The organism is Actinomyces bowdenii (genome assembly GCF_017592395.1).
Lineage (GTDB): Bacteria > Actinomycetota > Actinomycetes > Actinomycetales > Actinomycetaceae > Actinomyces > Actinomyces bowdenii.
The window spans coordinates 1-52,064 of record NZ_JAGFOU010000024.1 but is presented as its reverse complement, the minus strand read 5'-3'; the positions used below and the strand labels follow the sequence as shown (position 1 = coordinate 52,064).

At 73.5% G+C, this 52,064-nt stretch carries 33 protein-coding genes; 14 read left to right on the top strand and 19 right to left on the bottom strand.

The annotated features are described in order from the left end of the window. Window positions 1-37: 37 nt before the first annotated feature. From J5X07_RS10510 to J5X07_RS10495, 4 genes are all read right to left on the bottom strand, one after another. Window positions 38-3,109: a LamG domain-containing protein gene (locus tag J5X07_RS10510; RefSeq protein WP_208479768.1), complete on the bottom strand. Its 3,072-nt coding sequence runs from the start codon at window positions 3,107-3,109 to the stop codon at window positions 38-40. A gap of 200 nt (window positions 3,110-3,309) precedes the next feature. Then, a complete protein-coding gene (locus tag J5X07_RS10505; protein ID WP_244925039.1) occupies window positions 3,310-3,984 on the bottom strand; it encodes a hypothetical protein in 675 nt (224 codons plus the stop codon). 86 nt (window positions 3,985-4,070) lie between these two features. Beyond that, window positions 4,071-5,498: a hypothetical protein gene (locus tag J5X07_RS10500; RefSeq protein WP_243896742.1), complete on the bottom strand. Its 1,428-nt coding sequence runs from the start codon at window positions 5,496-5,498 to the stop codon at window positions 4,071-4,073. 236 nt (window positions 5,499-5,734) lie between these two features. Then, entirely contained in the window at window positions 5,735-7,525 is a 1,791-nt protein-coding gene (locus J5X07_RS10495) for a hypothetical protein (RefSeq protein WP_208479767.1), read from the bottom strand. A gap of 501 nt (window positions 7,526-8,026) precedes the next feature. Between J5X07_RS10495 and J5X07_RS10490 the strand changes: the two genes are divergently transcribed. After that, window positions 8,027-9,160 (top strand): glycosyltransferase, encoded by a 1,134-nt coding sequence (locus tag J5X07_RS10490; RefSeq protein ID WP_124933755.1) that lies wholly within the window; start codon window positions 8,027-8,029, stop codon window positions 9,158-9,160. Continuing rightward, window positions 9,157-10,302, top strand: a complete 1,146-nt coding sequence (locus tag J5X07_RS10485; protein WP_208479766.1) for a glycosyltransferase family 4 protein — start codon at window positions 9,157-9,159, stop codon at window positions 10,300-10,302. Before J5X07_RS10490 ends, J5X07_RS10485 begins: the two co-directional genes overlap by 4 nt. Before the next feature lie 66 nt (window positions 10,303-10,368). Here J5X07_RS10485 and J5X07_RS10480 read toward each other — a convergent pair whose 3' ends face one another. Genes J5X07_RS10480 through J5X07_RS10470 form a run of 3 tightly spaced genes read right to left on the bottom strand, consistent with a single transcriptional unit; the run spans window position 10,369 to window position 13,701 of the window. Further along, window positions 10,369-11,259, bottom strand: coding sequence for an O-fucosyltransferase family protein (locus J5X07_RS10480; RefSeq protein WP_124933722.1), 891 nt, complete (start codon window positions 11,257-11,259; stop codon window positions 10,369-10,371). A 46-nt stretch (window positions 11,260-11,305) separates the two neighbouring features. Then, window positions 11,306-12,073, bottom strand: coding sequence for a CDP-alcohol phosphatidyltransferase family protein (locus tag J5X07_RS10475; RefSeq protein WP_124933723.1), 768 nt, complete (start codon window positions 12,071-12,073; stop codon window positions 11,306-11,308). Continuing rightward, window positions 12,070-13,701, bottom strand: coding sequence for a lipopolysaccharide biosynthesis protein (locus J5X07_RS10470; protein WP_341769454.1), 1,632 nt, complete (start codon window positions 13,699-13,701; stop codon window positions 12,070-12,072). Before J5X07_RS10470 ends, J5X07_RS10475 begins: the two co-directional genes overlap by 4 nt. A gap of 527 nt (window positions 13,702-14,228) precedes the next feature. Between J5X07_RS10470 and J5X07_RS10465 the strand changes: the two genes are divergently transcribed. The 7 genes from J5X07_RS10465 (at window position 14,229) to J5X07_RS10435 (ending at window position 29,667) form a co-directional block, all read left to right on the top strand. Beyond that, window positions 14,229-15,698 (top strand): sugar transferase, encoded by a 1,470-nt coding sequence (locus J5X07_RS10465; RefSeq protein ID WP_208479765.1) that lies wholly within the window; start codon window positions 14,229-14,231, stop codon window positions 15,696-15,698. Continuing rightward, entirely contained in the window at window positions 15,698-16,138 is a 441-nt protein-coding gene (locus J5X07_RS10460) for an FAD synthase family protein (protein ID WP_124933725.1), read from the top strand. Before J5X07_RS10465 ends, J5X07_RS10460 begins: the two co-directional genes overlap by 1 nt. A gap of 158 nt (window positions 16,139-16,296) precedes the next feature. Then, complete coding sequence (locus tag J5X07_RS10455; RefSeq protein ID WP_208479770.1) at window positions 16,297-22,377, top strand: Ig-like domain-containing protein; 6,081 nt, start codon at window positions 16,297-16,299, stop codon at window positions 22,375-22,377. 139 nt (window positions 22,378-22,516) lie between these two features. Beyond that, the gene (locus tag J5X07_RS10450; protein ID WP_124933726.1) at window positions 22,517-23,482 is read left to right on the top strand and encodes an AAA family ATPase; all 966 of its coding nucleotides are present in this window, start codon (window positions 22,517-22,519) and stop codon (window positions 23,480-23,482) included. A gap of 4 nt (window positions 23,483-23,486) precedes the next feature. Further along, on the top strand, window positions 23,487-24,755 hold the full coding sequence (locus J5X07_RS10445; protein ID WP_208479764.1) for a DUF58 domain-containing protein: 1,269 nt from the start codon (window positions 23,487-23,489) through the stop codon (window positions 24,753-24,755). Further along, complete coding sequence (locus tag J5X07_RS10440; protein ID WP_124933728.1) at window positions 24,752-27,241, top strand: transglutaminase-like domain-containing protein; 2,490 nt, start codon at window positions 24,752-24,754, stop codon at window positions 27,239-27,241. Before J5X07_RS10445 ends, J5X07_RS10440 begins: the two co-directional genes overlap by 4 nt. Beyond that, entirely contained in the window at window positions 27,238-29,667 is a 2,430-nt protein-coding gene (locus J5X07_RS10435; RefSeq protein WP_208479763.1) for an RDD family protein, read from the top strand. The genes J5X07_RS10440 and J5X07_RS10435 overlap by 4 nt, the downstream gene beginning before the upstream one ends. 227 nt (window positions 29,668-29,894) lie before the next feature. Here J5X07_RS10435 and J5X07_RS10430 read toward each other — a convergent pair whose 3' ends face one another. From J5X07_RS10430 to J5X07_RS10420, 3 genes are read right to left on the bottom strand one after another with little or no spacing between them, the layout of a single operon-like run. Beyond that, entirely contained in the window at window positions 29,895-31,364 is a 1,470-nt protein-coding gene (locus J5X07_RS10430) for a serine/threonine-protein kinase (protein ID WP_208479762.1), read from the bottom strand. Further along, a complete protein-coding gene (locus tag J5X07_RS10425; protein WP_208479761.1) occupies window positions 31,364-33,685 on the bottom strand; it encodes an FHA domain-containing protein in 2,322 nt (773 codons plus the stop codon). Before J5X07_RS10425 ends, J5X07_RS10430 begins: the two co-directional genes overlap by 1 nt. A gap of 10 nt (window positions 33,686-33,695) precedes the next feature. Then, window positions 33,696-34,274 (bottom strand): FHA domain-containing protein, encoded by a 579-nt coding sequence (locus tag J5X07_RS10420; protein ID WP_243896741.1) that lies wholly within the window; start codon window positions 34,272-34,274, stop codon window positions 33,696-33,698. 229 nt (window positions 34,275-34,503) lie between these two features. On the opposite strand from J5X07_RS10420, the gene J5X07_RS10415 reads away from it, so the two are divergent. Further along, window positions 34,504-35,046, top strand: a complete 543-nt coding sequence (locus tag J5X07_RS10415; protein ID WP_124933732.1) for a hypothetical protein — start codon at window positions 34,504-34,506, stop codon at window positions 35,044-35,046. A gap of 57 nt (window positions 35,047-35,103) precedes the next feature. Here the strand turns inward: J5X07_RS10415 and J5X07_RS10410 are convergent, their stop codons facing one another. The 7 genes from J5X07_RS10410 to metG all read right to left on the bottom strand — a co-directional run bounded on the left by J5X07_RS10410 (window position 35,104) and on the right by metG (window position 44,353). Beyond that, entirely contained in the window at window positions 35,104-37,047 is a 1,944-nt protein-coding gene (locus J5X07_RS10410; RefSeq protein WP_208479760.1) for an ABC-F family ATP-binding cassette domain-containing protein, read from the bottom strand. Beyond that, the gene (locus J5X07_RS10405) at window positions 37,047-38,021 is read right to left on the bottom strand and encodes a 4-(cytidine 5'-diphospho)-2-C-methyl-D-erythritol kinase (protein WP_208479759.1); all 975 of its coding nucleotides are present in this window, start codon (window positions 38,019-38,021) and stop codon (window positions 37,047-37,049) included. The genes J5X07_RS10410 and J5X07_RS10405 overlap by 1 nt, the downstream gene beginning before the upstream one ends. Beyond that, a complete protein-coding gene (rsmA, locus tag J5X07_RS10400) occupies window positions 38,018-39,019 on the bottom strand; it encodes a 16S rRNA (adenine(1518)-N(6)/adenine(1519)-N(6))-dimethyltransferase RsmA (protein ID WP_208479758.1) in 1,002 nt (333 codons plus the stop codon). Before rsmA ends, J5X07_RS10405 begins: the two co-directional genes overlap by 4 nt. A 203-nt stretch (window positions 39,020-39,222) precedes the next feature. Continuing rightward, window positions 39,223-40,143, bottom strand: coding sequence for a resuscitation-promoting factor (locus J5X07_RS13305; protein ID WP_279596176.1), 921 nt, complete (start codon window positions 40,141-40,143; stop codon window positions 39,223-39,225). 180 nt (window positions 40,144-40,323) lie between these two features. Further along, window positions 40,324-41,319, bottom strand: coding sequence for an aggregation-promoting factor C-terminal-like domain-containing protein (locus J5X07_RS10390; protein WP_124933737.1), 996 nt, complete (start codon window positions 41,317-41,319; stop codon window positions 40,324-40,326). 140 nt (window positions 41,320-41,459) lie between these two features. Beyond that, window positions 41,460-42,458 (bottom strand): TatD family hydrolase, encoded by a 999-nt coding sequence (locus J5X07_RS10385; protein WP_208479756.1) that lies wholly within the window; start codon window positions 42,456-42,458, stop codon window positions 41,460-41,462. Between the two features lie 44 nt (window positions 42,459-42,502). Beyond that, the gene (gene metG / locus J5X07_RS10380) at window positions 42,503-44,353 is read right to left on the bottom strand and encodes a methionine--tRNA ligase (protein WP_124933739.1); all 1,851 of its coding nucleotides are present in this window, start codon (window positions 44,351-44,353) and stop codon (window positions 42,503-42,505) included. A 158-nt stretch (window positions 44,354-44,511) separates the two neighbouring features. Between metG and J5X07_RS10375 the strand changes: the two genes are divergently transcribed. From J5X07_RS10375 to J5X07_RS10365, 3 genes are all read left to right on the top strand, one after another. Further along, window positions 44,512-45,738, top strand: a complete 1,227-nt coding sequence (locus J5X07_RS10375) for a hypothetical protein (protein ID WP_208479755.1) — start codon at window positions 44,512-44,514, stop codon at window positions 45,736-45,738. Window positions 45,739-45,805: 67 nt separating this feature from the next. After that, on the top strand, window positions 45,806-46,654 hold the full coding sequence (locus J5X07_RS10370; RefSeq protein WP_208479754.1) for a hypothetical protein: 849 nt from the start codon (window positions 45,806-45,808) through the stop codon (window positions 46,652-46,654). 267 nt (window positions 46,655-46,921) lie between these two features. After that, a complete protein-coding gene (locus J5X07_RS10365; RefSeq protein WP_208479753.1) occupies window positions 46,922-47,644 on the top strand; it encodes a hypothetical protein in 723 nt (240 codons plus the stop codon). An 83-nt stretch (window positions 47,645-47,727) separates the two neighbouring features. On the opposite strand, the gene J5X07_RS10360 is transcribed toward J5X07_RS10365, so the two are convergent. Together J5X07_RS10360 and rsmI are read right to left on the bottom strand one after the other, a co-directional pair. Then, window positions 47,728-48,309, bottom strand: coding sequence for an isochorismatase family protein (locus J5X07_RS10360; protein WP_208479752.1), 582 nt, complete (start codon window positions 48,307-48,309; stop codon window positions 47,728-47,730). A gap of 95 nt (window positions 48,310-48,404) precedes the next feature. Beyond that, window positions 48,405-49,412, bottom strand: a complete 1,008-nt coding sequence (gene rsmI / locus J5X07_RS10355) for a 16S rRNA (cytidine(1402)-2'-O)-methyltransferase (protein WP_208479751.1) — start codon at window positions 49,410-49,412, stop codon at window positions 48,405-48,407. 34 nt (window positions 49,413-49,446) lie between these two features. Here rsmI and J5X07_RS10350 point away from each other — a divergent pair, with 34 nt between their 5' ends. Then, the gene (locus J5X07_RS10350) at window positions 49,447-51,711 is read left to right on the top strand and encodes a dolichyl-phosphate-mannose--protein mannosyltransferase (RefSeq protein WP_424924127.1); all 2,265 of its coding nucleotides are present in this window, start codon (window positions 49,447-49,449) and stop codon (window positions 51,709-51,711) included. Window positions 51,712-52,064: the final 353 nt, after the last annotated feature.

The following is a 52,064-nucleotide window of genomic DNA, read 5'->3' as shown; positions in this document are numbered from 1 at the left end:
GGGGGGGGGGCCGGCCGCTGGTGGGCTCAGGACTGGCTCAGAGCTGGCTGACCCTGATCCCCTCGATCGAGAGGTTCACGGTCTCGGGACCGGCGGATCCGGAGATGTAGGTGTTGATCCTCACCCACCCCTGGTCCTTGAGGGCCCGCTCGCTGTCGACGACGTCGACGCCCCACTCCTCGGGCTCGGCGTCCCCGACCCACAGCTTGGCCTGGAGGACCGTGGAGGCCTCACCGGAGACGATCATGCGCAGGTGGAGGGTCTGGCCCGGGGAGTAGCCCTCCTTGAGCAGGATGGAGCCCAGGACCGTCTCGCGCTCCTCGATCACCTTGGAGATCGTGACCACCGGGGCTCCGGCCGCCCCGACCTGCACTTTCGCCTGGTACTGGCCCGCATCCGTGCCCCGCGCCACGTAGGAGATGAATGCGCCGTTGCCGCCGGGGATGGCGTCCAGGGAGAAGTCCAGGGTCGCGTCGGTGGATGTGGATTTCAGGACCTCGGAGCGGATCGCGGAGGAGGAGCGCGCACCGGTCATGGCGATGCGCCCGGCCGAGTCGGCCACGGAGAAGGAGCGTCCATTCCAGGTCGTCTCCCAGGCGCCCCCGGTCTCGGCCCTGCCCCATCCGCGCTCGAGCGTGCGGTCGAAGCCGTCGGCCAGCAGCGGGGTCTGGGCGGGCGGGTCCTGCGGATCGCGGTCCGGCTCCACCTCCTTGCCGCTGCCCAGGGTGTAGTGCTGGGCGATCTGGGCGGGGCCCAGCGTGCTGCTGTAGACGGCGACCTCGTCGATCTCGCCATTGATGAAGTGGGAGGAGGGGGCGCCGTTGACGCCCTGGAGCAGGTCGCCGCCCACGCGCCAGTACCCGGTGTAGTCCTCACCGGCGGTGAAGGTGGAGTCGAAGGCGGCCACCTTGCCGTCGACGTAGAGCGTGGCGCCCGCAGCCGGGCTCAGGGTGGCCACGACATGGTGCCACTGGCCGTCGTTGTAGCTCTTCTCGGAGGTCACCGTGGACAGGGTCCCCGGGTAGAGCATGAAGCTGAGAGTGCCGTCATTGCGCATGTAGACGATGCGGTCGCGCTTGGCCGAGCTCCCGGTGGCCGAGGAGCCGAAGCCCACCACGGCGCCACCGCTGGTGGACTCGGTGCGCACCCAGGCCTCCACGGAGAAGGTGGAGGGGGCCCGGGAGGCCGAGACGGTGGCGGCGTTGCTCGTCTCCCAGCGGTCCGAGCTCAGGCCCAGGGCCGATCCGGTGCCCAGGACGGACTCGGCGCCGCGGGTGTAGCGCGAGCCGTGGAGCCTGAGGTCGCGCCCGGCCACGAAGTCCGATGCGGTGTCCCCCTCGGTCTCATCCAGGGGCCAGTAGTGGGCGGCGCCGTCGGCCAGGACGCGGCCGCCGTAGGGGCTCAGGGCCTCGCCCTCGCCCGCGGTGATGGTCACCCAGTCCGAGTAGGTGAAGGCCCCCCAGGGGTCGGTGACCACCACCCGGTAGCGGTGGGTGGAGCCCGGCTCCACCACGTCGGTGGCCGACAGGTTGGACGGCTCCCAGTAGCCGGCGGTCACGGTCTGGGTGCTGATCGGCTCGGAGCGCTGGGTGTCGCGGTAGACCGTGTAGGTCAGGGACTTGTCATCGCGGTCCCAGTTGGTGGGGAAGGACAGGGTGACCACGCCGGCGCGCGGCGAGGCGGCCGTGACCTTGTAGGCCCCGCCCTTGATCATGGGGCCCTGCTCGTTGGGAGAGGTGTCGCGGCGGGCGAAGCGCACCAGGCCCTGCTGGGCCCTGCCGTTGACGGCCAGGAACTCCCCGCCGTAGACGACGTACTGGTCGTTGCCCTCCACCGTCCAGGCCGCCTGGTTGGTCTTGGTGATCCTCCCGGCCTTGAGGTCGGGGTAGAAGTTGAGGTTGGTGGTGCCGTTCTGGCCGCCGTAGCTCTCATACCCGCGCCGGGCATTGGGCTTGACCGTACCGGTGGCGGCGTTGGTGTAGGCCACGGCGGAGTGGTAGCGGGCGGGGGCGCCCTCGGGGAAGCCCCCGATATTGGCGCAGTCGTGGGCGTGGCTGGCGACGTAGACGACCTCGTCGGCGGGGTGCAGGGCGTAGGAGTCGCCGTGGCAGTCGGCCATGTAGTCCATGTCGCCAGTGGCCCAGTCGGCGCGGAACAGCCCCTCGAAGGCCCCGGTCATGGCGTAGGACACCCCGTACAGGCCCTTGTCGTCGGCCTTGAGCTCCATGACGCCCGCCCGTGGGCCGGCGGTGCGGATGACGGAGGTGAGGCTGTTGCGGCGCAGGGCTCCGGAGGGCTCCAGGACGGCCATGCCGAAGCCGGGCCGGCTCGACCCCTCCACGGAGGTGAAGGATCCGCCGATGGCGACGGCACTGCCGTCGGGGGCGGCGGCGATGGTCCGGACGAAGAGGTCGTCGACCTCGGCGGAGAAGTCGGTGAGCCTCTGCCCGGCCAGGTCGAAGGCCGCCACGCGCTTGCGCTCGGCGCGGTTGATCTGGGTGAAGACGCCCCCGAGGTAGAGGGTGGAGCCATCGGCCGAGACCTCCAGGGCCTTGACGCTGGCATTGGCGGCCAGGGGCAGGCTCCGGCGCTGGCCGTCGGCGGCGCCCACGGCGCCCACGCGCCAGGCGTTCTCGCCGTTGAGCGTGGTGAAGTCGCCGCCCAGGTAGATGACCGAGCCGTCGGCCGAGGCCTTGACGGCGTTGATCTGGCCGTTGGTGGTGGGCGCCCAGTCCTTGAGCTCGCCAGTGGTGATGTCGTAGGCCAGGGCGTTGGACCGGGGGCTCTCGCTCTGCCCGGCGGCAGCGCCTGCGGGGCGCGCGGCGGAGAACTGCCCCACGGCGTAGACCGTGGTGCCGACAACCGCCTGGTCCCACACCACGCCGTTGATCTGCACCGTGGGGAGGCCATCGGCCGCGACCGTGGTCGGCTCCCCGCCGGCCCCGGGGGCAGCGGCCTGCTCGGCGGCAGGGGCGGCGTCGGGCTCGGCGGCGGCCGGCGCGAGGGGGAGGGTCAGGGCAGCGAGGCCCAGTGGCAGCGCCGTGATAGCAGCGAGGATGCCACGCAAAGGACGAGCGGGACGCACGCGCACTCCATTCAGGATTCTCATGGGTAGGAGAGGGATCGCCGGATGAGGGGGCCGGCGGGGACGAGCGACCCTACCACCGTTGAGATGCAGGATCGTGATCAGTCCGACGATGAGTATCACTCAACACACCCCCCCCCCGGCCTTGTTGATCCTCACGAAAGAAAAGTGCGCACCGGACCCTCCTGGGTCCGGTGCGCACTGCGCGGGGGATGACTCGGGGCTCAGCTGGGCGCCGGGCCCTCGAAGACGGCGGCCGGGTAGTCGGCCCCCAGGTCGACGACGACGCGCACCTGCCCGCGGCCCTCGGCCGGAATGGTGAAGGCCCGCTCGATCGACTGGGACTCGCCCGCGGCCAGGCTCGCCGGGATGACATCCGAGACGCTGGCGACCTCCTCGGCGGGGGCGCCGTCGGCGCCGTAGGTGACGGTGACGACCAGTCCACTCAGGGACAGCGGCTCGGAGGAGGTGTTGGACACGGTGACGGGCACCACCACGCCCGCACCTCCGACCTCACCGGGCCCCGCCTCCAGCTCCTGGGAGCGCATCTGGCCGATCTGCACCGAGGCGGCCTCGTTGACGGTGACCGCCTGGTCGGTGCCCACGGCGTCGAGCTGATCGGCGGACAGATCGCCGCGCTCCACCGCGCCCGGGTCGACGCCGGAGGCCGAGGGCACCACCGGGCTCTCAGGGGCGGCGGTCGGGTCCGGGGTCTCCACCAGTGGGGTGGGGTCCCCGGCCGGCGCGCTCGCCCCTCCGGAGGCTGGGGCGGTAGCGCTGGAGCTGCCGGAGGAGGGTGCGGCGCTGGTGGCATCCGCACGGCCATCGCCGTTGGAGCCGCAGCCGGTCAGGGCCAGCGCCACAAGCGCGGGCAGGATGAGCATGCGTGAACGTGACACGACGGGCAGCCTACGACGCCGCTGGCGCGTTGGCACATCCCGGGCGGGGCGCCGGCCCTCCGGGCGGCTCTGGGAGGAGGTGTCCATCACCAGCCCCAACCCCAGCCCCAGCCCCAGCCGTCCCAGCCGTTGTCGTCGTCCTCGCCGCCATCCTGACCGCCGTCGTCCCCGGGGTCCTCCCCCTGGGGATCGTTCTTGTTGCCGGAGGTGGAGAAGCGGACCAGGCCCTGCTGGGGGGTGCCGTTGACGGCCGTGAACTCCCCGCCGTAGACGATGTACTCGTCATTGCCCTCGACGGTCCAGGTGGCCTGGGAAAGACCGGTGACATTGCCCAGCTGGAAGTTGGGCAGGAAGTTCTCCATGACCGTGGGGGCGGGCTGGCCCTGGTGGTTGCGGTAGCCCCAGGCGGTGTTGCGGCGCACGGTGCCGGTGGCCTTATTGGTGAAGGCCACACCGTGGTAGTACCGGTTGGGGACGTCCCCGAAGCCCCCGATGTTGGAGCAGTCGTGGGTGTGGCTGGAGACGTAGATGAAGTTGGCGGTGGGGTGGACGTCGTAGGAGTCCCCGTGGCAGTCGGCCAGGAGGTCCAGCTCGCCGGTGCTCCAGTTGGCCCGGAACATGCCCTCGATGGTGCCCTCGGAGCGGCTCTGGGAGTAGGCCACGCCGTACAGCCCGTTGGCGTCCGACTTGAGGCTCATGATGCCGGCGTTCCTGTCGGCATTGCGCACCACGGTGTTGACACTGTTGCGGCGCAGGGATCCGTTGGGCTCCAGGATGGCCAGGCCGTAGCCGGGGTCGGAGGAGCCCTCCACCTCGGTGAAGGAGCCGCCGATGGCCACCGCGCTGTTATCGGCCGCCACCGTGATGGAGCGCACCATGAAGTCGGCGACATCCGGGGCGAAGTCGGTGACGCTCTGCGTGGCCAGGTTGATGGCGGCGGCGCGCTGCCGGGCGGACTTGTTGACCTGGGTGAAGGCGCCGGCCAGGTAGAGGGTCGACCCGTCCGGGGAGATCTCCAGGTCCATGACCGAGCTGTTGGTCGCCACGCTGAAGGGCTGCTTCTTGCCGTCGGCGGCGCTCACCGCCCCCACGCGCCAGGCGTTCTCGCCGTTGAGGGTGTTGAAGCGCCCGCCCAGGTAGAGGACGGAGCCATCGGCGGAGGCCTCGATGGCGTTGATCGCGCCGTTGGTGGTGGGCGCCCAGTCCTTGAGCTCCCCGGTGGTGATGTCGTAGGCCAGGGCGTTGGACCGGGGGGACTCGCTCTGCCCGGCGGCGGCGCCCGCGGGGCGGGCGCTCTTGAACTCGCCGACGGCGTAGACCGTGGTGCCGACGACCTCCTGGTCCCAGACGATCCCGTCGACCTGCACGGTGGGCAGGGGCTCCGGATTGGCCGGGGCGGCCTCCTCGGCCGCCCGCGCGGAGGGGGTGATCGCGGGGGCCAGTAGTGCTGCCGCAGTGAGGGGGAGTGCCGCCGCGACGGCGAGCACAGGACGGAGACGACGGACAGGACTCAACAGATACTCCTCATGGAGGCGGGAAGGTGAGGTGGAGGACAACCGGCTCGGGAACGTCTGCGAACGGGCGTGACGACCGGCTGATGCCAGGAGACTAGTACATCGGTAACACTTGGATAACGGGTGCTGCACGCTATATTTCCCGATCGGTGGTGAGTATCCTCACACGCCCTGGAGGCCCGCCCGTACCGGGGATATGAACCGGATTCTCCCGCCCAGTGGCCGCGCTCGACCGCCTACTGGTCCTGGTCCCGGCGCCGGTCCTCCCCGCTCTGCGGCTCCGGGCCGTCCTGCCCGCCCGGCGGCGGACCGGAGGCCTCCACCTCGATCCTCTCCGAGCGCGTCCAGGCGCCCCAGGAGTCCCAGACCACGACGACGTAGCTGTGCGCGCTGCCGGCCTCCACCTCGTCGCGCACCTCGTGGGTCGTGGTCTCCCAGAAGGGCAGGTCCTGCTCCGAGGTCCAGATGGGCTGCTGCGCCCGGAGGGCATCCAGGTCCCCCAGCGGCCCGGGGTCGCGGTAGACGGCATAGGTCAGGCGCCTGTCATCGCGGTCGCGGTTGGAGGGGATGCTCAGCTGGACGACTCCCGGCTCCGTCGAGGCGGCGCTCACCCGGTAGGCCGCGCCCTTGTCCACCGGCCCCTCCCGGTTGGGCGCCACGTCGCGGCGGGCGAATCGCACCAGCCCCTGCTGGGGGGTGCCGTTGACCGCCGTGAACTCCCCGCCGTAGACGACGTACTTGTCGGTGCCCTCCACCGTCCATGTGGCCTGGGACATCCCGGTGAAGGAGCCCGGGGTGAACACCGGGTGGAAGTGCAGGCTGGCGGCGGCCGGCTGCCCGGTGTGGCTGGTGTAGCCGGGAACGGGGCTGGGGCCCACCTCGCCGACCGGCTCGCTGGAGAAGGCGGGGGCGTGCCAGAACTGCTGCTGCTCGGGGAAGCCCCCGATCATGGAGCAGTCGTGGGCGTGGCTGGCGACGTAGACGACCTCACCGGAGGGATGGACGTCGTAGGAGTCGCCGTGGCAGTCCGCCATGAGCCCGACCTCGCCCCCGCTCCACTCGGCCCGCACCATGCCCTCGAAGGAGCCTGACATGGAGTAGGACACGGCGTAGAAGCCCCGGTCGTCGGAGGCCATGCCCATGACCGCGCTCTCGGTCCCGCCAGCGGTGATGACGTCGTTGACCTTGGCCCGGCGCACGGCGCCCGAGGGATCCAGGACCGCCAGGCCGGGCCGGGCCTGGCCGCCCACCGAGGTGAAGGAGCCCCCGATCGCCACCGCGCCGCCGTCCCTGGCCACGGTCAGGGCGCGCACCGCCATGTCCTCGACCTGGGGCGCGAAGTCCGTGATCCGCTGGGCCCCCAGGTCCACCGCCGCCACGCGCCGGCGGTCCAGGCCGCTGACCTCGGTGAAGGCGCCCCCGAGGTAGAGGGTGGAGCCGTCGGCGGAGACCTCCACGGCGTGGACGATGCCGTTGGCCCAGGCCCCCAGCGGCCGGCGTCCGGCGTCCGCGGCGCCCACCGCCCCCACCCGCCAGGCGGGCTCACTGTTGATCGAGGTGAAGTCCCCGCCCAGGTAGACGGTGGAGCCGTCGGCGGAGGCATCCACCGCGCGGACCGTGCCGTCCACCCGCGGGGCCCAGTCCTTGAGCTCACCGGTGGCGATGTCGTAGGCCAGGGCGTTGCTGCGGGGCACCTCGTCCTGCCCGGGCGGGGAGCCCGCGGGGCGCGCCGTGGTGAACTGCCCCACCGCGTAGACCGTGCCGCCCACGATGGTCTGATCCCACACGACGCCGTCGATCTGGACCGTCGGCAGGGCATCGGCCGCAACCGTCTGCGGCCCCGGGGGGCGCTGCTCGCCGGAGTTCTCATCGAGCTGCTCGCCCTCCCGCTCGGGGGCCTCGTCGGCGAGGGCCGGGGGCGCCAGGACCGCCGAGCCCGCAGGGAGAATCGCCAGGAGGAGCGCCAGGACCGCGAACAGTATTGATACGGCTGGCGATGCCGGCCATGACGTGAGGCGTGGGTTCACAGGTCTCTCCCTTCGGGGTCGCACAGGTGCAAGCGCCGGATCACCGGGCCGCCTCTTGGCGCGCACCACCGGCCATCGCCTCAGCATGACCTGCGGGCCCCGTCAGGAGAATGGGGAGCGCTACCGATGCGCACGCACTTCCATGACAGCGTAAAAAACCTCTCGGCGCACGCATGGGCGCCTCCTCCCCGCGGCCGCTTCCGCCTCTGAGCAGCACGAACACGCCACTCGGCCCGGGCGTGTCGCGCCGGGGGCCGGGCGGCCCCGGAACGGCGCGAGCAGCCGTGGGCAGCAGATGCCCGGCGCGAGCCGATACCCTTCTCCCGGCGGGCAGACCCGCCGTCGGCCACCGCCAGTGAAAGGCCCGTTGTGTCCTCAGTGCCCCCAGCCTCCCCCGCCGCTCCGCCCTCCGCGGGCCCCCTGCCCCGCCTGCGCGCGGTGCTGCCCGGAATCGCCGGCCGCCCGATGCGCAGGCCCGACCCCTCGCGCCTGCGCATCGCCATGCTCGGCACCCGCGGCGTGCCCGCCCGCTACGGGGGCTTCGAGACCGCCGTGGAGGAGGTGGGCCGGCGCCTGGCGGCGCGCGGGCACCAGGTGCTGGTCTACTGCCGCAACCCCGAGCCCGCCTCCCCCCTGCCCGCCACCCACCTGGGCATGCGCCTGGTGGAGCTCCCCGCGGTGCGCCACCGCAGCCTGGAGACCCTCAGCCACACGGGCCTGTCGGTGGCCCACCTCCTGCGCCGCCACCACCCGGATGCGGCCTTCGTCTTCAACGCCGCCAACGCCCCCTTCCTGCCCGCGCTCAGGGCCGCGCGCATCCCCGTGGCCACGCATGTCGATGGGCTGGAGTGGAAGCGCGGCAAGTGGGGCCCCACCGGCCAGCGCTACTACCGGGCCGCCGAGGCGCTGTCGGTGCGCCTGTCCGACGCCCTCATCGCCGACGCCCAGGGCATCGCCGACTACTACGCCCAGGAGTTCGCCGCCCCCACCGAGCTCATCTCCTACGGCGCGCCCACCATCAGCGCCGACACCTCCCGCCTGAGCGGGCTGGGCCTGGAGGCCAAGGCCTTCCACCTGGTGGTGGCCCGCTTCGAGGTGGAGAACCACGTCGATGTCATCGTCGAGGGCTACGTGCGCTCCGCCGCCCGCATGCCGCTGGTGGTCGTGGGCTCGGCGCCCTACGCCGATGAGTACACCGCCCGCGTGGAGTCCCTGGCCGACTCCCGGGTGCGCCTCCTGGGCGGCGTGTGGGACCAGGAGCTCCTCGACGCCCTGTACGCCGGGGCCCTGGTCTACTACCACGGCCACTCGGTGGGCGGCACCAACCCGTCCCTGCTGCGGGCCATCGGCGCCGGGGCGGCGGTGGACGCCTTCGACGTCTCCTTCAACCGGGAGGTCCTGGGGCGGGCGGGCCGCTACTGGTCCGACCCCCGGGAGGTGGCCGCCCTGGTGGAGGGCGCCGAGGCCGATCCCGCCGGCCAGGCCGCCCGGGGCCGGCTGAGCGCCGAGCGGGCCGCCCTCTACGACTGGGACGAGGTCGCCTCCCGCTACGAGGAGCTGGCGCGCCGCCTGGCCCTGGAGGGGCCCGTGCGCCACCGGCCCTCGGGGCGCCGCACCGGGAGGGCCGAGCAGTGAGCCGGATCCTGGTGGCCCATCCCTCCCCCGACCTCTACGGCTCCGACCTCCAGCTGGTGGAGACCATCCACGGCCTCATCGGCGCCGGGCACCGGGTGGATGCGGCCCTGCCCCTGGATGGGCCCCTGGCGCCGGTGCTGCGCCAGGCGGGGGCCCGCGTGGCCATCGTCCCCTTCACCGTGCTGCGCAAGTCCCTGCTCAGCCCCCGCGGCCTGGGCTCCCTGGCCCTCAGCGCGGGCGGCCAGGTCGCCCGCCTGCGCTCGATCATCCGCGCCTGCCGGGCCGATGCGGTGGTCAGCAACACGGTGACCATCCCCTGGTGGCCGCTGGCGGCCCGCGCCGCCGGCGTGCCGGTCCTGTCCCACGTGCACGAGGCCGAGGACACCCAGCACCGCCTCATCCGCTCCGGCCTCAACGCCCCCCTGCTGGCGGCCACGCGGATCGTGGCCAACTCCCAGGCGGCCCGGCACGCCCTCCTGGACGTCCTGCCCGTCCTGGAGGGGCGCACCACCGTGGTCCACAACGGGGTGCCCGGCCCCCCGGCGCCCCCGGCCCCCCTGGCCCCGCGGGCCCCCGGGGACCCCTTCCACGTGGTCATGGTGGGGCGCCTGTCCCCGCGCAAGGGCGTGGACGTGGCCCTGGAGGCCGTCGGCCTGCTGCGCCGCGACGGCGTCGAGGCCTCCCTGACGGTGTGCGGCTCGGTCTTCCCCGGCTATGAGTGGTACGAGGAGGAGCTGCGCGAGCGCGCCGCCGCCCCGGACCTGGCCGGTCATGTCCGCCTGCTGGGCTACGTCCACCCCACCTGGCAGGTCCTGGAGGGGGCCGACGCCGTCGTCGTGCCCTCACGGGCCGAGCCCTTCGGCAACACGGCGGTGGAGGCCATGCACGCCGCCCGCCCGCTGGTGGCCTCCCGGGTCCAGGGCCTGGCCGAGGTCGTGGCCGATGAGCGCACCGGCCTCCTGGTCGAGCCCGACGACGCCGCCGCACTGGCCCGGGCCCTGGCCCGCCTGGCGGCCCGGCCCTCCCTCGCCGCCGACCTGGCCGGCCGAGGGGCCCATGAGGCCGCCGAGCGCTTCTCCGTGGACGTCTACCGCCGGCGCATGACCGGCCTCGTGGAGGAGGTCATCGGGCAGGGCCCCTGAGCGGAGGCGGGCGGGCGCCGCCGCGGATCGGCCCGGAGGGCGCCGGCGGCCCTGAGGGCCGCCGGCTCAGCGCAGGGCGGGGCGCAGGGGGTCCTCGACCAGCGCCGTGCTCAGGTCCACCTGCCCGTCCAGGGGCTGCTCGGGCCTCTCGAAGGGGACCGCGCCGTCGCACAGGAAGACGGCCATCTCCACGAAGCTGGAGTACGAGGCGCCCAGCAGGTGCTGGGAGCTGGCCAGCAGGTAGAGGTCGGCCACGGCCGAGCGCACTCCCCGGGTGGTGTTGTACCCGCCCTTGTCCTCCAGGGCCACGCAGCCGTCGAACTCCTCCATGAGCCGCTCCTGGGCCGCGGCGGTGTCGCAGGACAGGAAGAAGGGGATCTGCGGGCACTGGGCGCGGATCTGGCGCATCCGGGTGGCGAACCACTCCACGGGCGAGCTGGTGATGGTGCGCGCGTGGGACATGGCGTGGGTGCGCACCTGCACCCCCGCATAGGGCCGGCCGCGAAGATGGGTGTCGAAGACGCCGGTGATCCGCTCAGCGATGCTCTCCACGGGGATCAGCTCGCGCAGCAGCGCGGTCCAGTCCCGGGGCCGGGCGCCGCCCGGGGCCCGCCAGGCGGGATCGTCCCAGGTGATGGGCAGGCCGTGGGAGCGGATCTGCCACAGCCGGGCGCGCCGCATCTGCGCATCGATGACCACCTGGCGCGGCCCGCGGAAGGGGGCCAGGGGCGCCAGGCAGCAGGAGGCCAGGCGGGGCACCCGCCGCCCGGCGGTGAAGCGCCAGAGCTCGTCGATGCGCGGCCCGAAGTACTTGTCGGTGCTCCACACGTAGTACAGGTCGCGCCCCTCCGCCTGGGCCAGGGCCTGGGCGGACAGCAGCGCCCTGACCCGGTTCCCCAGACCATCATGACGGCCGGTGTAGACCAGGAGAGCCTGATGGTCGGGGATCAGAGCCACGGAGTTCCTTGCCGGTCGGGGGCGCGTGCGCGGGGACCCGACCGGCTCAGGAGGCCCTGCGCAGCTCGAGGTACCACTTGGGCAGGGCCATGGCCACGTAAGCGGCGTAGCCCACCATCATGACACCATAGACCCACAGGAAGGCGTGGGGAAGGAAGCGGAGCATGAGCACGAGGCACATGAGTCCGTAATCCGTGGGGGCCGAGAGCACCGACTTGAGCAGGCCGGGGCGCTCCCCGCTGCGGGCCATGGGGGTCCCGCCGTGGTAGCGCAGCTGGTAGGTGAGGATGTAGCTGAAGAAGTGGATGCTCTGCACCGCGCCGAAGGCCAGGGGGACCAGCAGCGCCGCCGGCTCCACATCGGTGAAGCGGAACAGGGAGATGGCGATGGCGCTGTGGATGGTGGAGAGCTTGATGACGTCCGCCACGTGGTCGAGCCACTCCCCCGCCTTCGAGCCCCCGTGGCGCAGGCGGGCCAGCTGGCCGTCGGCCGCGTCCAGGGCGTAGCCCAGCATGAGCAGCAGGGCCGTGGCCACGGCGCTGAGCGCGCTGGGCCGCCACAGGGCGATGAGCGCGATGGCCGAGTAGGTGCAGGCCGCCGAGAGCAGCGTCACCTGGTCCGGGGTCAGCCCGAGGCGGTGGGCCACCGCTGCCAGGACCCGGCCCGCCGGGCGGTTGATGATCCGGGAGTACAGGGGCGCCCCGGCATTGGACTTCTGCGCGCGCGACAGGGCGCGCACGCTCTGCGCGATGCTCGTCCCGGCCGGCGGCGCGGCGTCCGGTGCTGTGGTGCTCCCGCTGCTGAGCGGTGTCATGGCGTGTCTCCTTGCTGTGCTCCCGAGGGCTGGTCCGCCCGATCCGGCTGATCCTCCCGCCGCTGGCGGAGGGCCCGGCCCCGGACCTGCGGGCCAGTATCCCCCCGATCCCCCTGCTCCCCGGCCGCGGCGGCCCCATCGGGCCCACCGCGCCGCCCGCGGGGCTCGCGCCGCTGCTCGGCCCGGCGGCGGGCCACGTCGCGGCGCACCCACCACGAGTAGGGCAGGAGCTGGCACAGGATGACCGAGATCACCGAGCCCATGACCGGGCCCGCCGGCCCCAGGGGCGCGATGAGGATCCAGGAGATGGCGAAGTTGATCGGCACGAGCACCAGGACGGGCACCACCTGGAACCTCAGCCCCGCGGGATCGGTCATGTACATGCCCAGGGGCTGCTTGGCCGCCTCGACCACGACGTAGCCCAGGAAGGCCAGGACCAGCACCGTGGGAAGGATGATCCGCCCGTCGGAGAGCAGGCGGGCCACCCAGGGGGTGGCGCCGGCCAGGACCAGTCCGACCACCAGGCCACCGGCGCCGAACAGCAGGGAGGGCACGATCGGGCTCTCGACCTGCCCCCGGGCGCGCGCCCGGGCGAACAGGGGCCACATGGCCACCCCGGCCACGGTGATGGTCTGGGTCAGCAGGTTGAACAGGTTCGCCGCGAGGTTGTACTGGGCCAGGGACTGCGAGGCGCCCAGGTGGGACAGCAGGAGCCGGTCGGTCTGGAAGGCGATGGGGATGACCAGGGACTGGATGAGCTGGGGACCGGCGGTGCCGCGGATGGGCACGCCGGGCACGGCCCGCAGGCGGGGGGCATCGCGGAGCACCTCGCGCAGGAGGGGGCGGGTGGCGCGCCAGGCCACCACGATGCAGATGATCGAGACCAGCGTGTTGGCCGCGTAGGACAGCACCGAGATGGTGTTGCCGGCGTCGAGGCGGGCCAGGACGACCAGGAGCAGCAGGCAGGTCATGGCCGGGGAGACCACGCCCTGGCTGATGACCTGCGTGGCCGAGCGGCCCATGCCCACGATGATGCGCTGGCCGATGCCCAGGGGCAGGGCCATGGCGTAGATGATGAGGCACCAGGTGGCGGTGGCCCCCCCGCCCTCCATGAGCTTGGCGCCCAGGAGGGCGGGCCACAGCCCCAGCAGGCCGACGACCACCGCCAGGGTGCAGATGACCAGGGCCGAGACCACGAGCACCCGGGTGGCGGTGACCACTGTGCGGCGCACGGCGGAGTCGCGCGAGGGGTCCTCCGAGCCCGCCACGGTGTTGAGGATGACCGCGCCGATCCCCAGATCGGTGAAGGGCATGAGGCCGGGGAAGGAGGCCAGCAGCCCGTACTGGGCCCAGGCGTCGGGGCCGAAGTGGCTGATGATGAGGCGGGTGTTGATGAGGCCGAAGACCCCGGCGACACCCATGACCACGATCTTGGCCGCCGCGGTGCGCCCCACGGAGGACCAGGCCCTCCTGCGCTGATGGGCCTGCTGGCGGTCCTGGGGGCCGGCCCGCCCGTCCAGGCGCGGCGAGGGCCCGGCGGGGTGGTCGAGCGGGTCCCCCCGGGCTGGCTCGGGGCCATCGGCCTCCCGCCGGCCGGGCGGGTCGGGGAGGGTCCGGGGAGTCGTCATCTGCTCCTCATTTCCTTTCCCGCGCGGGCGGGGCCTCGCGCGGGTTATCTCGTAGGGGTGCGGGGAGTGATCGCATTCTCATGAAGAGTTGAACGATCCGGGCCCTGAGCGGCCACCGATGGGGAGCCCTTCCCATGTCGGGAAGGGGGGCGGGGCCCGCATGCTGGACAGGTGATCACAGATTGACAACGAAATACCACAAGGAGTTCTTTACCGTTCTGTGACTTTCATTCCACTGCCTGGATAGCCCCGCCCAGCCATGCCGCTATGGCGTTATTCCGCGGGATTCCAGCCCTGCTTAATGTTCGCTGAAAGCAACCTCCCAGCCCAGTGAGCACCCCCTCATCGTTGCGAACCTGTAACATAGGCGCATGTCATGACGGCGAAAGCAACAGGTGCTTCACCTGCGATCTTGGCCACTTCCTACAACTCCTGCCCGCATCCTTAGTAGAGTTCACAAACCGCTGGCGCCCGCACGGCGCGCCAGCACACCCTACGCCCACCCTCGATCCCAAGCGGAGTCCGCCTTGCCTTCTTCGACAGTGATGCTGCCCCAGGCCGAGCAGCAGCAGCGCTCTGCACCGGCGTCGGGAACCACCACCACGACCTCGGTCCCGGTCCCGCGCAGCGCCTGGGCGCGCATGCGCGGGGACCTGGTGACCTGGCTGGTCCTCAGCGACATCGCCGCCGTGGCCCTGCCCACCTGGATCGCCGCCCTCATCGGCGGCCCCGCCGCGGCGTGGCCCGTGGTCCTCACCGGCGCCGCCATGGTCATGGCGGCCTGGTTCCTGGGCGCCATGGGCATGGACACCGTGGAGCAGGGCACCGTGGGGGCCGGGCGCCTGGTGGCGGCCACGATCGCCGCCGTGCCCGTGGCCCTCCTCCTGGGAGGCGAGCTCAGCGCCCCCGTGGTCACCCGCACCGCCCTGGTCACCGCCCTGCTCCTCCAGGGCACCCTCATCATCATCGGCCGCTCCGTGGAGTCCGGCTGGCTCCACCGCCGGCGGGTCGAGGGCCATGGGCTGCGCCGCACCCTCATCGTCATGGGCTCGGGCGCCCAGCCCCTGCTCACCCAGCTGCGCCGCCACCCCATGGACGGCTTCCTCGTCGTGGGATACCTGTCCTCCGGCGGCGGCCGCGACGGGCGCGCGGCCTCCCCCGTGCGCAGCCCCGAGCACATCGCCACCACCGTGCGATCCGAGCGGATCGACGCCGTCATGACCATCGGATCGGTGACGCCCGAGGACCTGGTGACCATCATGCGGGGCCTGGAGGCCACCACCGTGCGGCTCATCGTCGCACCCGGCCTGCAGGACGTCGTCCCCCAGCGCATGCGCGGCCTGTCGGTCACCCACGGATGGACGGGCCTCATCGCGGTTAAGACCCGCCGCACCCGCGCCGCGGGCAAGGCGCTGTTCGACCGCGTGGCCGGCGGCCTCATCCTGGCCCTGGCCTCCCCCCTCCTCGCGGCCACCGCCGTGGCGCTGCGCCTGGACTCCCCCGGCCCGGTGTTCTACACCCAGACCCGGGTGGGCCAGGACGGCAGGCACTTCACCATGTGGAAGTTCCGCTCGATGTACGTCGACTCCGACCAGCGCCGCCAGGCCGTCGTAGCAGCCGGCGGGGACGCCGGCAACGAGGTCATGTTCAAGTCCCGCCAGGACCCGCGCATCACCCGCGTGGGCCGCATCATCCGCCGCCTGTCCATCGACGAGCTCCCCCAGCTGATCAACGTCGTGCGCGGCGACATGAGCCTGGTCGGCCCCCGTCCGGCCCTGCCCCACGAGGTCGCCCAGTACGACGCCGAGGCCCTGCGCCGCCTCCTGGTCAAGCCCGGCATGACCGGCCTGTGGCAGGTCTCGGGGCGCTCGGACCTGTCCTGGGCCTCCACCGTGGCCCTGGACCGCCATTACGTGGAGAACCGGGGCGGGGCCCTGGACGCCAAGATCTTCCTGGGAACACTGCGAGCCGTCATCGGCGGAAAGGGCGCCTACTGATGCTCGTGGGCTACGTCCCCGGTGGCTTCGACATGCTGCATGTCGGCCACCTCAACATCCTCACCGCGGCCGCCCAGCGCTGCGACCACCTCATCGCCGGAGTCGCCACCGACGAGTCCCTGGAGCGGATGAAGGGCCGCGGCCCCATCGTCCCCCTGGCCGAGCGGATGGCCATGGTCGCCGCCATGCGCATGGTCGACACCGTGGTGCCCGACTACGACCAGGACAAGCGCCTGGCCTGGCGCCGCAGCCCCTTCAACGTGCTGTTCAAGGGCACCGACTGGCGTGGCACCGACAAGGGGGCGCGCCTGGAGGCCGAGATGGCGGAGGTGGGCGCCACCGTCGTCTACCTGCCCTACACCCCCACCACCTCCTCAACCATGCTTCGCCGCACCCTGACCCAGGAGGTCGCGGCCCGTCATCCCCAAGGGGTTCAGTGAGCGCCTCACCCTCGTCCCAGCAGCCCGGCACCGGCACCGACGGGCCGGGACGGCCCGCAGGCGCCCCGGATGCCGACCAGGGCCTCCGGGGCGCCCGGCATCCCGGCATCCTGGGCCGGCTGCGCGCCAGGCCCCGCCGGTCATCGCACTCGCCCCGGATGGGCGGCCCGGCCCGCCCATCCGGGCGCGGCGCGGGCGCCGCGGTCCGCCCCACCCCCTCGCGCGCCCGGCGGGCGCGCATCCGCAAGCGGGCCTCCTCCGCGGCGGCGCTCCTGTGCGTCGCCGCCCTGGCCACCGCGGCCTGGCTGCACGACGGGATCGCCCAGGCGGACCTGCACCTCAACGACGGCGGGGTGTGGGTGACCTCCACCTCCAAGCACATGGTGGCCCGTCTCAACTACCCCTCGCGCAAGGCCGACAGCGCCATCCGCACCGCCTCGTCGACCTTCGACGTCACCCAGCACGCCGAGCACGTCCTGGTGCCCGACTCCGCCGATGCCACGGTCTCCACCGTCGACCCGGTCCAGGTCGCCTTCAGCCAGCGCACCCAGCTGACCCAGGGCCTGGACATCCAGCAGGGCGCCGACCGGGTCCTGGCGGCCGACGCCTCCGAGGGCACCATCCGCGCCACCTCGGTGGAGGCCATCGCCTCCCTGCCCACAGCCCCGCCCCTGGTCACGGGCATGCCCGACGTCGTCGCGGCCGCCGGGCAGGACGGCTCCATCCACGCGGTGTCGGCCACCACCTCCTCCCTGATCTCCGTGCCGGTGAGCGCCTCGAGCTGGGAGAGCGCCGAGCCCCGCGAGCTCCCGCTGACGGAGGGCACCGATGTGGCCATCACGGCCGTGGGCGACCAGCCCGTGGTCCTGGAGCGCGGCACCGGCATCCTCCACCTGCCCGGCGGCCTCACGGCCGACCTGGGCGAGCCGGGCCTGGCCCTCCAGCAGCCCGGCCCCGAGGCCGACACGGTGCTCGTGGCCTCGCGCACCGCCCTCATCTCGGTGTCCCTGGAGGAGGGCACCTCCACCACGATCCCCGCCGCCAAGGACGGGGCGCCGGCCGAGGGAGTGGCGGCCCGGCCCGTGCGCCTGGGGTCGTGCGTCTACGGCGCCTGGTCGGGCTCGGGCCAGTTCGTGCGCGAGTGCTCCGGCCTGGGCGGGGGCAATGAGACCCTCCACAACGAGGCCCTGGCCACCTCCGCCTCCCCCATCTTCCGGGTCAACCGCGACGCCATCGTGCTCAACGACGTGGAGACCGGCGCCGTATGGCTGCCCGACGAGGAGCTCATCCTCATCGATGACTGGACCGACGTCACCGCCCAGACCGACGACGACTCCGACGTCGAGGACGACTCGGCCAACACCTCCGAGGAGCAGACGCCCCCCGAGCGCACCGAGGAGAACCACCAGCCCGAGGCCAATGACGACACCTTCGGCGTGCGCCCGGGCCGCTCCACCCTGCTGCCGGTCCTGGCCAACGACTCCGATCCGGACGGCGATGTGCTCACCGCCTCCGCCCAGGACCCCGGCACCGGGGTCTCGGTCTCCAGCGCCCAGGGCGGCCTGGCCCTGCGCCTGGATGCCCCGGCCGAGGCCACCGGCACCTTCACCGTGCCCTACTCGGCCGACGATGGGCGCGGCATGAACGACTCGGCGGTGGCCACCGTGGAGGTCCACGGCTGGGACGTCAACGCCGCCCCCGAGCAGACCACCACCCCCACCCTGACGGTCTCGGAGGGGGGCTCGGGCTCGGTCAGCGTCCTGGGGCACTGGCTGGACCCCGACGGCGATGACCTCTACCTGGTCTCGGCCCAGGGCGAGGGGCTGGATGTCAAGACCTCCCACGAGGGCACCGTCACCGTGCGCGAGATGGGCGCGGGGGCGGGCACCCGGCAGATGACCGTCGTGGTCTCCGACGGCCAGCAGACGACCTCGGGCGCCGTCGCGGTCGATGTGCAGGCCGCCGACAGCGCCACCCCCACGGCCAATGCCGACCACGTGCGAGTGGTCACCGGCTCGCGCGCCGTCATCTCCCCCCTGGACAACGACGTGTCCCCCTCCGGCGCGCCCCTGTACCTGGCCGGTGTGCAGGAGGCGCCCTCGGGCACCTCCATCGAGCTGGACCAGCAGGCCGGGGTCTTCACCTTCTCCGCCGACGACATCGCGCCCCAGACCCTCTACCTGACCTACGACGTCATCGACGGGGTCAACACCGCCCAGGGCATCGTGCGCATCGACATCATCGAGCGCTCCGAGGCCAGCGTGCCCCCCGAGGTGGAGGACGACACCGCGCTGCTGCGCGACGGCGGCTCGACCACCATCGCGCCGCTGTCCAACGACTTCGACCTGTCCGGAGGGGTCCTGGTGCTCCAGTCGGTCTCGGCCCCGGCGGACTCGGGCGTGACCGTCACCGTGGTGGACCACTCCCTGCTCCAGATCACCTCCTCGGGCCAGGTCCCGGCCTCCACCACCGTGGAGTACACGGTGACCAACGGGACCACCTCGGCCACCGGCCAGGTCTCCATCGTCCCCATCACCTCGCCGGCCTCCCAGCCGCCGGTGGTGGAGGACGACACGGCGGTCGTGCGCGCCGGGGACGTGGTGAGCGTCCCGGTGCTGGACAACGACTCCTCCCCGGCGGGACTGACCCTGTCGGTGGCCCCCGAGCTGGAGGTGGCCGGCCCGGACCTGGGCACCGCCTGGGTCAGTGAGGACACCGTCCGCTTCCGCGCCGGGGACCAGGCGGGCCGCACGACCCTGACCTATACCACCACCGACTCCCACGACCAGGCCTCCACGGGGGCCGTGACCGTGGAGGTGCGCCCGCGCGACGACGCCAACAACGCCGCCCCCTCCCCCCAGGGCCTGGAGGCCCGCACGGTGGCCGGCTCCGAGGTGGAGATCGGCATCCCCCTGGACGGCATCGACCCCGACGGCGACTCGGTGAGCCTGGTGGGCCTGGACCAGGCCCCCGCGCTGGGCACCGTGGAGGTCTCCTCGACCTGGCTGACCTACACCCCCCTCCAGGGGGCCGCGGGCACGGACACCTTCACCTACGTCGTCGAGGACCGCTTCGGGGCCCAGTCCACCGCCACGGTGCGCGTGGGCGTGGCCTCGGCGGCCGCCATCAACGCCGCGCCCGTGGCCACCGACGACCTGGTGGTGGCCAAGCCCGGACGCACAGTGGCCGTGGACGTGCTGTCCAACGACCTGGACGCCGACGGCGATCCCCTGAGCCTGGAGGGCTCGCCGACCAGCTCCGACCCGTCCCTGGCGGTCTCGACCCGGGGCGGCCGCCTCATGCTCAACCTGCCCTCCCAGGAGGGCGTGCACTCGGTGGCCTACACCGTCGCCGACGGGCGCGGCGGCACCGACACCGGCACCCTGACCGTGGATGTCAGGGCCGACGCCCCCCTCATCAACCCGGTGGGCGTGGACGACTACGTCTCGGTGGACCAGGTCGACGCCGATGGCCGGGTGACCATCCCGGTCCTGGACAACGATGAGGACGCCGACGGGTCGCCCTGGGACCTGGCCCTGTCCTCCACCGAGCCCGATGTGGAGGTCGGGGAGGACTCCATCTCCCTGAGCGTGACCGAGCAGCCGCGCCTGGTGCTCTACACCGTCACCGATGCGGACGGCCTGACCGGCAACGCCGTCATCGTGGTCCCGGCCCGCAGCGCCCTGCGGCCCCGGGTCAACGCCTCGACCGTCCCGGTCCAGGTGCCCGCGGAGACGGCCACCACCATCCCCCTGTCCTCCCACATCGTCACCCGGGCGGGCACCCAGCCGGTCATCACCGACTCCTCCACGATCCACACGGGCACCGGCACCCAGGAGGCGGGCCTGGCCGGCGACGGGGCGTCACTGCACTTCGTCCCGGCCCCCGGCTTCACCGGCCAGACCTCAGTGACCTTCACCGTGGCCGACGGCACGGGCGAGGGGGCGCTGAGCTCGACAGTGACCCTGCCCATCCAGGTCAAGTCCACGACCAACGGGGTGCCGGTCTTCACCCCCACGGAGATCACGGTGGCGCCCGGGGAGGGCCCCACGGTGGCGAATCTGGCGGCCATGACCAGGGATCCCGACGAGGGCGATGCCCTGTCCTTCTCGGTGGGCTCGGCCCCCGCCGGCTTCGAGGTCTCCCTGAGCGGCTCATCGCTGTCGGTCAGTGCCGCCGCCGATGCCACCGAGGGCACCATCGGCTCGGTGGAGGTCACGGTCTCCGACGGCGAGACCACCCCGATCACGGCCAGCCTGCCGCTGAGGGTGGGGGCCTCGACCCGGCCCCTGATGACCACGGCGCCCACGACCCTGGACTCCGACGGCTCCCCGGTGAAGGTCGACGTCGCCTCCCTGGTGACCAACCCCTTCCCCGACAAGCCGATCACCCTCAACGGGCAGCCCGGGGTCACCGGCGGCGAGGGCACGGTCACCGCCTCGGGAACCACCCTGACCATCGCCCCGGCCGCGGGCTTCCACGGGCGGCTGAGCGTGTCCTACACAGCACTGGATGCCACCGGCTCGCAGTCGCGCGCCGTCACCGGCACAGTCACGGTCACGGTCAAGGGGGCCCCCGAGGCCCCCACGGCGGTGCGGGCGCGGGCCGTGGGCGCCACCGCCATGGTGGTCACCTGGGCCAGTGGGTCCGACAACGGCTCGCCCATCACCCAGTACACGGTCACCGAGGTCGGCGGCGCCGGGCGCTGGGTATGCACCGGCTCGCCCTGCCGGGCCGACGGCCTGACACCCGGGACCTCCTACTCCTTCCAGGTGATGGCCACCAATGCCGTCGGCGACTCCCCGCTGTCCTCGGCCTCCAGCCCGGAGGTCTTCAACGTCACGGCCGACACCCCGGCTGCGCCGTCCCTGGTGGCCGGCCAGGGCCAGCTGACCGCCAGCTGGACCCCGGTCTCCCCAATCGAGGGGGTGTCCATCACCTACGAGCTGCGCCTGAGCGACGGGAGCGTCCACACGACCACCGGAACCTCCCTGACCCTGCGCTCCCCCGAGGTGAGCACCGGGACCGCCTACACGGCGGCCGTCCGCGCCGTGCCCTCCGCGGGCCAGGCCTCGGGCTACTCCAACCGCTCGAACTCCGCCACCCCCTTCGGATCCCCGGGGACCCCGGGCCAGCCGCAGGTGACCTCCAGTGGGGACCAGGTGCGGGTCTCCTGGAGCCCGGCCTCGGCCAACGGCTCGCCCGTGAGCTACACGGTGCAGGTCTCGGGCGACGCCTCGCGCAGCGTGGAGGCCGGGAGCGCCACCTCGGTGTCCATCCCCTTGGAGGCGGGGAGCTACTCCTTCTCGGTGACTGCCACCAACGATGCGGGCTCGGCCACCTCCAGTGCCAGCTCCCACACGCACAGGACCGTTCCCCTGCCGCCCTCGGCTCCCACCGCCCAGGCCAATGGCCAGACCGGGCAGATCGAGGTCAGCGCCTCCCCGCGCGCGGGCAACGGCTGGCGCTCCGAGGAGCTGGTCGTGGAGTACTCGGTGGACGGGGTGAGCTGGACCTCCTCCAGGACCCTGACCAACCTCACCGACGGGCAGACCTACACGGTCCAGGCCCGCGCCGTGGCCACGGACGGCCGGGAGTCGACCCCCGTCAGCGGCGCCTCGGCAGTGCCCTACACCAAGGAGACCGCGCCCTCGGCCCCGAGCGTCGACTGCACGGCCAGGGGCACCGCGATCAGCTGCAGCTGGCAGCCCAGTGGCAGGGACAGCCAGGGCACCATCTACGAGTGGACCTACGCCACCGATGACGACGACATCGAGAGCGATGACTGGACGCCCTACCAGACCATCCAGCCCGGCCAGGTCCTCAGCTTCACCGCCGAGGCCGGCGGTGAGGCCCGGGCCTGTGTGCGGGCGCGCAACAATGCCGGCCGCGAGGAGGGGTGCAGCGAGGTCCTGCTCGTGCCCGAGGAGGACAGGGTCGACAGGGGCGAGGAGGTCGCCTTCCACATCACCACCGACTCCCCCGATGCGGCGTGCTCCGAGCAGGACCTGCGCGAGACCCAGTTCCCCCGCAGCAGCTGCTGGCGGATGGTCGTGGACATCTCGGGGATGAACCCCGGATCCAGCGCCAGGTGCTCCTACACCTATCTGGATCGGCGCGCCGGGCAGGTCAGGTCCCACAGCCAGGACGTGCCACTGGACTCCCACGGCGCCAGCCATGTGGTCTTCAAGCACCGCGCCTCAGACCCCAACCAGGAGGTCACCTGCACCCAGATGTAGGGCCTGGGCGCGAGCCACCGGGGCCGGGGCCGCCACCACGGGCGGCCCCGGTCCCGCGTGATCGCATTGTTGCGCCGAGCGCCGCATCTCACGCCACTAGACCTCCCCCGTCCCGCTGAAGCAAAGGATCATTGGTGCCATGCCTATGACTCAGGACAACGCGACCTGGTTCGCCGATGCCTTCTCCACCATCGTCGACAATGTCAGCAAGGCCCTCCTGGGCAAGGAGGAGGTCATCCGCCTGGCGCTGACCGCCATGCTCGCCGAGGGCCACCTGCTCCTGGAGGACGCCCCCGGCACCGGCAAGACCGCCCTGGCGCGCGCCCTGGCCGCCTCCGTGCAGGGCACCCACTCGCGCATCCAGTTCACCCCCGACCTGCTGCCCAGCGACATCACGGGGGTCACGATCTTCGACCAGGGCACCGGGGCGTGGCAGTTCCACCCCGGGCCGGTCTTCGCCTCCATCGTCCTGGCCGATGAGATCAACCGCGCCAGTCCCAAGACCCAGTCCGCGCTCCTGGAGGTCATGGAGGAGTCCACCGTCACCGTCGATGGCAAGCGCCACGAGGCCGGGCGCCCCTTCATGGTCATCGCCACCCAGAACCCGGTGGAGCAGGCCGGCACCTACCGCCTGCCCGAGGCCCAGCTGGACCGCTTCCTGATGAAGACCTCCATCGGCTACCCGGCCCGCGAGGCCCTGACCACGATCCTGGCGGGCTCGGCCAAGCCGGACCGCTCCAAGGACCTGGCCCCGGTGGTGGCCTCCACCGTGGTGGCCTCCATGGCCGACCTGGCGGCGGACAACCACGTGGAGGGCTCCATCCTGGACTACATCGGCGCCCTGGTGGAGGCCACCCGCACCGCCGATGAGACGCGCATGGGGGTCTCCACCCGCGGGGCCATCGGCATGGCCCGGGCCGCACGGGTGTGGGCCGCCGCCCAGGGGCGCACCTACGTCCTGCCCGACGACATCAAGGCCCTGGCCCAGGTGGTCTGGGCCCACCGCCTGGTGATGGATCCGGATGCCGAGTTCACCGGCGCCACCGCCACCGGTGTCATCACGGCCGCCCTGGCCTCGGTGGCGGCCCCCACGCGCCGGAACTGAGCCCATGGCTGCCAAGGCCCCGGCCCGAGACGCCGCCGCCTCATCCTCTGAGGCGGCGGGCCCCGACCTGCTCACCCGCCTGCCCCGCTCCCTGGCGCCCGCGCTGGCGCCGATCATCCAGCCCCTGCGGTGGCTGGTGGGGGTCATCAGCCCCATGGGGTGGGCCTGCTTCCTGCTGCTGGGGTGCTGCCTCCTGGCGGGACTGCGCCTGGGCTGGCAGGAGGCCTGGAGCGCCGCGGCGGTCCTGGCCCTCATCTCGGTGACCGCCTGGCTCTGGCTCATCCCGCGCGGCGGGCACGAGGTCAGCCACAACCTGCTGGAGCCGCGCGTGACCGTGGGCGATCACGCCCTCATCCGCGTGACCATCAGCAACCCCACCGCCAGGCCGCTGCTGCCGGTGCGCATGGAGATGCCCGTGGGGCAGGGCCAGGCGGTCTTCGTCGTCCCGACCATGGCCCCCCGGTCGCGCCATGAGCGCGGCTTCGTCCTGCCCACCCAGCGCCGCTCGGTGGTGACCGTGGGCCCGGTCGTCTCCGTCTCGCGCGACCCGGTGGGGCTGCTGCACTCCGAGCGCACCCGCACCCGGGCCCAGCTGGTGCACATCCACCCCCGGACCCTGCGCCTGGGCACCAACCTGCGCGGGATCCTGCGCGACGTCGAGGGCGCGGTCACCCAGGACCTGTCCAGCTCGGATGTCTCCTTCCACGCCCTGCGCGACTACGTGCCCGGGGACGACCGGCGCAATGTCCACTGGCGCACCACCGCCCGCACCGGCCGGCTCATGGTGCGCCAGTTCGAGGAGACCCGCCGCTCCAGCCTCCTGGTGCTGCTGTCCACCCGCGAGGAGGACTACGCCGGCGCCGAGGACTTCGAGACCGCCGTGTCCATCGCCTGCTCCCTGGCGCTGGAGGCCATCGGCGATGGCCGGGAGGTCCATCTGCTGACCCAGGGCGGGCCGCTGCCCACGGCCACCGCCCTGCGCCTGCTGGATGCCTCCTGCCTCATCGAGCGCGAAGAGGGGGAGACCAGCGACCTGCTCACGCGGCGCGGCTGCGTGGCCCATCCCGAGTCCTCCATCGTCATCCTCGTCACCGGCCAGGAGGTGGGCACCGCCGCCCTGGTGCGGGCCCGCGCCCACGCGCCCCTGTCGATGGTGATGCTCGCCCTGCGCAGCGGGCAGCGCCCCCTCTCGCGCCTCCATGCCGGTACGCTGCCAGTGGTCGACCTGGACCGCCTGGAACAGCTCCCCATCGCCCTGAGGCGGGCGCTATGACGCCATCACCCACCCCCACGCGCTCCCCCGCACCGGCCGCCCCCGCGGAGCAGGGCGGGAGGCCGCCCCGCGAGCGCCCCCGCAGCGCCTCCCCCAGCGGGGAGACGACGCGGCGCTCCCTGCTCCTGGGCCCCCATCAGCGCCTCGCCCTGGCCAGGGCCTCGCGCCCGCCCCTGCCCCTGGAGCGCTTCCTGGCGCGGCGCAACGCCCCCACGCCGCCCAGCCGCTGGGCGGCGGCCCTGGAGCTGTCCGTCATCGTCGTCGTGATCGCCCTGGGGATGCTGCCATTCCTGCCCGCCTTCGACAGCACCAGCGGCTACACCTCCGGGCTCATGGGGGCCGCCATCGGCCTGGCGGTGGTCCTGGGCTGCTCGGCGCTGCGGCTGAGCGCCCTGCCCACGATCGCCGCCCTGGGAGTGGCCCACGTGGCCCTGGCGCCCCTGCTGCTGCCGGATGTGGGCTCGGGCGCGCCCGCGGTGGGAGCGGTGCTGTCCGCGACGGTGACCGTGTGGCGGGACTCCCTCAACGTGCCGCTGCCGCTGAGCTCCTTCACGGCCATGACCACACTGCCCTGGCTCATCGGCCTCATCGTCTCGGCCCTGGCCGCGCGCCTGGTGCTCCTGGGACGCGATGTGCTGGCAGGCCTGGCGGTGGCCCTGGCCCCGGCGGCCGCGATCGCCTGGGCGGGCCAGACCACCGTGCTGCCTGCGGTCACGGGCCCGGCCCTGGCCGCCGGCGTGCTGGTGATGTGGTCCTGCGCCTCCCTGCGCCGCAGGCGCAGCCGGGTGGCCGAGGCTCTCAGCGCGCCGGCCCCCGGGGGGCCCAGCGCCGCCTCGGCGCGCCAGGGCCTGGATCAGGCGATGCGGCGCGGCGCGCTGTCCTCCACCGCCGTGGTGGCCATGGCGGCGGCGCTGGCCCTGGCCGTGGCGCCGGCCGCCCCCAGCGCGCGCCTGGTGCTGCGCGACCTGTTCGAGCCTCCTCTGGACCTCACCGAGTACGCCACGCCGCTGTCCCTGGTGCGCAGTATCGAGACGGATATGGCCGGCACCGAGCTGCTGCGCCTGACCGGGGCGCCGGAGGGCGCGCGCGTGCGCGTGGCGGCGCTGGACTCCTACGACGGGCTGGCGGCCAGGATCGGTGAGGACTCCGGTGGGGTCTCGCGCTTCGAGCGGGTCGGGGAGCACACCGTCCTGGCCGAGGGGGACTCCGAGGCCTCCCAGGAGGTGAGGCTGGAGGTGGAGGGCTACTCCTTCCCGTGGGTGCCGACGGTCTCCAGCACGGTGATGCTCCGGACCTCGGGCCCCCGCGCCGCGGCGCTGCGCGAGAGCATGTACTTCGACGCCTTCTCCTCCACCGGGATCACCACTGCGGGCATGGTCGAGGGCGATGCCCTGATCCAGCAGGTCGACCCCTACAGCGCTCCGTCGGAGAGCCAGTTGGACAACGCCACCCTGGCGCGCATCTCCCTGGGCACGGTGGAGCAGGTCCCCGCCTCGGCGGCGGCCCTGGCCCAGGAGATCGTGGGCTCGGAGTCCGATCCCCTGGCCCAGATCCGGGCCCTGCAGCAGCGGCTGCGGACGAGCTACTACTCCGATGGGACCCAGAGCAAGTCCGACCCCGGCCACGGCGCCTCGCGCATCGCCCGGATGGCGGAGTCCGAGTCCCTGGTGGGCGACGACGAGCAGTACCCGGTGCTCATGATGCTCATGTGCCGCTCCCTGGGGATCCCGGCCCGGGTGGTCATGGGCTTCGACCCGGCCACCGACGGGGACGCCACGACGGTCACGGGCGAGGACGTCAAGGGCTGGGTGGAGATCCCCTTCGAGGAGCTGGGATGGGTGGGCTTCGATGTCACCCCGGACCGCGACCAGGTGCCCCAGCAGCAGACCACTCAGCAGGTCTCCAACCCCGAGCCCCAGGTCCTCCAGCCGCCCCTGCCCATGCAGGACCCCGCCGAGCTGCCGCCGTCCTATGAGGACACGGAGAACGATGAGCCGCAGGACGACCCGCCGGGGGGCATCCCGCTGGGGGTCTACATCGCCGCCGGCGGCGCGGCCGCCCTGCTGGCGCTGCTGGGGGCGATCGTCGGGTGGAAGGCGCTGCGGCGCCTGCGACGTCGGCGACGGCGCGGGGTGGACCAGGCCCTGGGGGCCTGGGATGAGATCGTGGATCGGGCACGCGACCTGGGCACGGTGGCCTCCTGGGGGGCGACCCGGCGGGAGGCGGCCGCGGAGATGTCCGGCGACTTCCCCCGGGCGGATCTGTCCCGCTTCGCCCATGCGGTGGACACCCAGGTCTTCAGCGCGGGCGAGCCTGCGGCGTACGCTCTAGGTGAGCTGTGGGACTCGTCCGACGCGATCGTCCGCGCCATGGGGGCGGACCGCTCGTGGCTGCGCCGGTCCCTGGCCCGTCTGTCCCTGCGATCCCTGGCCCGCCCCGCCGGTCGGGAGCCGCGCCGACGCCCACCCAGGAGGCCCCGCTCATGACGACGACCCTTCCTCTCACGGGTGCCAACGGGTCCTCCGGATCCTCAGCATCCTCGGCGCCCGGGCGCCCGGTGGGCGGCGGGCTGCGCTTCGCCCCGGTGGGGGCTCGCATCGGGGCCGCGGTGATCGACCTCATCGCGGGCGCCCTGGGCACGGCCCTGCTGACGGCGCTCTTCCTGTACGGGGCGGGGCAGCCGCTCCCCATCAGCGCAGCCAGCGCGCTGCTGTGCGCCGTGCTCCTGCGGGGGGCGTCCCTGGCGGTCAGCGGCTGGAGCCTGGGGGGGCGCATGGCGGGAGTGCGCCTGGTGAGCGCCTCGACCCGGCGCCCCTCGCCCCTGGGAGTGTTCCTCCGCGCCGACATCACCCTCGTTGTGATGCTTCCCACATTGGGTTTGGGTGCTATCGCTCTTCTGCGCTCGGTGGCCGCCGATCCCCACAAGCGCGGCTGGCACGACCGCACCTCGGGGATGATGGTGATCGCCACCCGGGCGAAGGATCCGGGCGGGACCGCTCGGGCCGCGCACCGGGCGGCCCCGGCCCGCGGGCCCGTCGCGGATGCCGCCGCCCCGCGCGGCCAGGAGCCGGGGGCCTCGCCCCAGCCGGCCGAGGAGCCCTGGTCGGCGGGAGCGGAGCACTCCTGGCCCAGGGTCACCGCTCCGGCCGCGGATCCCGCTCGGGCGTGGCGCTCCGGGCAGCCGCCGGCCTCCCGCACCCCGGAGGAGCCGGGGCGCCGCGCCGCCGGCAGCGGCCCGGAGCAGGCCGGAGCGGCGTCATCGTGGGATTCTCCAACACGCCCGGGCAAGATCAGCGCAAACCCCGTAACATCTCAGCCGATGGACGCACGACCCGCCAAAGAACAGCCCTGGCAGCCCCGACCCGAGCAGGCCGCCTCTCCGGCGGCTCCGCCCGAGGCGGCTGAGCCTCAGGCGCCACGCGGCCCTATTCCCCAGCGCGAGAGCCTGTTCGCCCCCGACCGCGGCTTCACCGCGAGCAGCTCCCGCCATTCCGACGTGGCGCACACCTTCGACACCGCCAGTGTCCTGCCGGCGGCCGATCGCAGCACGCAGGCCCTCATCGACTCGGTGCCCTGGTCCTCGGTGCCCACCTCCCTGGACTCCACCACGATGGACTCCCTGCCCGATCAGATCCGCAGTGCCATGCAGCACGACGAGCAGGCCCGGGCGCAGCACCGCACGGCGCCCCACCCGGAGTTCGCGGACACGGAGAGCCTGACGCCGATCTCAGCCTCCAGTGCGGAGGCGCCGTCCTCCTCCCCGGCAGGCGCCCCTGGACGCCACCGCAGTGTCAACCTGCTGGATCCCCAGGAGGTCCCCAGCACCCACGATGACGGCCCTCGCGCCCATGCCGAGGAGGCCATGGCCAGCCCCGCCCCCGCGGGCGGGGACGCGGCAGGGGCCGAGGGGCCCGGGCCCCTGCCGCGCTCCATCTCACCGGTCTCGCGCCCGGCTGCCGGCCTCCCGCAGGCGGGGTCCCCCGCCCCGGCCAGCCCTGCCGCCTCGCCCGCCTCCGCCCAGGCGGTGCCGGCCGCCCCGGCCCGGTCCGGGGCGCACGCCGCCCCCGCGCCTCATACGGCCCCGGCCTCGCGCGCGCCCTCCCGGAGCGCGCATGCGGCCTCCCCGGCCCCGGCCGGCTCAGCCGCCTCGCCCGCCTCCGCCCAGGCGGCGCCCTCGCCCTACGCGGCCTCCCCAGCCTCGCACCTGGCGCCACCGGCCTCCATCTCGGCGCCCTACACGGGCTCGGGCGCGGGCCCCTCGCCCAGCGCGGCCTCGGCCCCCTCGGCCTCGCAGCCGGTGTCCCCGGCAGCCCCCCGTACCGCCTCGCATGCGGCGCCCACCTCCCACTCCGCCTCTCCGGCGCCCGCACGTTCCCACCGGGCGGCCCAGCACCGCGCCCCGGACCCCAGCACCCCCGATCCCCAGGATCCGCTGAGCCCAGGCGCGCCACGGCGCCCCGTGCCCCCGACCGTCGAGGTGCCCCGGGTCTCGCGGCGCCGGCGGGCCCCATCCCACGCCCAGCAGGCGCCGGCGGCGATGCCCCCGACCATGCCCCGTCCCAGCGCCGCCAACCCGCCCCTGTCGGTGCGCCTCATCCCCATGACGGGCGGGGATCCGCTCATCATCCACGAGCCCACCGTGGTGGGCCGGGACCCGGACAACATCTCCGACTACCCGGGCGCCGAGCGGATCTCCCTGAGCGATCCGACGCGCTCGGTGTCCAAGACCCATGCCGCCATCTTCCCGCTGCTGGACGGCGTGTGGGTCACCGATCTGCACTCGACCAATGGCACCCGGGTGGAGGGCAAGGACGGGTCCTCCCTGCCCGCCACCCCCGAGGAGCCCCTGGCCGCGATGGACGGCTCGACCGTCTTCTTCGGGCGCATCGGCTTCCGCGTCGAGGTCATCTGAGCCATCCGGGCCATCCCGGCCCGCTTGAGGGATGGATGAGCGTGGGGCGCTCCGGCACCAGGGCGCCCCACAGCCGTCCGCGCGGCGTACGGGCGGGCATGACGCGGGATGCGCCCCGCGGATGCGCGGCCCGCGGCCGCACCTGAGGCGCGGCGGAGCGCGGGGCCCGCAAGGCGGTCCAGTCCCGCGCCCAGCGGAGCGCGGCCCGGGGGCGCCGGCGGGCCCTGTCAGCCCTCCACGCAGGCAGTCACCGCGCTGGAGGACTTCCCGTCCTCGCGCAGGCTGTAGACCTCCAGGCAGGTGCGCCCCAGATCTCCCTCGACGATGACGGAGGTGTCCTTGGTGGACTCCAGGGGGGTGTCCTGCCCGGCGATGACCTGCCGGTACAGGTAGCGCCCGCTCCAGTCGTCGCTGGGCGCCTGCCAGGTGAACAGGACGGAGCCGTCCTCGTTGATCCGGCCCTCCAGGCCGGTGGGCGGGGCCACCTCGGCCTCCACGGGGCTGACCGCCGGTGGGGCGATGGTCTCGAAAGCAGGGCGCCGCTCCTCGCCGCCGTGCAGCTTGGAGACGGCCATGGCGCCGATGATGACCACCAGGGCGATGACCAGCATCCCGCCGATGATCACGCGCAGGCGGCCGGGCTCGGCCAGCTCCGCCTCCGCCTCGGCCTCACGGCCCCGGTACTCCGAGGAGGCCGGGGAGGGATCCTCGGGCGGCTCGTCCACCCGCATGGCGATCCCGTCGCTAGTGACCTCCACGCGGCTGAAGACGCCCATGTGGGTGGCCTCGTCGTCCTCCTCCGTGCGGGCGCTGCGCGCCGTTGCGGTGTCCGCCTCGTGGAACAGGTCGACAGTGGTGATGGGCAGGTCGAGCTCGGCCTGGACCTGCTGCAGGGCGCGCGCGAAGGCCAGCGCCGTGGGATAGCGGGAGTCGGGGTTCTTGTCCATGGCCACCGAGAGCACCCGGTGGAGGGAGGGGGGCGCGTCCTGGCGCCCCAGGGGAGGCAGGGGGTCCTTGACGATGCGGCGGGAGAGCTCGTAGACGTCGGGGACGCCATCGAACTCGAAGGGGCTGCGGCCCGTGAGCATGGCGAAGGTGGTGGCGCCCAGGGAGTAGACATCAGAGGCGGGGTTGGCCGAGCGCATCCCCACCAGCTGCTCGGGCGGGGCCCAGGGCACGCTCATGCCGCGCAACTCCTCGGAGCCCTCCGGACCGCTCATGGCGGAGATGCCGAAGTCGGAGAGCACCGGGCGGCGATAGGTGGTGAACAGGATATTGGCCGGCTTGATATCCCGGTGGACGATGCCCGCGCGGTGCGCGGTCTCCACGGCGCCGGCGATCTGGATGGCGGTGGACAGCGACTCGGGGACGTTGAGCGGCCCCTCCCGCAGGATCGCCCCGAGCTGGGGCGGGGGGCAGTACTCCATGACCAGGAAGGGGTGGCCATCGGTGGAGACCCCCGCCCCGTAGATGGACAGGATGGCGGGGTGCGAGGAGACCCGGGCCATGAGGTTGGCCTCGGACTCGAAGCGGCTCGCCGTCCTGTCCTCGACATCGGCGTTCATCACCTTGACAGCGACCTCGCGGCGGGGCATCTGCTGCTCGAACAGGTACACCGTCGAGTAGCCCCCCGCCCCGAGGTCGCTGAGATAGGTGAAGCCCGCGATGACCGGGGGCGTCCCGTGCGGTTCAAGCATCAAGGCAGATTCTCAAAGGTGAGGGTCTGACCATCGCCTAGATCGAGCACGTCCCCGCTGCGCAGGAGCACGGGGTTGGACGCCGCCAGCCGCACGGAGGGCTCCCCGGCACGATTGAGGATCGTGCCATTGCAGTTGCCCAGGTCCTGGGCCAGCACGCTCCACGCATCCAGCTCGATGAGGATGTGGTTGCGCGAGACCAGCTGGTTGGGGCTGGGGATCTGCAGGGTGCGCACCGGCACGTCGGCCACGGAGGCGACGTCGGAGGACACCGGCCCACGACCCACCAGGACAGGGCGGTCCAGGCTGATGGCCTCCCCCGAGGAGGTCACCATCCGGCCCAGCGGCGGGCAGGCCACCGACTTGGCCGGACGGTTGAGCTCGGCCCCGCACTCCCGGCAGGTGGTGTAGTTGGTCGGGTTGGGGTGCCCCTGGCCGCAGACCGCGGAGAGCACGATGCGCACGGCATCGGGCTCGGCGGGCGTGACCACGGGCAGGGCCTCCTCGGCCTCCTTCTCCGGGCCCCCGATGAGGCTGACCAACTGGCCCACGAGGTCCTCGGGCAGGCCCGCGACGGTGTGGCCGTCGTGGTCGCCGAAGCGGGGCGCCTCCTGGAGCAGCACCGCGGAGGCCGGCGCCCTCCCCGTGCCATCGGCGCCCTCAGGGACGTCGATCGGCGCGGCTGCGTGGTCGCGCCTGCCCCCGCGGGGGGAGTCCAGCGGCTCATCCGGGGTGACCCCCTGGTTGAGCAGCTCGGCGCGCAGCTCCTTGGACAGGTCCTCCGGGAGGCTGGCGATGGTGCGGCCATCGTGGTCCCCGGGGCGCTCGGCCGCGGCCTCGTCCATCGACGCGGCTGAGGCCTCCGCCTCAAGGCCCCCGGCCTCGCCGGCCCCCTCCTGGGCGGGAGGGGGCGGCGGGGGCACCAGGCCCGAGGCCAGCGGATCGGCCTGCGGCTCCGAGGGCTCCGCGTCCAGCGGGGCGAGGGCCGACGGATCCCCCTCCTGCGGGGAGCTGGCCGCGAAGGCCAGCTCCTCAGCGGTGGGCTCACCGGGGGCCTGCCACGGCTCGGGGCCGGCCCCCTCCTCGCGGCTGGCGGCGCGCTCGGCGCCGCCCGCCTGGGCGGCCCAGTCGGCCCGCTCCTCGCGCTGCTCGGCCTCCACGAGGAAGTCGGGCAGCTCAACGGGCAGGGGGCTCGCGGCACCCTGCGCCGGCTCCTCGACGCCGGCAGCCGCAGCGGGCATGGCCGTCCCCTCGGGCTCGGCGAAGGCGGCGGCGAAGGCCTCAGCGGCCTGAGGGCCCGCCCCGGGCCCATCGGGCACCGCGTCACCGGAGTCGCCGGTGGCCTCGGCGGAGGCACCGGCCTCCGGTGCCGAGCCGACCGCGGCCGCCTCATCGGCGATGACCGCGGCCTCGGCCGGGTCCTTGAGCCCCGGGGTGCTGTGGTCCCGGGTCTCCTCGTCCTCCACCGCGGCGGCCTCGGGGGAGGCGGCGCTGGCGCCGTCCTCGGCCTGCTCAGCGCCGTGCCGGCTCTCAGCGGCCTCGGTGGTCCCGGAGGTCTCGGCGGTCCCAGTCCCGGGGCCCTCGTCGGGCCCGGTGGCCTCGGCGTCGGGCGCCTCGGCTGTGATATCGACGGCCTGGATGCCGTCCGCGCTGCTCTCAGGACCGGTCCGGGGCAGCTCGCCGGTCAGGGCGAGGGCCGCGGCGGCCTCGGCTCCGCTCTCCGCGGGCTGGGCGGCCACTGCCGCTGCGGGGGAGTCCTCGGCGCTCTCGATCCACTCATCATTCCCGGCGCCGGTCGCGGCGCCGCCGTGGTGCTCAGGTTCCGTGGAACCGGCACGATCGGGGTCCTCGTCCTCTCCGTCGTCCGTCTGGTCCCGACCGCCCTTGATGATGAGGCGGCTGGCGCAGACGACGGCGTCGGAGGCCGGGCGCAGGATGGGCCCGGCCTTCTCCGGGGTCTTGGCCACGACCGAGGTCGGGGAGGTGAACGTGGTCTCAAACCACGTGGTGATCCCTGCCGCGTCCACGGGCCGGCCATCGACCTCGACCTCCGCCTCGCCGCGGAGGGCCATGTGCAGGACGTCGGGCGTGGTCACGGCCAGGACGAAGTCCGGGATCGCTCCCAGACGCCCACCCATGCCCATGACCAGCTCGTCCAGAGCGTGGGTCAGGGATCCTTCGTCGCTACGCAGCAGCCACCACAGGCGCTCCGTCAGGTCCTGGGGGACCGAGGGGGGCAGCAGCATCACGGCACGGTCGGTAATGACACCGTTCCATGAGCCCTCGGCCCACCACACGACGTTGTTCGAGCTGTCGGTCATCTTCTTCTCCTCAACGGACGACGCATACTCCGTCACCCAAGTATGCCTGCCGTCCGCGGCCCACGTGACCCTGCTGCCCGGCTGCAAGGCGGCGCACGCCCGTATCGCTCTCTATATGCGTGCCGTTCGTGGAGCCCAGATCTGTGATGTACACACCATCCGGGGCGGGCAGGACGAGCACGTGGGTCTTGGATACCGAGTCATCGCCTTGCAGAACGGCGACGAGCTGGGCGCCGGGGTGATCGCGGACAGGGGAAGGGCGCCGGCCTAGGACCAGAGGCCCGGAGACGGGAATCACAGCGCCGTCGAAGACCAGGGAGCAGGCCACCCCCGACGAGGCCCGGGAGGACAGGAGCACCGTCCCGGCCATCCGGTCGAACCAGTTGCGGTGCTCGCCGAGCATCATGCTGCGCCCCCACAGCACCAGCGCCGCCACTCCGGCCGTGGGCACGAAGGCCAGGAGCACGAAGGCGGCATGGGCCGCGGCCGCCCATCCCGGGGCGGCCGTGGGGTCACCCACGCGCCGCAGCCGGACACCGGTGACGAGCCCGCCCGGGGAGGCGCCGGTGAGGGCCGTCATGAGAGTCATCACAGCGATGAGCAGGCCGCAGGCCCCCATGGCCGCGGGCACTCCCCAGCCCACAACCCATGTGAATAGTGCGAGAATGAGTCCCAGATCTATGAGAGCACGACCGATGCGCCCGCCCGTCGTGGCAGGCATAATCGTCGCATGGTGCTCTCGGGCTCTCATAGGACAGACATAGTAGGGGTCTGGGCGACTAGAGTGCATCGGACAAGAGTCTCGGAAGGAGCACAACGTGCAGATCGCTGTCACGCCTGATCCCCAGCGCTGGGTGATCATCCCGCCCTTCCCGCCCCCCGGGTGGGCGCGGGAGGAGGCGCGGCACCGCAGCGCCCACCTGGGCGTGACCGGCCCTCAGTGGCGCTCCGAGCTCGAATCCCTGCTAGATGAGCTCCAGGCCATGGAGCGGCAGGGGCGCTTCGCCCGGCTCATGCACATCGACGACGTCGCCAATCCGCCCTTCGTGGTGGATCTGAGCCTGGAGATCGCCGGCGACGACGGCTCCAAGGAGGGCCGGCGGGCCACTCAACGGGCCCTCATCGACGCGATGATCCCCGGTGCCGAGCCCACGCGGCTGCGCCCGGGCCACGACATGGCCGGCTTCTCCGCCTTCGGCGAGGACTCGGGCGCCACCCAGGGGGCGGTGGTCCTGCGGCTGGCCGGACTGCCCACGGTCCCGGTGGACCTGGTCATGCGGCTGTGGGGCGCCTCAGCGACGAGCATCACCCCCCACCTGGGGGACCTGGTGGAGCTGGCCCGCCAGGTCGCCCCCGTGTAGACCCGCCCCCGCGCGACTCCCCCGGTCCCCTCCCTGCCCTTCCCGGCGAACCGCGCCTCAGCGCCCGGAGTCGAGCACCTCGATGGCCGCGGCGGCCTCCAGCCACTGCTCCTCCAGGGCGGCGTGCTCCGCTTCGGCGGCGGCCGCCTCGCGCCCCAGCCCCGCGAGCTCGCCCGCCCGGGAGGGGTCGGCGGAGACCTGCTCCAGGCGGGCGTGCAGCTCCTCCATGACGCTCTCGGCCCGCTGCATCCTGCGCTCGATGCGCGCCAGGGCCTTGCCCGCCTCGCGGCGCAGCGCCCCGGGCGCCGCACCGCTCCCGGCCCTCGTCGTCGCGGGGGCGCCGGGGCCGGCGCCCCCTGCGGTGGCCGGGGCCTCCACCCCCTGCGGGCCGCCACCGGCCCGGCTCCTGCCCACCGCGGGCGCCTGCACGCTGAAGCCTGCCTGGCGGCGCAGCTCCAGGTACTGCTCCACGCCCCCGGGCAGCGCCCGCAGGGAGCCGTCGCCCAGCAGCGCCATCTGATGATCGGTGACCCGCTCCAGCAGGTAGCGGTCGTGGGAGACCACGATGAGCGTGCCGGGGAAGGAGTCCAGGATGTCCTCCACGGCGGCCAGGGTGTCGGTGTCCAGGTCGTTGGTGGGCTCGTCCAGGAGCAGCACATTGGGCTCGGTCATGAGCAGGCGCAGCAGCTGGAGGCGGCGGCGCTCCCCTCCGCTGATGTCGCCCACGCGGGTCCAGGCGCGCTGGCGGGTGAAGCCCAGGCGCTCGACGAGCTGGGCGGCGGTGAGCTCCTGGCCGCCCACGCTCACCCGCTCCCCCACCATGGACACCGCCTCGACCACGCGCTTGTCGGCCAGGGCGTCGAGCTCGTGGGTGGACTGGGACAGGGTGGCCACCGCCACGGTCGCCCCGCGGCGCACCTGGCCCTCGGTGGGCTCCTGGGCCCCTTCCAGCAGCCGCAGCAGGGTGGTCTTGCCCGCGCCGTTGACCCCGACGATGCCCACCCGCTCCCCCGGCGCCGTGCGCCAGGTCACCCGGCGCAGCACCTCGTGCTCACCGCCGTCGGGCCGGGGGTAGCGCACGGTGACGCCCTCCAGGTCGATGACGCGCTTGCCCAGGCGGGCGGTGGCCATGGCGGTGAGCCTGACCGTGTCGCGCGGGGGCGGCACATCGGCGATGAGGGCCTCGGCCGCCGCGATGCGGAAGCGGGGCTTGGAGGTCCGGGCGGGAGCGCCGCGCCGCAGCCAGGCCAGCTCCTTGCGCAGGAGGTTGTCCCGCTTGGCGGCGGCCAGGGCCGCCTGGCGGGCCCTCTCGGCCCGCGCCAGGACGTAGGCGGCGTAGCCGCCCTCGTAGGTCTCGATCCTGCCAGGCACCTGGGGGCGCCCGCCTCCGGGATCGAGGCCGGGGACCACCTCCCACACGTTGGTGCACACGGCATCGAGGAACCAGCGGTCGTGGGTGACGGCCACCAGCGCCCCGGCCCGGCGCGGGCCGCTGAAGCGGCGGCCGAGGTGGCCGGCGAGCCAGTCCACCGCCTCGACATCGAGGTGGTTGGTGGGCTCGTCGAGGATGACGATATCGGCCGGGGCGGTGAGCACGGCGGCCAGGGCCACACGGCGGCGCTGGCCGCCGGACAGGGAGCCCACAGGGGCCTCCAGGTCCAGGTCGGCCAGCAGCCCGGCGTGGATGTCGCGCACGGCGGCCAGGGAGGCCCACTCGTGCTCCGCGGCCCGGCCGTGGACGGCGCTGCGCACCGTGGCGGCGGGATCGATGCTGTCGGCCTGGTCGAGCATGGCCACGCGCACCCCGCCGGCCCGGGTGATGCGCCCGCCGTCGGGCTCGCGGCGGGCGGCCAGGGCGGACAGGAGGGTGGACTTGCCCGCGCCGTTGGGGCCCAGCACCCCCACCCGGGCGCCGTCCTCGATGCCCAGGGTGGCGCCGTCGAGCAGGATCCGGGATCCCACGACGATGCGCAGGCCCTCCACGCCGAGCAGGTGGGCCATCAGCCCACCACCCGGGCGCCGGCGACGGGGGCGTCGACCCTCAGCGTCCGCGAGCACAGCCCGCTGGCATCCAGCGCCCGGCGCACGCGCTGGGCGCAGGCCGCATCCTGGACCAGGGCGACGACGGTGGGGCCGGAGCCCGAGACGATGGCCCGCAGGGCGCCGGCCCGCTCGGCCAGGGCGATGACCCCGGCCAGCTCGGGGCGCAGGTCGAGGGCGGCGGCCTGGAGGTCGTTGTGCAGGTGGGCGGCCAGGGCCCGGGGGTCCCCGGCGCGCAGGGCGGCGGTCATGGCCTCGGGGACCTCCTGGGTGCTGGGCGCCGGGCCCGCCCCGCTCAGGTCATCGAAGCGGCGGAAGACCTCGGGGGTCGACAGCCCCCGCTCCTGGAGGGCGATGACCCACTGGTAGGTGCCGCGGGCCATCAGGGGGGTGACCAGGTCGCCGCGGCCGTGGCCCACCGCCGTGCTGCCGATCAGGGGGAAGGGGACGTCGGCGCCCAGCTGGGCGGCCAGGGCGGCCAGCTCGCCGGGGCCCAGTCCCGTGCCCCACAGGGCGTTGCAGGCCACGAGGGCCGCGGCGGCGTCGGCCGACCCCCCGGCCATGCCCCCGGCCACGGGGACGCGCTTGCGCAGCAGCAGGTCCACTCCCTCGCTCACGCCCGCGGCCCGGGCCAGGAGATGGGCGGCGCGCACGGCGAGATTGGCCTCATCGGTGGGGACGGTGCCATCGGGCTCCTCCAGGGTCAGGGTGATGTCCTGCCGGGACTGGGAGGGCTGGCGGCGCGCGGTGATGGTCTCGATGAGGCGAACCGCCTGGAAGACGGTGGTCAGGGGGTGGTAGCCGTCGGGACCGGGGGCGCCCACGGACAGGAAGAGGTTGACCTTGCCCGGCGCCTCGACGCGCACCGAGGCCGCCGATCCGGAGCGGGGCGGGGCGGGGTCCGGCCCGCAGGGGACCGAGCGCAGGTGGCTCATCGGGGCTCCTCTCCGGCCCGGGGGCCCTCCTGGGACGCCTGGGCGGGACTGTGATCGGGCCGGTGGGCCGGCTGCTGGGCGGGCGGGCCCTGGGACTCGCCGGGGCCGAGGGCGCTGAGGGCCTCCGCCAGGGCGGCGAAGGCCTCCACACCGAGCCGCTCCCCCCGCTGGGCGGGGTCGATGCCCGCGGCGCGCAGGGCTGCCTCGGCCCGATCCGTGCCGCCGGCCAGGTCGGCCAGGGCCTTGCGCAGGGTCTTGCGGCGCTGGGAGAAGGCGGCGTCGATGACGGCGAAGACCTGCTCGCGCGAGGCGGTGGTGGCCGGGGGCGGGCGCCGGATGAGCTCGACCAGGGCGGAGTCCACATGGGGCACGGGCCAGAAGACGTGGCGGGAGATGGTCAGGGTGCGGCGGGCCCGGGCGTACCAGGCGGCCTTGGCGCTGGGCACGCCGTAGGTGCGCGAGCCCGGCGGGGCGGCGAGGCGGTCGGCCACCTCGGCCTGGACCATGACGGTCAGCCGCTCCAGGCTCGGCAGGGCCTCCAGGGCGGTGAGCACGAGGGGCACGGCCACGTTGTAGGGCAGGTTCGCGACCATGAGCGTGGGCCGGGCCCCGCCCAGGTCGGCGGGGCCGCGGATGCCCAGGGCGTCGGCCTCGATGAGGCTGAGGCGCCCGGCGGCATGCGGCATGCGATCGGCCACGGTCACGGGCAGGGCCCGGGCCAGGGCGGGGTCGATCTCGACGGCCACGACGCGGGCGCCGGTCTCCAGCAGGGCCAGGGTCAGGGAGCCCAGGCCCGGGCCGACCTCCAGCACGCAGTGCTGGGGCCCCACCCCGGCGCTGCGCACGATGCGCCGCACCGCCCCGGCGTCGTGGACGAAGTTCTGGCCCAGGGTCTTGGTGGGACGGATGCCCAGGGCCTGAGCCAGTCCGCGCACCTGGGCGGGCCCCAGGAGCCCGCCTGCCGCGGCGGGGCTCTCCTGCGGGGAGGGCCCGCTCATGACGTTACCTGCCTCAATGCCTGCCTCATGCCTGCTCGGTGGGTGCTGGCCGTGCGCTCAGCCTGTACTCAACAACTGCGGAGCGCTGGTGCACATCGGCACCGTGGTCGCGCAGCAGGAGCACGGTAGCAGCACGGTAGCACTGCCCACCTGGGGCTTCCCGGCCGAGGGGGCGAGGACGGGGACGGGCCCGGGCGGCCGGCTCAGAGCAGGCCGAGCTTGGCGGCGCAGTGGGGCCACTGCCCCCATCCGGCGCGCTGCTGGAGCATCTGGGCGCGCATGGTCTGCTCCTCGGCGCTGGCGTCGGAGGGCAGGCCGGTGCCGCCCACCGACTGCCAGGTGGACAGGGAGAACTGGTAGAGGCCGTAGTAGCCGTTGCCGGTGTTGGTGCTCGGGTTGCCGCCCGACTCGCACTGGGCGAGCTGGGCCCAGACCCCCGAGTCATCCGCCGAAGCGCCACCGGAGCCGCCGCTGGAGGAGCCGGAGTCCGAGGAGCTGGAGGAGCCCGAGTCCTCGGAGGGCGCCTGGGGGGACGGCTCGGCCTCGCCCTTGGAGGTGGTGGCCCCGGAGTCGGGGGCCGCAGTGCTGGGGGCGGGGGTGGACTGGGCCTTGCCGGTGCCCACCAGGACGACCTCGTCGACCCTCTGGGTCAGGACCACGGTGGAGACCGGCGTGCGGGAGGCCTCCTGGCCGTCGACGGTGGTGACCTCGTAGACGGTGCGGGTCACGCCGTCGACGCCCTGGGTCTCGACCTTGGTCTCGCCCTCGGGCAGGGAGTCGGTCTCCTTCTCCACGGTGGTGTGGGCCTCGGTGACGTCCTCGGTGACCATGGTCACCGAGGAGGAGGGGGCCTCAACGGTGAGGGCCTGGCCGGTGGGGGCGGCCTCGGCCTCCCCGCCCAGGGCCGCGCCCGCCAGGGTGGACTGCCCGGAGGAGCCGTCGCCGGCCACCTGGACGGCGGCATAGGCGCCCCCGGAGACGATGAGGGACAGGCCGGCCGCCACCAGGGCCGAGCGGGTGAGCACGGAGGCGCGGTGACGCGGCTCGGGCGCAGCCCCACTGGCGGCGCTGGAGGCCTCGGCGTCGGGGAGGGCGGTGGGAGGCTGGGGGGCGGTGTTGTCCATGGGGGCCACGGGGTCTCGTCCTTCTGGTCGGCAGTGGCGCCCACCGTAACGGACCGATCACGGGCCGGGCAATGCCGCCCATCACAGGCGCCGGGGCGGCCCCTGGCGGCCCATGCGCTGGGCCCGCTGCCGGCCAGTGGCCGGCAGCGGGCCCCACGGGATCAGTGCCCGGACCGCGGGTCAGTACCAGCCCACGGCCTCGGAGTGGGCCCAGGCGCCGCAGGGGCTGCCGTAGCGCTCGGAGATGTAGCCCAGGCCCCAGGTGATCTGGGTGGTGGGGTTGGTCCGCCAGTCCGCCCCGGCGGCGGCCATCTTGTCGCCGGGCAGGGACTGGGGAATGCCGTAGGCGCCCGAGGAGGGGTTCTCGGCCTGGTAGTTCCAGTTGGACTCCCGGTTCCACAGGCTCACCAGGCAGGAGAACTCCGAGTCGTTCCAGCCGTAGCCGGCCATCATCGACTTGGCGATGGCCTGGGCGCCGGCCGCGTCGGTGCCCGACTCGGCGACGGGGGCGGGGGCGGCCTCAGCGGGGGCCTGGGCGGGGGACTCGGCGGCGGGGGCCTCAGCCGGGGCCTGGGCGGGCGCGGCCGGCTGGGCGCCGGTGCCCTTGAGGACGACCTCATCGACCTTCTGGGTGACCACGACGGTGGACACGGCCTCGCGGGAGACCTCCTGGCCGCCCACACTGGCCACCTGGTAGGTGGTGCGCGTCACGCCGTCGACGCCCTCGGTCTCGACCTTGGTCTCGCCCTCGGGCAGGGAGTCGGTCTCCTTCTCCACCGTGCCGTGGGCCTCGGTGGTGTCCTCGGTGACGGTGGAGAACTCGGCGCTCTCGCCCTCGACGACCGCGGACGGGGCGCCCGCCCCGGGGCCCCCGTCCTGGATGCCGGCTCCCCCGGCCTCGCCGCCCAGCGCGCTCAGCGAGCCGGCCACACCGCCCTCGCCCTCGTCCTGGGCGAGCACGGCGGCGTAGGCGCCACCGGAGACCGCCAGGGACAGCACGGCGGCCGCGCCCCCGGCGCGGAAGAGCATGGGGCTCAGCGGGGTCCTCGCCGGCCCCTCGGCGCGGCGGCGCCCGTGCCCCCCGGTGGCGGCTCCCCGGGACAGGGACCGCGAGGCCAGGGAGCCGAGCTCCACCAGGGTGGTGTTCAGCGAACTGGTCTGGGAGTGTCGACCCACGATGTCATTCCTTCGGTAGACGGCTCGTGCCACCGTAACGGATCGCTCGGGGATCTGACTATGCGTCCCCTCACAGCGTTGACGGCTTGTGACTGAACCGTGCAGATCTCAACTGACTCCCACCTGGTGCCAGCCTGGGATCATGCTGAGGGTTGATCGCCGGGCCCATCATCACCGCCCGCCGGCGGCACCACCTCATCGCCGCCCGCCGGCGGCCACCACCCGTAGACCTCCTGCGTGGTGGCCTGGAGCCTGGCGCACATGCCCTCCAGGTCCCGGTCCCTGAGCCCGGCCAGGAAGCCCACGGTGGCACCCATGAGGTAGGAGGCGTTGGGCCGTCCCCGCCAGGGCCTGGGCGGCAGGTAGGGGGCGTCGGTCTCCACCAGGAGGAGCTCCTCGGGCAGGAGGCGCACGGCGGCGCGCAGATCCTCATTGGCGGGATAGGTCACAGGCCCGGCGATGGAGGCGTACCAGCCGTGCTCGGCGCAGGCCCGGGCCAGCGCCTGCCCGCCGGAGAAGCAGTGGAAGACGGTGCGGGCCGGGGCGCCGTCGGCCTCCAGCACCTCCACGCAGGCGGCGTGGGCGTCGCGGTCGTGGATCTGCAGGGGCAGGTCGAGCTCCTTGGCCAGGGCGATGTGGGCGCGGAAGGACTCGCGCTGGACCCGGGCGCCGCGCTCGCCGGTGCGGAAGAGGTCCATGCCGGTCTCCCCCACGGCCACCACGGCGTCGCGGTTGGCGGCGATGGCGGCCTCCAGGCGGGACAGGGCCCCGTCCAGGCCGATGGTGTGGTGGTCCTCGAAGCGCGGCTCCAGGCCGTCGGGGCCCACCTCGCGCACCCCCGCGTGGCTGACGGCCTCATTGGGGTGGATGGCCAGGGCCGCGCGCACGCCCCCCAGCCCCCGGGCCAGCTCCAGGCTGGGCTCCCAGGCGGGCAGCTCGCAGGCCGAGGTGATCATCCGGGTCACCCCGGCGGCCCAGGCGCGCTCGACGAGCTCGGCGGCGCTGAGCGGGTCGTGGGAGCCCGGCCCCGCCGGCTCCCCGGGATAGGGCAGGTGGGCGTGGTTGTCGGTGACGGGTCCGGGCAGTGGGGCGACGGCGTCGGCCGGCGGCCAGGAGCGGTCGCGCCTGCTGGGGCTCACGGCGGGTGCCCTCCTCTCGGGTCGGTCCGCTCCGGGGCGGGGGCTCAGGCGCCGGTGACGTCGTCGGGCAGGCTGCCGGCGTAGCGGGCCAGCTCCTCCTCGACGATGGACTCCTCGAGCTTGGTGAACACGGGGGCCGGCTTGGCCACCGGGGCGCCCACGGGGACGGGATGGCGCCGCCAGGCGGGGGCGCCGGTGTAGTCCCCGGTGATGATGGGGTAGCCGCCGCGGCCCTCGAAGGCCTCGGGCAGCGCCTGGGGGGCCAGCTCCTCGGCCTCCTCGATGCGGGGCATGGGCGCGATCCGGCCCTCCCCGCCCAGGATGCGGTCGACGGCGTTGGCCGAGTGGGGCAGGAAGGGCGAGAGCAGGAGGTTGAGATCGGCCACGGCCTGGGCCAGGGTGTGCAGGACCGTCGACAGCCGCAGCCAGGCCTCGGAGCCCTCCTCGCCCTTGAGCTTGAAGGGCTGGGTATCGGCCACGTACTTGTTGGCCTCCCCCACCAGCCGCATGGCCTCCCCCAGGGCCGCCTTCTGGCGGTGGCGGGCGATGAGGCCCCCCACGGTGGTGAAGCCCGCCTCGATGGCCTCCAGCAGGGCCCGGTCCTCCTCCTGGAGCTCGCCGGGGGCGGGGATGGCGCCGAAGCGCTTGTGGATCATGGAGGCGGTGCGGTTGACCAGGTTGCCCCAGCCCGCGACGAGCTCGCCGTTGGTGCGGCGCACGAACTCCGCCCAGGTGAAGTCGGCGTCGGCGGTCTCGGGGCCGGCGGCGCAGATGAAGTAGCGCAGGGCGTCGGCCTGGTAGCGCTGGAGGAAGTCGCGCACGTAGATGACGATGCCGTGGGAGGAGGAGAACTTCCTGCCCTCCATGGTGAGGAACTCGCTGGAGACCACCTCGGTGGGCAGGTTGAGCACGCCCAGCTCGCCGGGGGCGCCGCCGCGCTCGCCCTGGCCGTTGTGGCCCAGGAGCTCGGCGGGCCAGATCTGGGAGTGGAAGACGATGTTGTCCTTGCCCATGAAGTAGTAGGACAGGGCCTCGGGGTCGTTCCACCAGGCGCGCCAGGCCTCGGGGTCCCCGCTGCGCCGGGCCCACTCGATGGAGGCCGACAGGTACCCGATGACGGCGTCGAACCAGACGTAGAGGCGCTTGGTGGGCCGGTCCTCCCAGCCCGGGACCGGGATGCCCCAGTCGATGTCGCGGGTCATGGCGCGCGGGCGGATGTCCTCCAGGAGGTTCTGGGAGAACTTGATGACATTGGGGCGCCAGGTGCCCGAGGACTCGCGCTGATCGAGCCAGGCGCCCAGGGCGGCGGCCAGGGCCGGCAGGTCGAGGAACCAGTGGGTGGACTCCACGAACTCGGGGGCCTCGCCGTTGATGCGCGAGCGCGGGTCGATGAGGTCGGTGGGGTCGAGCTGGTTGCCGCAGGTGTCGCACTGGTCCCCGCGGGCCCCGGCGGCCCCGCAGATGGGGCAGGTGCCCTCGATGTAGCGGTCGGGCAGGGTGCGGCCGGTGGAGGGGGAGATGGCCGAGCGGGTGACCCGCTGGACCATGTAGCCGTTGTCCCGCACGGTGCGGAACATCTCCTGGACGACGGCGTAGTGGTTGCCGGCCGTGGTGCGGGTGAACAGGTCGTAGGACAGCCCCAGGGCCACGAGGTCCTCGACGATGAGGCGGTTGTTGCGGTCGGCGAGCTCGCGGGCGCTGATCCCCTCCTCGTCGGCGGCCACGAGGATCGGGGTGCCGTGCTCGTCGGTGCCCGAGACCATGAGGACGTCGTGGCCCGCCATGCGCATGTAGCGGGAGAAGACGTCCGAGGGGACGCCGAATCCGGCGACGTGACCGATGTGGCGGGGGCCATTGGCGTAGGGCCAGGCGACCGCGGAGAGGATGTGCGTCATGGGCCATAGCCTATCCGCTCGGCACTCGGGGTCCGTATGGTGTCCCCAGCAGTGGCACCGCCCGCGCCCCTGCCGCCCACCGGCCCTCCCCGCCCCAGCGGGGGCGGCCCCTGCCGGGGGAGCGGGGCGGGGCCCGCACCGTTGAGGAAGGACGCGCCATGACCCAGCCGAGCCAGCCGCCCCAGGCGAGCCCCGGGGCCGATCCGGCTCAGCCGCAGCAGGAGCAGCCCCGCTACGGCCATCTGCCCGCGTCGGCCGCCGGCCCCGGCGCGCCCGCCCACCCCGGGCAGCCGGCGGCCGCCATGGCACCGGCCCATGCGGATCACCCAGCCGGCCCCACCCACTCGGCCTACTCGGCCTACTCGGCCTACTCGGCCTACTCGGCGCAGCCCGCCCCGGGCACGGCCCCCTCCTCCCTCAGCGCCCCCTCCACCGGGTACGGCGCGGTGGGACCGGCTCCGGCCGCCCAGGGCCACGGGGGCCCGGGCCCGGTGCACGACCAGTACGCGGCGACCGCCGCCTACCCCCAGGGGCCCCTGGCTGAGGCCGGCGCCCCCTTCGCGGCCGGAGCAGGCGCCGCCCCCGCCATGGGGCAGGCCCCTGCGCCCCACGCTGCGGGGCCGGCGGGCCCGCCCGCCCAGTCCTCGCCCTACCGCGCGGTGCCGGCCTGGGCGCCCTCGGCCCCCCAGCCCTGGGCCGCCTCCGCAGTATCGGCCGGTGCGCCCCCTGCCGCGCGATGGCCGGAGATCAGCCCGGCCCCGGTAGCGGCGGGCACCGCCGGTCCCGGGGCATCGCGGGCTGCGCCCCGCACGAAGGGGCCGGCCGTCGTCATCGGGTTCAGCGCGGTGGTCATCATGGGAGGGATCATCGCCTTCGTGAGCAGCCTTCTCCTCTCGGGCAACCTGGATGACGGATTCAGCGAGATCAGGACCAATGGCGCCGTGGCGGCCGAGCTGTCCTCCGGGGAGCGGTACGGGCTCTACCACCTCACCGAGGAGGCGCCGTCGTGCACCGTCACGGATCCCCAGGGCCGGGAGACGGCTATCACCCCCGGGAACGAGAAGCCCTTCTCCAGCCGCAACTACAAGCACTTCGGGACCTTCACGGCGGCCTCCTCGGGCTCCTACACCATCTCCTGCTCGGGCCAGGAGGAGGACACCACCTGGGCCAGCCCCCTGGTCACCTCCGATGACTACGATGGCGCTTTCCACTGGGCGCTCACCGGTCTTGCCCTCATCATCCTGGGCATCATCCCACTCGTCATCGCCTCCGTGGTTCGCGCCCGGCGCATCCGGGCCTTCCTGCGCGCCCAGACGGCGTCGCTGACCTCCATGGCCGGCGTGGGAGCCGGCGGGCACATGCCGGGCGCCTGGCCCCGTGGATGAAGATGGGCGGAGGTGGGAGCCCATGACCATGAGCCCGCACCCAGGGCCTGAGCAATCCTGGCAGCCCTTGGCCATCGCGGCCCCCGCCATGACCGCTCCGCGTGGTCGGCGCCGCGCCGGAGGGCTCTGGGCCCTTGCCGCGCTGTCCCTGGGCGCATGCCTGGCGGCCCTGAGCATCGGCCTGTTCGTCGCCTCCATGGTCTCCTCCCAATCCCCGAGGATCGAGAACGAGCGTGCCGTCCCCGCCGACGGCACGCCGCTGCGCGCGGAGCTCCGGGGGGAGCGCCGCTACAGCCTCTATTCCGATGCGGAGGATGTGTCCTGCACCATCACCGGCCCCTCCGGCGCCCGGCTCGGCCTGGAGCCGCCTTCCGAGGGTCCCGGCGGGGGCACGGACAGGGAGACCAGCTCCGGGACGACGGCCCAGCCGGAGCGGCTGTCCTTCACCGCTCAGCACGATGGGGTCCATCGGTTGGCCTGCACCGCGGCAGGTCCCATCATCCTCAATCTGTCCAGGGACACGTCGGAGAACAACCGTGAGGCGCATTCCCTCTTCATGTGGTCCGGCCTCGCCCTGGCGCTGAGCGTGCCGCTGATCCTGGGAGGGGGGAGCGCCACCGTCGTGCGCCGGATCCGTATGCACCGCGAAGCGCAGATGCTCGGCATGCAGGCCGCCGGCCCCCAGCAGTGGGGGTGGACGTCATGGCCCGGCGCCGTCCCTGCCGCGCCGATGACTCCCGCCACTCACCCTCCTGCCGCCCCGGCCCAGGCGCTCCCGGCCCAGCCCGCCTGGCCCTGCCCCTCCTCGGTCTACGGCCCCTCACCGGCCCACCCTGCCCCATACCCCGCCTACCCCGCCTCATCTCCCGTGCTCCCGACCGAGTACCCGCAGGGCCCCGGCGCCCCCGAGGCCTGACGCAACAGGACTGAGCCCTCCGGGCGGGCCGCACCTCCTCCCGCCTCCTCTCCCCGGGCACGTGCGCGGCTCCCCCTGGCGCCCCTGGTCCTGGCGGCCGCTCCTCCCCGCTCTCCTGAGCCCCGCGTCGCAGGAATGGCGCGAGCCCGCCTCAGCGACGACTACTGTGATACTCACAGCACTCATCACTTCACTGCGGCGCCTCACGCGGCTGCGCCACCGCGCCGCGGACCGTGCGCTCATCGTCGTCGAGCCAGGAGGGCTCCCATGACCCAGTACCCGGGCTCCCAGCCCTTCCCCCAGGACCCGTTCCAGCATGTCCCCGACCCGCCGGCTGCCGTCCCCTATCCGCCTCCGGGCGCGGCCGTGCCGCCAGGCGCTCCCTACGGCCCTCAAGCCCCCTACCCCTATGGGCCGGGCGTGGCAGCCCCCAGGCGGCCCGTCCCGCAGGGCAACATAGGGCCGATCATCCTGCTGGTCAGCGGCATTCTCACCATCGTCCTGGCCGGCGCCCTCCTGGCCGGCTCAGTGGTCTCCCTGAGCCGGATCACCTCGTCCTTCCAGCCGATCGCCATGGATGCGCCCAGCCTGATCAGCCTCAAGGCCTCGCAGTCCTACGCCCTCTACACCGACACCATCTTCCCGCCCAGGTGCGAGGTCGAGGCACCCGATGGAAGCGACGTCGTCGTCTCAACCGCCAGAACGGAGACCGCCAAGTCCGTGATCATCAACGACCTCCATCTCAACGCCACCTTCGAGGCGGATGAGGCGGGCACCTACACCATCACCTGCGACACGAGTGCCAGCATCACCGGCGTCCGGCAGGCCTACGTCGGGCACGCCGCCTCACCGAGCGACATCGGCGGCACCGTCGCCGGCATCATCGGCGGGGTCCTCCTGGGACTCGTCGGCCTCTTCCTCGCCGTCGGCGGGGGGATCTGGTGGGCGGTGCGCTCCAGCGCCCGTAAGCGGCAGCAGCCACTGCCCTGACTTTCCTGACTTTTCGACAATTTGCATGAGATCGTACTTCTCCAGGCCTGGAGAAGTACGATCTCATGCAAATTGTCGAAAGTTCAGGGGGAGGTGGTGAGCTCGACCCCGGCGTGGGCCAGGGCGGCGCGGGCGGCGGCCCCCTGCTCTGGCGTCACGGGCGCCGTCAGGTCGGTCATCACCCGCACCCGGTAGCCGCGGGCGGCCCCGTCCAGGGCCGTGTCCTTGACGCAGTGGGACTCGGCCAGGCCGACGACGTCCAGGTCGGTGATCCCCGCATCCATCAGGATCCGCTGCAGGCTGGTGCCGCTGTCGTCCACCCCCTCGAAGCCCGAGTAGGCGGCCGAGTACTGGCCCTTCTTCACCGCCACATCCACATCCACCTCGGCCAGCGCCTCGTGAAGATCAGCCTCCCGAGTGCCCGCCACGCCGTGCGGGGGCCAGGTGTCCACGAAATCCGGCTCCTCGGAGAAATGGCGGCCCGGATCGATATGCCAGTCCTGGGTGGTCACCACCATGTCGTAGTCCTCACGGTGGGCGGTGGCGTAGGCGGCCACGCCTCGGGCGACGTCATTGCCCCCGGTGACGGCCAGGGCACCGCCCTCGCAGAAGGTGGGCTGGACATCAACGATGATGAGTGCGCGGCGGCGAGGCTGTGCGGTCATGCCCAGAGCCTAACGGTGAACCGGCATCGGCGCGCCCCGGACCACCGGCGCGATGCCGGCCGGCGCCCGCCAGCCCCGGTCGGCCTCCGCCGGCCCTACTGCGCCGCCCGCTCCTGGCGCAGGGCCAGCGCCTCGCGGTAGACATCGTTGGGCCGCAGCCCCGCCGATCGGGCCGCCTGCCCGGCCGCGTCCTTGAGCCGCATGCCCTGCTCGGCCAGGGACAGGGCCGTGCGCGCCGCCTCCCGGGGATCGGCCTCCGCGGGCCGGGCCCCGGCGACGACGAGGACCACCTCCCCCAGCACGCCCTGCTCAGTGGAGCGGGCCAGCTCCCCCAGGGTGGCGCGGCGGATCTCCTCATGGGTCTTGGTCAGCTCCCGGCACAGGGCCGCGGGGCGGTCCTGGCCCAGGATCTCCGCCATCATCGTGATCGTCTCATGCACGCGCCGCGGCGACTCGAAGAGCACCATCGTGCGCTCCTCGCCACTCAGGGCGGTGATCGCGCGGCGGCGCTCCCCCGGACGGCGCGGCAGGAAGCCCTCGAAGCAGAAGCGGTCCGAGGCCAGGCCGGACAGGGCCAGCGCGCTCAGCACCGCCGAGGGCCCGGGGGCCGATGTCACCTCCACCCCGGCCTGCACCGCCGCCCGCACCAGGCGGTAACCGGGGTCGGAGACCGAGGGCATGCCCGCATCGCTGACCACCAGGATGCGGTGCCCCGCACGCGCCGCCTCGATGAGCTCGCCGGCGCGCCGGCGCTCATTGTGCTCATGGAGGGAGACCACTCGTCCCGTGATCTCCACCCCGAGCCGCTGGGCCAGGGCCCGCAGGCGCCGGGTGTCCTCCGCGGCGATGAGCCCGGCGCAGCCCAGAGCAGCCCGCAGTCGGGCGCTGGCGTCGGCCGCATTCCCGATAGGGGTGGCGGCCAGGGTGATGACGCCGGGCCGCAGGCAATCGGCGGGCCCTGGTCCCCCGGACTCCCGCAGTGCCTCCCCCGCCCGGGGCACGCCCGGGCCGGGCCCCTGCTCGGAGGGCGCCGGGGCCGCGACAGGAGCGCCGTCGCGGCCCTGAGCAGGGGCGCTGGCGGCAGATGGTCCGTCATCGTTCATGGGATCAGTATGGCGCTGCCCCTAGACTCGCAGCGTGACAACTCCCAGCGCGCTGTCCCCCGATGTGCCCGCAGACGCCGAGGCCACCACGGTCGCCCGAGGCCCCCTCGACCGGGAGGCCCTCGGCGCCCCGGCCGAAGCCCCGGCCCCGGAGCAGGATCCGGGCCTGGCGGAGGAGGACCGGGACCCGCCCGCGCGCACCGAGAACGAGCTGCGCCGGCGGCTGGGCCTGGAGCCCCTGGAGTGGGCCCTGCCGCGGGCGGTGAGGATCCGCGGCTGGGTGGCCACCGCCGTCGTCGCCCTCATCGCGGCCCTGACCCGGCTCATCGGCCTGGGCCACCCCAGCACGCTCATGTTCGATGAGATCTACTACGTCAAGGACGCCTACGCGCTGTGGACGGTGGGCTATGAGGCGCAGTGGGCGGAGGGCTCCGACGCGCTGTTCGCCGCGGGCGACTTCTCGGGGATGTCCTCCGAGCCCAGCTACGTGGTCCACCCCCAGTTCGGCAAGTGGCTCATCGGCCTGGGCATGCAGGCCCTGGGCGCCGACTCCCCCTGGGGGTGGCGGATCGTGCCGGCCATCGCCGGCATCGCCACGGTGGTGCTCCTGGCGCGCCTGACCATGCGCCTGACCCGCTCCCCCCTGCTGGCGGGGCTCGCCGGCCTGCTGCTGGCCATCGACGGCGTGGGGATCACCGAGTCGCGCATCGGGCTGCTGGATGTCCTCATCGGGTTCTTCGCCACGCTCACCCTGTACTGTCTGGTGCGCGACCGGGAGTGGTCGCGGGCCAGGCTCGCCCGCGACCTGAGGGGCACGAGCGCCAACCACCTGGCCCCCCGCGCGCATCTGCGCCCCTGGCTGTGGGCCACCGGCGTCAGCCTGGGCCTGACCTGCTCGATCAAGTGGTCGGGCCTCTACCTGCTGGCAGTGGTGGGCATCCTGGTGGTGGTGTGGGACACGACGGCGCTGCGGCAGGTGCGCTCCAAGGCGTGGCTGCTGGAGGGGGTCATCGCTCGCGGCATCGGCGACTTCGTCCGCCTGGTGCCCACGGCCCTGGTGGTCTACGTGGCCCTGTGGTGGTCCTGGTTCGTCCACGACAAGGCCTACAAGCACGGGTGGGCCGCCGAGCAGCGCGCCGCCGGGACGCCCCAGCGCTCCTGGTTGCCGGATTCCCTCAACGACCTGCTGGAGTACCACCAGTCCATGTACAGCTTCCATGTGGGGCTGGACTCCAAGCACCCCTACGAGTCCACTCCCGCGGGCTGGCTGCTGCAATGGCGGCCGACCTCCTTCTACTGGCCCTCCGAGGAGGAGATGGCCGGCGCCTCCTGCGGCGCGTCGCGCTGCGTGCAGGCCATCACCTCCATCGGCAACATCCCCATCTGGTGGGCGGCGATCCTGGGCCTGGTGGTGGTCCTGGTCATGGGCATCTCGGGGCGCGACTGGCGCGCCTGGGTGCCGCTGGCCGGCTACCTGGGGCTGTACGTCCCCTGGTTCCAGTACCCCGATCGCACGATCTTCACCTTCTACACCGTCGCCTTCGTGCCCTTCGTGGTCCTCGCCCTGACCCTCGCCCTGGGGCAGGGGATGGGAATGCTGCGGCCCGTTCCCGGCTCCCGGGAGGACCGGCTGGAGGAGGCCACCCTGGCGGCGGGGTGGATCGGCGAGGGGCGGCCGGCCCCGCGCGGGCTCATCGCCCGCTTCCTCGGCTTCGGCCCGCAGGCCACCGGTGCACGGCTGCCCGACGACGGCGCCCCCACCGTCGGCGCCTCCGATGCCGGCACGGCCCCCGACGGCGTCGCGGTGCGGGAGGCCTCCGCTCAGGGCCCCGAGGCGGCCGGGGCCGCCGAGGGGGGCGGGCAGGGCCCCACCGATGCCATGGACGGCTACCCCACGGCCGAGGACACCGCGACCGCCACGGCGGATCGACGCGCCATGGCCGAGAAGGCCTCCGGGCTCATGGACGACTACCCCACGGCGGGCACGTCCCTCACGACCCTGGAGGCCGAGGGGATCGAGGAGCCGGAGGGCGCCGATGGGGCCGGGGCCGACGACGGCCCGCAGGGCGGCGCGAGCGCGGCCCATCCGGTAGGGCTGGCAGGCAGGGTCCTGCGGATGCTGCCGCCCCGGTGGACGGGCGTGCCCACCTGGCGCCTGCGCCCCGAGGGGCTGCTGCTCACCGTCGTCGTCGTGGGACTCGCCGTGACCTTCGCCATCCTGTGGTGGCCGATCTGGACCGGCCGGACGGTGTCCTACGACTTCTGGCGCATGCACATGCTCCTGGACTCCTGGATCTGATCAGCGCTGCGGCCGGCGCGGCCACCGGAGGGCTCCGCGAGGGCAGCGGCGGCTCCGCGAGGACGGTTGAGCGTCACTTCGCGACAGGCGCGTCACTTCGCGACGTGGACGTACCTTGTAGGTGTCGCCCAAGTCGTGAAGTGACGTCGAATCCGCCAAGTGACGCGCTTCTTCGCCTCCAGTAGTGCCCCGTGGAGTGGGGTAGCAGCTGGTGGTCGCGGACCCGGGTCAAGTCTCTTGGTGTGGTGTTCTTTGTGTTAGGTGGTGATGGTCATCAGGGGGTGGTTGTCGGGGGTGGTGTGGGTCAGGGTGTGGGTTAGTTGCTGGAGTGAGGTCTGGGATAGGTAGCGGCG

Bases quoted from the DNA above. Each gene is read 5' to 3' on its own strand.
- J5X07_RS10510 (WP_208479768.1), bottom strand. From the start codon at position 3,109: ATGAGAATCCTGAATGGAGTGCGCGTGCGTCCCGCTCGTCCTTTGCGT.
- J5X07_RS10490 (WP_124933755.1), top strand. From the start codon at position 8,027: ATGCTCGGCACCCGCGGCGTGCCCGCCCGCTACGGGGGCTTCGAGACC.
- J5X07_RS10475 (WP_124933723.1), bottom strand. From the start codon at position 12,073: ATGACACCGCTCAGCAGCGGGAGCACCACAGCACCGGACGCCGCGCCG.
- J5X07_RS10470 (WP_341769454.1), bottom strand. From the start codon at position 13,701: ATGACGACTCCCCGGACCCTCCCCGACCCGCCCGGCCGGCGGGAGGCC.
- J5X07_RS10460 (WP_124933725.1), top strand. From the start codon at position 15,698: ATGCTCGTGGGCTACGTCCCCGGTGGCTTCGACATGCTGCATGTCGGC.
- J5X07_RS10455 (WP_208479770.1), top strand. From the start codon at position 16,297: ATGGGCGGCCCGGCCCGCCCATCCGGGCGCGGCGCGGGCGCCGCGGTC.
- J5X07_RS10450 (WP_124933726.1), top strand. From the start codon at position 22,517: ATGCCTATGACTCAGGACAACGCGACCTGGTTCGCCGATGCCTTCTCC.
- J5X07_RS10445 (WP_208479764.1), top strand. From the start codon at position 23,487: ATGGCTGCCAAGGCCCCGGCCCGAGACGCCGCCGCCTCATCCTCTGAG.
- J5X07_RS10440 (WP_124933728.1), top strand. From the start codon at position 24,752: ATGACGCCATCACCCACCCCCACGCGCTCCCCCGCACCGGCCGCCCCC.
- J5X07_RS10435 (WP_208479763.1), top strand. From the start codon at position 27,238: ATGACGACGACCCTTCCTCTCACGGGTGCCAACGGGTCCTCCGGATCC.
- J5X07_RS10430 (WP_208479762.1), bottom strand. From the start codon at position 31,364: ATGCTTGAACCGCACGGGACGCCCCCGGTCATCGCGGGCTTCACCTAT.
- J5X07_RS10425 (WP_208479761.1), bottom strand. From the start codon at position 33,685: ATGACCGACAGCTCGAACAACGTCGTGTGGTGGGCCGAGGGCTCATGG.
- J5X07_RS10420 (WP_243896741.1), bottom strand. From the start codon at position 34,274: ATGACTCTCATGACGGCCCTCACCGGCGCCTCCCCGGGCGGGCTCGTC.
- J5X07_RS10410 (WP_208479760.1), bottom strand. From the start codon at position 37,047: ATGGCCCACCTGCTCGGCGTGGAGGGCCTGCGCATCGTCGTGGGATCC.
- J5X07_RS10405 (WP_208479759.1), bottom strand. From the start codon at position 38,021: ATGAGCCACCTGCGCTCGGTCCCCTGCGGGCCGGACCCCGCCCCGCCC.
- rsmA (WP_208479758.1), bottom strand. From the start codon at position 39,019: ATGAGCGGGCCCTCCCCGCAGGAGAGCCCCGCCGCGGCAGGCGGGCTC.
- J5X07_RS13305 (WP_279596176.1), bottom strand. From the start codon at position 40,143: ATGGACAACACCGCCCCCCAGCCTCCCACCGCCCTCCCCGACGCCGAG.
- metG (WP_124933739.1), bottom strand. From the start codon at position 44,353: ATGACGCACATCCTCTCCGCGGTCGCCTGGCCCTACGCCAATGGCCCC.
- J5X07_RS10375 (WP_208479755.1), top strand. From the start codon at position 44,512: ATGACCCAGCCGAGCCAGCCGCCCCAGGCGAGCCCCGGGGCCGATCCG.
- J5X07_RS10365 (WP_208479753.1), top strand. From the start codon at position 46,922: ATGACCCAGTACCCGGGCTCCCAGCCCTTCCCCCAGGACCCGTTCCAG.
- J5X07_RS10360 (WP_208479752.1), bottom strand. From the start codon at position 48,309: ATGACCGCACAGCCTCGCCGCCGCGCACTCATCATCGTTGATGTCCAG.
- rsmI (WP_208479751.1), bottom strand. From the start codon at position 49,412: ATGAACGATGACGGACCATCTGCCGCCAGCGCCCCTGCTCAGGGCCGC.